The organism is Parasulfitobacter algicola (assembly GCF_013315265.1).
In the GTDB taxonomy this organism is placed as follows: Bacteria; Pseudomonadota; Alphaproteobacteria; order Rhodobacterales; family Rhodobacteraceae; genus Parasulfitobacter; species Parasulfitobacter algicola.
Map to the genome: position 1 here is coordinate 1 of NZ_JABUFE010000015.1, position 55,178 is coordinate 55,178.

48 protein-coding genes, 1 tRNA gene, 5 pseudogenes and 1 riboswitch are annotated in these 55,178 nt (G+C 53.2%); of the genes and pseudogenes, 24 read left to right on the forward strand and 30 right to left on the reverse strand.

The features are described 5' to 3' along the window. Positions 1 to 591 precede the first annotated feature (591 nt). The 11 genes and pseudogenes from cysG to HRQ87_RS17735 all read right to left on the reverse strand — a co-directional run bounded on the left by cysG (position 592) and on the right by HRQ87_RS17735 (position 15,360). A complete protein-coding gene (gene cysG, locus HRQ87_RS17685; protein ID WP_174139777.1) occupies positions 592 to 1,989 on the reverse strand; it encodes a siroheme synthase CysG in 1,398 nt (465 codons plus the stop codon). Next, entirely contained in the window at positions 1,986 to 2,921 is a 936-nt protein-coding gene (locus HRQ87_RS17690) for a glycosyl transferase family protein (RefSeq protein ID WP_174139778.1), read from the reverse strand. The genes cysG and HRQ87_RS17690 overlap by 4 nt, the downstream gene beginning before the upstream one ends. Further along, positions 2,918 to 5,494 carry a nitrate reductase gene (locus HRQ87_RS17695; RefSeq protein WP_174139779.1) on the reverse strand — a complete coding sequence of 859 codons (2,577 nt, stop codon included), beginning with the start codon at positions 5,492 to 5,494 and terminating at the stop codon, positions 2,918 to 2,920. Before HRQ87_RS17695 ends, HRQ87_RS17690 begins: the two co-directional genes overlap by 4 nt. Beyond that, positions 5,491 to 5,826 carry a nitrite reductase small subunit NirD gene (nirD, locus tag HRQ87_RS17700; protein WP_174139780.1) on the reverse strand — a complete coding sequence of 112 codons (336 nt, stop codon included), beginning with the start codon at positions 5,824 to 5,826 and terminating at the stop codon, positions 5,491 to 5,493. Before nirD ends, HRQ87_RS17695 begins: the two co-directional genes overlap by 4 nt. Next, positions 5,823 to 8,249, reverse strand: a complete 2,427-nt coding sequence (nirB, locus tag HRQ87_RS17705; protein ID WP_174139781.1) for a nitrite reductase large subunit NirB — start codon at positions 8,247 to 8,249, stop codon at positions 5,823 to 5,825. The genes nirD and nirB overlap by 4 nt, the downstream gene beginning before the upstream one ends. A 5-nt stretch (positions 8,250 to 8,254) precedes the next feature. Next, the gene (locus HRQ87_RS17710; RefSeq protein WP_174139782.1) at positions 8,255 to 9,919 is read right to left on the reverse strand and encodes an ABC transporter ATP-binding protein; all 1,665 of its coding nucleotides are present in this window, start codon (positions 9,917 to 9,919) and stop codon (positions 8,255 to 8,257) included. A gap of 6 nt (positions 9,920 to 9,925) precedes the next feature. Further along, positions 9,926 to 10,999: an ABC transporter permease gene (locus tag HRQ87_RS17715; RefSeq protein WP_174139783.1), complete on the reverse strand. Its 1,074-nt coding sequence runs from the start codon at positions 10,997 to 10,999 to the stop codon at positions 9,926 to 9,928. Positions 11,000 to 11,083: 84 nt separating this feature from the next. Beyond that, complete coding sequence (locus HRQ87_RS17720) at positions 11,084 to 12,454, reverse strand: CmpA/NrtA family ABC transporter substrate-binding protein (RefSeq protein ID WP_174139784.1); 1,371 nt, start codon at positions 12,452 to 12,454, stop codon at positions 11,084 to 11,086. Positions 12,455 to 12,707: 253 nt separating this feature from the next. After that, positions 12,708 to 13,850 carry a CmpA/NrtA family ABC transporter substrate-binding protein gene (locus HRQ87_RS17725; RefSeq protein WP_174139785.1) on the reverse strand — a complete coding sequence of 381 codons (1,143 nt, stop codon included), beginning with the start codon at positions 13,848 to 13,850 and terminating at the stop codon, positions 12,708 to 12,710. After that, positions 13,847 to 14,431, reverse strand: coding sequence for an ANTAR domain-containing response regulator (locus HRQ87_RS17730; RefSeq protein WP_174139786.1), 585 nt, complete (start codon positions 14,429 to 14,431; stop codon positions 13,847 to 13,849). Before HRQ87_RS17730 ends, HRQ87_RS17725 begins: the two co-directional genes overlap by 4 nt. Before the next feature lie 275 nt (positions 14,432 to 14,706). Next, a pseudogene (locus HRQ87_RS17735) lies at positions 14,707 to 15,360 on the reverse strand (tyrosine-type recombinase/integrase). A gap of 176 nt (positions 15,361 to 15,536) precedes the next feature. Here HRQ87_RS17735 and HRQ87_RS17740 point away from each other — a divergent pair. Next, positions 15,537 to 16,022 carry a DUF2867 domain-containing protein gene (locus HRQ87_RS17740; protein ID WP_174139787.1) on the forward strand — a complete coding sequence of 162 codons (486 nt, stop codon included), beginning with the start codon at positions 15,537 to 15,539 and terminating at the stop codon, positions 16,020 to 16,022. Positions 16,023 to 16,337: 315 nt separating this feature from the next. Here the strand turns inward: HRQ87_RS17740 and HRQ87_RS20685 are convergent. The 4 genes and pseudogenes from HRQ87_RS20685 to HRQ87_RS17760 all read right to left on the reverse strand — a co-directional run. Beyond that, positions 16,338 to 16,589: pseudogene (locus HRQ87_RS20685) on the reverse strand (transposase); the annotation flags it as partial. 80 nt (positions 16,590 to 16,669) lie between these two features. Beyond that, positions 16,670 to 17,146, reverse strand: a complete 477-nt coding sequence (locus HRQ87_RS17750) for a DUF6194 family protein (protein ID WP_174139788.1) — start codon at positions 17,144 to 17,146, stop codon at positions 16,670 to 16,672. Next, complete coding sequence (locus tag HRQ87_RS17755; protein WP_174139789.1) at positions 17,106 to 17,807, reverse strand: helix-turn-helix transcriptional regulator; 702 nt, start codon at positions 17,805 to 17,807, stop codon at positions 17,106 to 17,108. Before HRQ87_RS17755 ends, HRQ87_RS17750 begins: the two co-directional genes overlap by 41 nt. Before the next feature lie 5 nt (positions 17,808 to 17,812). After that, positions 17,813 to 18,118, reverse strand: coding sequence for an antibiotic biosynthesis monooxygenase family protein (locus HRQ87_RS17760; protein WP_174139790.1), 306 nt, complete (start codon positions 18,116 to 18,118; stop codon positions 17,813 to 17,815). Between the two features lie 132 nt (positions 18,119 to 18,250). Here HRQ87_RS17760 and HRQ87_RS20690 point away from each other — a divergent pair, with 132 nt between their 5' ends. Further along, positions 18,251 to 18,550 carry an AAC(3) family N-acetyltransferase gene (locus HRQ87_RS20690; protein ID WP_425501608.1) on the forward strand — a complete coding sequence of 100 codons (300 nt, stop codon included), beginning with the start codon at positions 18,251 to 18,253 and terminating at the stop codon, positions 18,548 to 18,550. A gap of 637 nt (positions 18,551 to 19,187) precedes the next feature. Here the strand turns inward: HRQ87_RS20690 and tal are convergent. Next, a complete protein-coding gene (gene tal, locus HRQ87_RS17770; protein WP_174139792.1) occupies positions 19,188 to 20,132 on the reverse strand; it encodes a transaldolase in 945 nt (314 codons plus the stop codon). 131 nt (positions 20,133 to 20,263) lie between these two features. On the opposite strand from tal, the gene HRQ87_RS17775 reads away from it, so the two are divergent. Both HRQ87_RS17775 and HRQ87_RS17780 read left to right on the forward strand, forming a co-directional pair. Then, positions 20,264 to 22,714, forward strand: a complete 2,451-nt coding sequence (locus tag HRQ87_RS17775; RefSeq protein WP_174139793.1) for an alpha-ketoacid dehydrogenase subunit alpha/beta — start codon at positions 20,264 to 20,266, stop codon at positions 22,712 to 22,714. A 14-nt stretch (positions 22,715 to 22,728) separates the two neighbouring features. Beyond that, positions 22,729 to 22,965, forward strand: a complete 237-nt coding sequence (locus HRQ87_RS17780) for a biotin/lipoyl-containing protein (RefSeq protein WP_174139794.1) — start codon at positions 22,729 to 22,731, stop codon at positions 22,963 to 22,965. 62 nt (positions 22,966 to 23,027) lie between these two features. On the opposite strand, the gene HRQ87_RS17785 is transcribed toward HRQ87_RS17780, so the two are convergent. Genes HRQ87_RS17785 through HRQ87_RS17795 form a run of 4 tightly spaced genes read right to left on the reverse strand, consistent with a single transcriptional unit; the run spans position 23,028 to position 25,557 of the window. Beyond that, positions 23,028 to 23,999: a sugar-binding transcriptional regulator gene (locus HRQ87_RS17785; protein ID WP_174139795.1), complete on the reverse strand. Its 972-nt coding sequence runs from the start codon at positions 23,997 to 23,999 to the stop codon at positions 23,028 to 23,030. Between the two features lie 2 nt (positions 24,000 to 24,001). Further along, on the reverse strand, positions 24,002 to 24,946 hold the full coding sequence (locus HRQ87_RS17790) for a carbohydrate kinase family protein (protein WP_174139796.1): 945 nt from the start codon (positions 24,944 to 24,946) through the stop codon (positions 24,002 to 24,004). Positions 24,947 to 24,964: 18 nt separating this feature from the next. After that, entirely contained in the window at positions 24,965 to 25,087 is a 123-nt protein-coding gene (locus HRQ87_RS20525; RefSeq protein ID WP_281356690.1) for a hypothetical protein, read from the reverse strand. Beyond that, complete coding sequence (locus HRQ87_RS17795; RefSeq protein WP_174139797.1) at positions 25,084 to 25,557, reverse strand: DUF1203 domain-containing protein; 474 nt, start codon at positions 25,555 to 25,557, stop codon at positions 25,084 to 25,086. Before HRQ87_RS17795 ends, HRQ87_RS20525 begins: the two co-directional genes overlap by 4 nt. 200 nt (positions 25,558 to 25,757) lie before the next feature. Here HRQ87_RS17795 and HRQ87_RS17800 point away from each other — a divergent pair, with 200 nt between their 5' ends. Further along, positions 25,758 to 27,053, forward strand: coding sequence for an L-fuconate dehydratase (locus HRQ87_RS17800; protein WP_174139798.1), 1,296 nt, complete (start codon positions 25,758 to 25,760; stop codon positions 27,051 to 27,053). Here HRQ87_RS17800 and HRQ87_RS17805 read toward each other — a convergent pair. After that, complete coding sequence (locus tag HRQ87_RS17805; RefSeq protein WP_174139799.1) at positions 27,050 to 27,898, reverse strand: fumarylacetoacetate hydrolase family protein; 849 nt, start codon at positions 27,896 to 27,898, stop codon at positions 27,050 to 27,052. The two genes, HRQ87_RS17800 and HRQ87_RS17805, sit on opposite strands and share 4 nt — an antisense overlap. 15 nt (positions 27,899 to 27,913) lie before the next feature. After that, complete coding sequence (locus HRQ87_RS17810; protein WP_217430492.1) at positions 27,914 to 28,648, reverse strand: SDR family oxidoreductase; 735 nt, start codon at positions 28,646 to 28,648, stop codon at positions 27,914 to 27,916. Positions 28,649 to 28,736: 88 nt separating this feature from the next. Between HRQ87_RS17810 and HRQ87_RS17815 the strand changes: the two genes are divergently transcribed. From HRQ87_RS17815 to HRQ87_RS17825, 3 genes are read left to right on the forward strand one after another with little or no spacing between them, the layout of a single operon-like run. Continuing rightward, positions 28,737 to 29,471, forward strand: a complete 735-nt coding sequence (locus HRQ87_RS17815) for a GntR family transcriptional regulator (protein WP_174139801.1) — start codon at positions 28,737 to 28,739, stop codon at positions 29,469 to 29,471. Next, entirely contained in the window at positions 29,468 to 30,442 is a 975-nt protein-coding gene (locus HRQ87_RS17820; RefSeq protein WP_174139802.1) for a sugar phosphate isomerase/epimerase family protein, read from the forward strand. Before HRQ87_RS17815 ends, HRQ87_RS17820 begins: the two co-directional genes overlap by 4 nt. After that, entirely contained in the window at positions 30,439 to 31,287 is an 849-nt protein-coding gene (locus tag HRQ87_RS17825; RefSeq protein ID WP_174139803.1) for a PfkB family carbohydrate kinase, read from the forward strand. Before HRQ87_RS17820 ends, HRQ87_RS17825 begins: the two co-directional genes overlap by 4 nt. On the opposite strand, the gene HRQ87_RS17830 is transcribed toward HRQ87_RS17825, so the two are convergent. Further along, entirely contained in the window at positions 31,284 to 32,123 is an 840-nt protein-coding gene (locus HRQ87_RS17830; protein WP_174139804.1) for an amidohydrolase family protein, read from the reverse strand. The genes HRQ87_RS17825 and HRQ87_RS17830 overlap by 4 nt on opposite strands. Positions 32,124 to 32,127: 4 nt before the next feature. Next, positions 32,128 to 33,159, reverse strand: coding sequence for an aldo/keto reductase (locus HRQ87_RS17835; RefSeq protein ID WP_174139805.1), 1,032 nt, complete (start codon positions 33,157 to 33,159; stop codon positions 32,128 to 32,130). A gap of 90 nt (positions 33,160 to 33,249) precedes the next feature. On the opposite strand from HRQ87_RS17835, the gene HRQ87_RS17840 reads away from it, so the two are divergent. After that, positions 33,250 to 34,737 carry an FGGY-family carbohydrate kinase gene (locus HRQ87_RS17840; protein WP_174139806.1) on the forward strand — a complete coding sequence of 496 codons (1,488 nt, stop codon included), beginning with the start codon at positions 33,250 to 33,252 and terminating at the stop codon, positions 34,735 to 34,737. A 4-nt stretch (positions 34,738 to 34,741) separates the two neighbouring features. Here the strand turns inward: HRQ87_RS17840 and HRQ87_RS17845 are convergent, their stop codons facing one another. From HRQ87_RS17845 to HRQ87_RS17855, 3 genes are read right to left on the reverse strand one after another with little or no spacing between them, the layout of a single operon-like run. Next, complete coding sequence (locus HRQ87_RS17845; RefSeq protein WP_174139807.1) at positions 34,742 to 35,662, reverse strand: carbohydrate ABC transporter permease; 921 nt, start codon at positions 35,660 to 35,662, stop codon at positions 34,742 to 34,744. 9 nt (positions 35,663 to 35,671) lie between these two features. Next, positions 35,672 to 36,757, reverse strand: coding sequence for a carbohydrate ABC transporter permease (locus HRQ87_RS17850; RefSeq protein WP_174139808.1), 1,086 nt, complete (start codon positions 36,755 to 36,757; stop codon positions 35,672 to 35,674). Between the two features lie 59 nt (positions 36,758 to 36,816). Continuing rightward, on the reverse strand, positions 36,817 to 38,493 hold the full coding sequence (locus HRQ87_RS17855) for a substrate-binding domain-containing protein (RefSeq protein ID WP_174139809.1): 1,677 nt from the start codon (positions 38,491 to 38,493) through the stop codon (positions 36,817 to 36,819). 263 nt (positions 38,494 to 38,756) lie between these two features. Between HRQ87_RS17855 and HRQ87_RS17860 the strand changes: the two genes are divergently transcribed. From HRQ87_RS17860 to HRQ87_RS17900, 9 genes are all read left to right on the forward strand, one after another. Next, positions 38,757 to 39,824, forward strand: a complete 1,068-nt coding sequence (locus HRQ87_RS17860; RefSeq protein ID WP_174139810.1) for an ABC transporter ATP-binding protein — start codon at positions 38,757 to 38,759, stop codon at positions 39,822 to 39,824. Positions 39,825 to 39,833: 9 nt separating this feature from the next. Next, positions 39,834 to 40,286: an RbsD/FucU family protein gene (locus tag HRQ87_RS17865; RefSeq protein WP_174139811.1), complete on the forward strand. Its 453-nt coding sequence runs from the start codon at positions 39,834 to 39,836 to the stop codon at positions 40,284 to 40,286. A gap of 3 nt (positions 40,287 to 40,289) precedes the next feature. Continuing rightward, a complete protein-coding gene (locus HRQ87_RS17870) occupies positions 40,290 to 41,228 on the forward strand; it encodes a ribokinase (protein WP_174139812.1) in 939 nt (312 codons plus the stop codon). 69 nt (positions 41,229 to 41,297) lie between these two features. Further along, positions 41,298 to 41,501, forward strand: a riboswitch (cobalamin riboswitch). A 209-nt stretch (positions 41,502 to 41,710) separates the two neighbouring features. Then, positions 41,711 to 43,474: a TonB-dependent receptor plug domain-containing protein gene (locus HRQ87_RS17875; RefSeq protein ID WP_343035391.1), complete on the forward strand. Its 1,764-nt coding sequence runs from the start codon at positions 41,711 to 41,713 to the stop codon at positions 43,472 to 43,474. Beyond that, positions 43,449 to 44,285, forward strand: coding sequence for an ABC transporter substrate-binding protein (locus HRQ87_RS17880; protein ID WP_174139814.1), 837 nt, complete (start codon positions 43,449 to 43,451; stop codon positions 44,283 to 44,285). The genes HRQ87_RS17875 and HRQ87_RS17880 overlap by 26 nt, the downstream gene beginning before the upstream one ends. Next, a complete protein-coding gene (locus tag HRQ87_RS17885) occupies positions 44,282 to 45,271 on the forward strand; it encodes a FecCD family ABC transporter permease (RefSeq protein WP_174139815.1) in 990 nt (329 codons plus the stop codon). The genes HRQ87_RS17880 and HRQ87_RS17885 overlap by 4 nt, the downstream gene beginning before the upstream one ends. After that, a complete protein-coding gene (locus HRQ87_RS17890; RefSeq protein WP_174139816.1) occupies positions 45,268 to 46,023 on the forward strand; it encodes an ABC transporter ATP-binding protein in 756 nt (251 codons plus the stop codon). The genes HRQ87_RS17885 and HRQ87_RS17890 overlap by 4 nt, the downstream gene beginning before the upstream one ends. Further along, positions 46,023 to 46,661, forward strand: coding sequence for an adenosylcobinamide amidohydrolase (locus tag HRQ87_RS17895; protein ID WP_343035390.1), 639 nt, complete (start codon positions 46,023 to 46,025; stop codon positions 46,659 to 46,661). Before HRQ87_RS17890 ends, HRQ87_RS17895 begins: the two co-directional genes overlap by 1 nt. Beyond that, the gene (locus HRQ87_RS17900; protein ID WP_174139818.1) at positions 46,654 to 47,433 is read left to right on the forward strand and encodes an ABC transporter substrate-binding protein; all 780 of its coding nucleotides are present in this window, start codon (positions 46,654 to 46,656) and stop codon (positions 47,431 to 47,433) included. Before HRQ87_RS17895 ends, HRQ87_RS17900 begins: the two co-directional genes overlap by 8 nt. On the opposite strand, the gene HRQ87_RS17905 is transcribed toward HRQ87_RS17900, so the two are convergent. Continuing rightward, on the reverse strand, positions 47,430 to 49,181 hold the full coding sequence (locus HRQ87_RS17905) for a hypothetical protein (protein ID WP_174139819.1): 1,752 nt from the start codon (positions 49,179 to 49,181) through the stop codon (positions 47,430 to 47,432). The two genes, HRQ87_RS17900 and HRQ87_RS17905, sit on opposite strands and share 4 nt — an antisense overlap. A 90-nt stretch (positions 49,182 to 49,271) precedes the next feature. Further along, on the reverse strand, positions 49,272 to 50,303 hold the full coding sequence (hemE, locus tag HRQ87_RS17910; protein WP_174139820.1) for a uroporphyrinogen decarboxylase: 1,032 nt from the start codon (positions 50,301 to 50,303) through the stop codon (positions 49,272 to 49,274). A 97-nt stretch (positions 50,304 to 50,400) separates the two neighbouring features. Between hemE and hemC the strand changes: the two genes are divergently transcribed. The 3 genes and pseudogenes from hemC to HRQ87_RS17925 form a co-directional block, all read left to right on the forward strand. Further along, complete coding sequence (hemC, locus tag HRQ87_RS17915; RefSeq protein ID WP_174139821.1) at positions 50,401 to 51,351, forward strand: hydroxymethylbilane synthase; 951 nt, start codon at positions 50,401 to 50,403, stop codon at positions 51,349 to 51,351. Between the two features lie 55 nt (positions 51,352 to 51,406). After that, a tRNA-Met gene (locus HRQ87_RS17920) sits at positions 51,407 to 51,483 on the forward strand. 417 nt (positions 51,484 to 51,900) lie between these two features. Further along, positions 51,901 to 52,056, forward strand: a pseudogene (locus HRQ87_RS17925) (transposase); the annotation flags it as partial. Positions 52,057 to 52,137: 81 nt separating this feature from the next. Here the strand turns inward: HRQ87_RS17925 and HRQ87_RS17930 are convergent. Beyond that, positions 52,138 to 53,550: pseudogene (locus HRQ87_RS17930) on the reverse strand (IS3 family transposase). A gap of 157 nt (positions 53,551 to 53,707) precedes the next feature. Between HRQ87_RS17930 and HRQ87_RS17935 the strand changes: the two are divergent. The 3 genes and pseudogenes from HRQ87_RS17935 to HRQ87_RS17945 form a co-directional block, all read left to right on the forward strand. Continuing rightward, positions 53,708 to 54,145: a hypothetical protein gene (locus HRQ87_RS17935; RefSeq protein WP_174139822.1), complete on the forward strand. Its 438-nt coding sequence runs from the start codon at positions 53,708 to 53,710 to the stop codon at positions 54,143 to 54,145. Positions 54,146 to 54,149: 4 nt separating this feature from the next. Beyond that, positions 54,150 to 54,506, forward strand: coding sequence for a hypothetical protein (locus tag HRQ87_RS17940; RefSeq protein WP_174139823.1), 357 nt, complete (start codon positions 54,150 to 54,152; stop codon positions 54,504 to 54,506). 602 nt (positions 54,507 to 55,108) lie between these two features. Continuing rightward, positions 55,109 to 55,178 (forward strand): annotated as a pseudogene (locus HRQ87_RS17945) (transposase); the annotation flags it as partial.

Genomic DNA, 55,178 nt, shown 5'->3' on the forward strand with positions numbered 1-55,178 from the left:
AAGACCGTATCTGACAAATTGCCAATTGCTTCGAAAAAAAGTCTTGCTTTGCAGGTGCCATCCACACAGGACAAAGCCGACTTGTGCAGCTACGGCTATTGCTTATGCAGCATTTGCTCGCAACCGCGACGATGATCTTATGGCAGTGTAGCATTGTCCACCAAAGCAGCCATTCAAACGAGTCAACCGCGCCGGATCTCAAACAGACTTTTCGCCACATGGTGCAGGAACTCATATGTCGCGGACGAAGTAACCTTTCGCTGCGCTTGCATCAGTTGCTGGTTTGGGTGGCTTTGCGGACCGGGGAGACTTCTATGGAAGAAGTTGCGTCTTCGGTATGGTTGTGGCGCTGAGCCATAAAGAAAGACGATGCGTTACTTCATCAGTTTTGCGATATGCGCCCGATGTGTTGCGACACCCATAACTTCGTAGGGGGCAAGGCGCCAGTTTGGCCATTGGGGCATTGCTGACAGCGGGCTTCTTATGATGAACAGTCCATCGTCGTAGCCTCTGACGGTGATAGGATACCTCATACGACGTCTTGCGCATTTACGGCTGGTAAAAACCGTCTTTTCAATTTTTTCGGCGGTTTCAGGCTTGCGCGAGCTGCTTTTGGCTTGGCGTGTCCTGTTGGTGCTGAAGGTTTGACCAGCGCACAAAGAGAATGGCTTCACTTTTGATCTCATGCGCGGCCAGGGTCGTTACGAGATTTTCGAGTGCGCAGTTCAAAACGATTTCTCCGTTGCGCTGCGCTTTCCCGACGACTTGCACGTCAAAGCGCACACCGGGGTGATCTGTTGCGAGCTGCGCGACGATTTGAGGTGCCGTGCCAACAGCCATGTATAATGCAACGCATGTGCCGGGCCTGATATCTTTGATCGGATTGGGCACCCTATACCCGTCGCTGCGATGTCCGGTGGTCAGCACAAGCGTGTCGATGTTGTCCCTGTCGGTCAGACTTTGGCCGACGCTCGCAGCAGCTGCACAGGCCGCTGTAACACCGGGGACGATTTCGAACGCAATCCCGCTGGCTTTGAGGGCCTCGGTTTCTTCTGTGCTGCGGGCGAAAATACCGGGGTCACCGCATTTCAATCGCACAACACGTTGCCCGCGTTTGGCGGCAGCGACAAGTGTTTGGGTGATCTTTTCCTGAGGCCAGCTGTGACAGCCGGGTGCCTTTCCCACGTAGATGCGTTCTGCATCGCGTCGCGCTAATTCGAGGATTTCAGGATCAAGAAGGCGATCGTAATAGATTACATCCGCCTCTTGCAGCCGCTGGACCCCGCGTAATGTAATCAGATCTTTGGCGCCGGGGCCCGCGCCCACAAGGCTGACACTGCCACCCTTTGTCGCGCCGAATTCGCCGGTTTCAATCGCCGACTTGATCAGCTTGGCTGCTTCACGTTCAGACCCGCCGGTGAACAGCTGACGCGGGCTGTCATTGAACACCCAGCGCCACAGATCACGTCGCGCACGCGGCCCAAGGCGGGCGGCCGCAGCGTGACGCAGGCGTCCTGCCAGCGCTGCAAGATCGCCTAGCCGTGGTTCAAGCGTCTCCTCCAATTTTGTCTTGATTTGGCGCGCAAGCACCGGCGCTGTACCTTCGGTGCCAATGGCCACAACGACAGGGTCCCGATCGACAATTGAAGGCGTAAGGGCGTCGCAAAGGTGGGGCTGGTCCACCACATTTACCGTCGCGCCGCCTTCTTTCGCCATGGAATGCAGCGCCATGTCGATGCCGGGACATCCCGATGCGATGAATGTCATCGCAGTATCTAAAAACGTATCCGGTGTAATCGGTCCGGTTTGATGCGTCATCCGCCCGTCAGCCACAAGGCCCGACAATTCAGGGTCAAGCGTTGGTGCCCAGATTTCGACCAACGCTTCGGTCTTGAGGATCAGCCGTGCCTTTTGCGCGGCTTGTTCACCACCGCCGACAATAACTACGCGACGGCCTGCCATTTGCAGGAACATAGGGAAGGTCTTCATGCGGAAAGGCTTTCTGTGTCATGGCGATGCGCCCACAGGCGACATGCCATTTGGTCTGCATCTGAAAGTGTAGGTGCGGCCCTGAGCGTCCAAAGCGCCAGTGCTGCGGTTCCGGTAATCGTTGCGACAGCAAACGGATGATGCGCCTGCCCATACCATAGGTTGCGCAGGTCGATGGGATCACTGGCTTCGTGAAGTCTGCGGGTGTCTTGCACAATAAGCCCTGCGGATTTTTGGATATGCGCCCCATCCCTTAGACCATAAACGATGGTCTCTTTGGCCGGATGACGTTCAAATTCGCCACCGCCGCCTTTGATGATGCTCAGATCTTTTTGTCCCAGCATCCCTGCCGCTTGCGCCTGCAAACCGCGATAAGATGGGTGGAATACACCTTGCACTGTCGCTGCGGCGCCTGATGGATTCCACATTCGCAGCACCGTATTCACGCAAGAGCGAAGGCCAAGGGTGTCGCGTAAGGTCAGCAGGGCAAACGCAGCAGGGCTGAGTGTTTCAAGCGCCGTATAGGTCACATTTGACCCTGCAAGATCTATCGCCTCTCGCACCGAGGCGGTGGTCGATTGATGTGAATTCCAGCCATGCATTGAGACGCGAAACCCAGCCTGACCCACCAGTCGTGCGGCCAGCAGGAAAAGCGGCGCACCGCGACTACGTCCCGCGGCATAAGAGGGCCAGTCAAGATCAGCGTGTGGCTGTTTTGCTGTCACATGCGCCCGCAAAGCCGCTGTAAATCCGGCGATCTCGGCGGGGGTTTCCCCGCGCAAGCGCATCACCATCAGCAAGGCGCCAACGGCCTCGGGGGCTGCATCGCCTCGTAGGATCAATGTCATAGCGTCGCGCGCTTCGGCCATTGTCATGGGGCGTGCGCGGCCTTTGCCGCGTGCCACGATCTGGACAAAAGGTGCGAGACTCATTCTGCCGCCATCGGCAGTGACGCCTCTGCCAGAAGTGCGGTGAGTTCGGGTTTGCAGGACCCGCAATTGGTGCCTGCACAAGTGGCCTCACCCAAGGCCGCTAGGCTGTGCGCACCGCCTGCGGCCGCAGCCAGCAATGTGTTGCGGCCCACATTGAAGCAGGCACAGACCGTCGCACCTGCGTCGGGCTGATCAGACCCGCTGCGCCCGGCAAGTGCCGCCAGCGGCGGTGTGTCCGTGCCTATAAGGCTGACAATTGTGTTGCGCGACACAACAACCGGACGTGGTGAGGCGAAAAACAATGCCGTCATCAGGCCGTCCTGGGCGATGGCCATCCGGATTGTGCCGGTGGCTGGGTCCGTATGCGACGAGACTTCCCCCTGCGTTTGACCAGATAGGTTGCGAACCTCGGCTTCCCAGTCTAAGGGCGTTTTGCCCCCCGCGAGTTCCGCTTGCCATCCCGTTTGTGTCCGTGCAATGGCCGCATAGGGTGTCTGCGGCGCGGGCAACGTATTGCTGGCCAGAAACCCGTACCATTTGGGCTGGTAGACAGCTGCGCTGACGGCGCCTGATTTCAGTGCGGGTTGGCTTGAAACCGGGTCTGTAACGGGTGCGGTGAGGCTGTTCACGGTGCCGTGGGTGGTCTGTTGGCGTGTCCAGTGCATCGGTGCAAACAGCTGGCCCTTGGCCACGCGGGGCGTGATCAAGGTGCGCAAAATCGTGCACCCATAGATGCTTTCGACCGCAATAAGCGACCCCGCAGACGCGCCCAAAGCAGACGCATCTGCCGGGTGTATTTCGACATATGGCTCTGCCAGATGCGGCCCAAGACGGGCGGACTTCCCAGTGCGCGTCATCGTGTGCCATTGGTCGCGGTTTCTGCCTGTGTTCAGGGCAAAACGCACTTTTGGCAAGACGGGTGCTTGCACAGGGATCATCTGAGCCTTGCCGTCAGGATGATAAAACCTTCCGTCCGCAAAGAACCTGTGGTCATTGGCTGGCCATTGGGTCGGGATCAAGGTGGCATAATCGGCATCGGCAAAAATGCTGAGATCCAAATCGCGCGGGAAGTGCGATACCGCTGCATCAAGGGCCACGTATTCAGCAAAAATATCGGCGGGCGTTTGATAGGCAAAACTTTCACCAAACCCCATGCGCCCGGCCACATCGCTGATGATCTGCCAATCGGGCCGTGCGCTACCGGGGGCCGCCAAAAACGCCCGTTGGCGCGAGATACGGCGTTCGGAATTTGTCACCGTCCCGTCCTTTTCACCCCAACCAGTGGCCGGTAAAAGGACATCTGCCAGATCGTTGGTATCTGTCTTTTCCATGATGTCCGAGGTCACCACGAAAGGGACATTGGCGATCGCTGCGGCGACCCCGTCCGCGTCCGGCATTGACACGGCCGGGTTTGTGGAAATGATCCAAAGCGCCTTGATCTTACCGTCTGCACAGGCCTGAAACAGATCAACGGCTTTTAAACCCGTCTGCGTGCAGATTGTGGGACTTTCCCAGAAATCCTGCACTGCCCGCTGGTGATCAGTGTTGTCCAGCTCAAGATGGTTGGCCAGCATATTGGCCAGTCCGCCCACTTCGCGTCCGCCCATCGCATTGGGTTGGCCAGTCACCGAAAAAGGCCCCATGCCCGGCCGGCCGATGCGGCCCGTGGCCAGATGACAGTTCAGGATCGCGTTGACCTTGTCTGTCCCGCAGGCTGATTGGTTCACGCCTTGCGAATAGATGGTCACGACCTTGTTGGTGTTTGCCCACAAGGAAAAGAAGCCAGCCAGTTCCTGTGCTGTTAATCCGCTATCAGCACCGTCAGATGTGCGGGCAGCTGCAATCGCTGCCTCCATGCCGTTCACATGGGTTTTCACATAGGCTTTGTCCAGTTTATGCGCATCTGCCAGATGCGTCAAAAGGCCGTTGAACAAAGCAATATCGCCATCCGGTGCGATCTGCAGATGCATGTCCGCCAGATCGGTCGTGGCTGTCCTACGCGGGTCGATATTGACAATCCGGAGGGTTGGCCGCGCCTCTTTGGCTGCGGCGATGCGTTGATAGAGCACCGGATGACACCAAGCGAGGTTGGACCCCACAAACACGATCAGATCGGCTTGTTCCAGATCTTCGTAGGTGCCTGGGACGGTATCGGTGCCGAATGCGCGTTTGTGCCCTGCAACTGAAGACGCCATGCAAAGCCTTGAATTGGTGTCGATATTGGCTGCGCCGATAAACCCTTTCATCAGCTTGTTTGCGACGTAGTAATCCTCGGTTAGCAATTGGCCAGAGGCGTAGAAAGCGACGCTGTCAGGCCCGTGTTCCGCAATCGACGCGCTGAATTTTGCGGCGACCAGATCAAGCGCCGTGTCCCAATCTGCCTGTTGCCCGTTGACTTTCGGGTGCAACAGCCGTCCATCGAGGTCAATCGTCTCGCCCAATGCGGCCCCTTTGGAGCACAACCGTCCAAAGTTTGCCGGATGATTCGGGTCGCCCTTGATGGTCCCATCGGCACCTGCCAGCACCCCGCATCCCACGCCGCAATAAGGGCATGTCGTCCGTGTCAGTGTCATGCGGCAGTCCGGCCACGCAGAAATGACCGGTCCAGCAGGATACGCCCGCTTTCCACCTGTGCCGGATAGGTCGCCACACGCCCTTCATCCACACCCTGTGCTTCCCCCGTTTCGAGCGAGATGACCCAGTTGTGCAGGGGGCAGGTCACTGAATTGCCGTGTACAATGCCTTCGGCCAATGGCCCCGCCTTGTGTGGACAAGCATTGTCGAGTGCAAAGACCTCATCCTTTGCAGTGCGGAACACAGCAACGCACCCCAGGGCTGTCTTCACCACCCGTGCGCCGCGTTGGGGCACATCGCTAAGTGGTGCAATATCGATCCAGTCGGTCATTCTGCGGCCTCCAATGCAAGGTTGGCCAAAGGACGATAGCGGTCCGCTTTGGTCTGGACATGGTCGGCCCACGGATCTTTGCGGTAGATGGATTGGCTCAGCTCAAACCGTTCAACCAGCGCGTCGCGTTCGATTTCAACACGCTCTTTGATCCAATCCAGGCCAACCTTACCCATCCATTTGTAAATGCGATCAAGGTATTTGGCGTTTTCGCGATAGAGCTGGGTTACAGCCTTGATGACATCAATCGCCTCTCGTTCGGTTGCCACTTGCAGCAGCAATTCGGTCTCTCTGACGTCCATGCCAGCGGCGCCACCAATGCTGACCTGATAGCCACTGTCGACACAGATCACTCCGATGTCCTTGCAGGTTGCCTCTGCGCAATTGCGCGGGCATCCGGACACGGCCAGTTTCAATTTATGCGGTGTCCATGATCCCCAAAGCTCTTTTTCCAGCTTGATCCCCAAGCCGGTGCTGTCTTGGGTGCCAAAGCGGCAATGATCGGTGCCAACACAGGTTTTGACGGTGCGCAGCCCCTTGGAATAAGCGTGGCCTGACACCATACCCACCGCGTTCAGATCGGCCCAGATATGAGGAAGGTCCTCACCTTTGACGCCAAGCAGGTCGATGCGTTGCCCACCGGTGACTTTGACGGTAGGGACCATGTATTTATCAGCTGCATCTGCAATCGCGCGCAGTTCATCGGGGGTCGTGATCCCGCCCCACATGCGCGGCACCACACTGAAGGTGCCGTCTTTCTGGATGTTGGCATGCTTGCGTTCGTTGATGAAACGGCTTTGCGGATCATCTTGGTATTCAAGCGGCCAATCGGCGAGCAGATAGAAATTGAGCGCAGGGCGGCAAACATGACAGCCACAGGATGTTTTCCAGCCGCATTCCTGCCAGACCGCTGGCATGGACGTCAGCTTTTGGGATTTAATCATACGCCGCACGTCTTCGTGGGTCATGTCCGTGCAGCCGCAGATGGAGGCGGCGGCAGGCACGACAAAGTCATCCCCCAAGGTGACAGCCAGCACCTGTTCAACCAACCCCGTGCATGTGCCGCAGGATCCGGATGCTTTAGTTGTGGATCGCACGGCACCCAGATCAGAGGCACCCTCCGCAATCGCGTCTTCGATTTGACCCTTACAGATTCCGTTGCAGCCACAGATCTCCGCGTCACGCGGTAAGGCTGCAACAGCTGCTAAAGGGTCCAGGGGGCTCCCCCCTTGATAGGCGGGTCCAAAGATCAGCGTGTCACGCATGTCCGAAATATCGGTCTTGTCTCGGATCAGGCCAAAGAACCAGTTGCTGTCCGCGGTGTCGCCGTACATCACGGCCCCCCTGACCACATTGTCCGCGATGACAAGGCGGCGATAGACACCACGGGCCGGATCACGGAACACGATGTCTTCACGCCCTTCGCCATCGGCAAAGTCACCGGCACTGAACAGGTCACATCCTGTGACCTTCAGTTTGGTCGAGAGCTCTTTTTGCACGAATTTGGCCTTTTGCCCCATCAGGGTCTGCGCTGCGACTTTCGCCTGATCATAAAGCGGTGCGACAAGGCCAAAGATGGCCCCGCCATGTTCGACGCATTCGCCAACGGCCAGCACATTCGGGTCTGACGTGATCATCTGATCGTCGACGTGAATGCCTTTGCCGACAGCCAATCCGGCTTCTTGGGCAAGTTTCACATTGGGCCGAATACCCACCGCCATTACCAGCAAATCACAGGGCAATTCCGTCCCATCATCCAACAAAAGTGCGCGGACCTTGCCGTTTTCGCCCAGTATCTGTTTGGAGTTGGCCGAGCATTTGACGGTGATGCCTTTGTCCACCAGCGCCTTACGCAGCAGATAACCGGCAGCCTCGTCCAACTGACGCTCCATCAGGTGGCCCATGATATGCACGACCGTGACGTCGACACCGCGCGCAGCCATGCCTGCCGCGGCTTCCAGCCCCAGCAGACCGCCACCAATGACAACACATTTGTTGTCAGGGCCAAGGTCCATCATGCGTTGGGTATCTTCAAGATCACGGTAGGCAATCACGCCTTCCAGATCATGCCCCGGCAGCGGGATCATAAAAGGGTTGGAGCCTGTGCCAAAGATAAGCTTGTCATACGCCAGCACGTCGCCATTTTCGGCGGTCACGGTCTTGGCGGCGAGGTCAATCGCTGTGATCCGCTCCCCAAAACGGCAGGTCACGCTGTTGGCATCATACCACTGCGCGTCATGGGTCACGATCTCTGCGTAGGTCTTTTCGCCCGATAGGACAGGCGACAGCATGATCCGGTTATAATTCCCTCGGGGTTCTGCGTTTAACAGGGTTACGTGAAAGTCAGCGCCCGCATCAAAGAGGTGTTCCAGCACCCGTCCCGAGGCCATACCCGCCCCGATGACAATCAGTTTCTGTCTCATGGTGTTTACTCCGCTGCGATGGCTTTGGGTTTCGGGGTCGGGGTTGCGCCATGCTCGTATTCCTCAAGGAAATCGAGCACCTCCTGGCGGTAGGCATAGTAGTCAGGGTGCTCTAACAAGGCCTTGCGCGTACGGGGGCGTGGCAGGTTTACATCGGTGATTTTACCGATGGTTGCCCGCGGCCCATTGGTCATCATCACCACACGGTCAGCCAGCAGGATCGCCTCGTCCACGTCATGGGTCACGCAGATCGCGGTAACCTTAGTGCGCGACCAGACTTCCATCAAGACCTCTTGCAATTCCCAGCGTGTCAGGCTGTCAAGCATCCCGAAGGGTTCATCAAGCAACAGCAATTTGGGGGACAGGGCAAAGGCCCGGGCGATCCCGACGCGTTGCTTCATGCCATTGGACAGCGACGCAGCGCTCTTGTCCATGCTGTCGGCCAGACCAACCCGTTCGATGTAGTATTCTACGACATCCTGACGCTCGGCCTGAGAAGCTTTGGGATAGACCTTGTCGACGCCAATGGCGACATTTTCCTTGGCGGTCAGCCACGGGAACAGGTTGGGCGATTGGAACACAACGGCGCGTTCGGGGTCAGCGCCTTCGACGTTCCAGCCATCCAGTTTTATCGCACCTTTGGAGATCGGGTTCAGACCGGCCGCCATGGTCAACACAGTTGATTTACCGCAGCCAGAATGTCCGATCAGCGAGATGAATTCGCCCTTGTTGATCTTGAGGTCGAAACCTTTGACGACTGTCAGCGGCCCCTTGGGTGTCGGGTAGACCTTGTCCAACTGAGAGAAATTCAGGAACTTTTCGTCCATCCCGCTTTCTTGGGCTTGGGCAACAGCCGCAGGGACGCCGTGAATTGGCGTCAGCGTCGGCAGGATACGCGTTTCTTCGACCTTGGCCGCTATCCCGACATCCATAAGGTACTTCGTGACCTGTCCACGCAAGGACTTGAAAGTCGCGTCATTGTTCATCGCCACGCGGTCACGGGGACGCGGAATGTCCACCTTGAATGCGTCGCCCAAAGTCCCGTCAGGGTTCAGCGCGATGATGCGGTCGGCCAGAATAATTGCCTCGTCGACGTCATTGGTGATCAGCACGCAGGTTTTTTTGTCCTTGTCCCAAATCGCCTCGATTTCGTCCGCAAGATTGGCACGGGTAAGCGCATCAAGCGCGGACAGGGGTTCATCGAGCAGCAGCATTTCAGGGTCCATGGCCAGTGCGCGGGCCACGTTGACCCGCTGGCGCATCCCGCCGGACAGCTCAGCCGGGCGCCGGCCGGCTGCGTGGCTGAGGCCGACCATACCGACGTAGTGATCGACCTTTGCAGCACGCGCGTCTTTCGATAATTCAGGAAACATCGTATCGACAGCAAGCGCCACATTCCCATTCACTGTCAGCCACGGCATGAGCGAGTAGCTTTGAAAGATGACACCGCGTTCGCGCCCCGGTTCGGTGATGGGTTTGCCTTTGTAGGTGACTGACCCTGTCGTAGGCTGTTCCAGCCCTGCCATCATGTTGATCAGCGTTGTTTTCCCTGTGCCCGAGAACCCAAGGATGACGACGAATTCACCCTCTGACACATCCAGGTTGATGTCTTTGAGAACCGGCATCTCACCATAGCTCTTTGAAACGTTATTGAATTGCAGGATACCCATTACCAATCACCGGTTGTTTGAGAATGTGAACATCGACTGCAAGGCGTACATCAGCCGATCGAGCAGGAAACCAATGATGCCGATGGTAAAGACAGCGACCATGATCCGCGCGAGCGATTGGGACGATCCGTTCTGGAACTCATCCCAGACAAATTTGCCAAGGCCGGGGTTCTGGGCGAGCATTTCCGCCGCGATCAGCACCATCCAGCCTACGCCCAGCGACAGACGCAGACCTGTAAAGATCAGCGGCAGCGCAGAAGGCAGAACCAACTTCGTAATCTTGGTATAAGTGTTCATTTTAAGCACCCGGCTGACGCTGACCAAATCTTTGTCGATGCTGCTGACGCCAAGGGCGGTGTTGATCAGGGTGGGCCAAAGTGAACAGAGTGTGACGGTGATGGCCGAGATCAGGAAGGACTTGGAGAACATGCCGTCATTGGTGGTATAGACTGCCGAGACGATCATCGTGACGATTGGCAGCCAAGCCAGCGGCGAGACAGGTTTGAAAATCTGGATGAGCGGGTTGAGCGCGGCATTGGCCGTCACAGACAAACCTGCCGCAATCCCCAATGGGATGGCCACGATAGAGGCGATCAGGAACCCAAAGAAAACCGTTTTAATCGAGGTCCAGATTTGATCGTAATATGTTGGCTTGCCGGTGTATATGCGTTCGCGCACCCGATCGGCGTTGCCTTCGGCAATCAGTTTAGCGTTGCGTGCATCCTGGCGTTCATAAAAGGCCGCTGCACGTTCACCTTCGCGGATGGCATCCTCGCGCAATGCGCCGACTTGTTCCCAAACCTCTGCGGGGCCAGGCACGGCACCAAGTGATGTCTGCACGCGCGGCGCGAGCGATGCCCACATCATCAAGAAAAGGGCAATTGCAAGCAGCGGGACACCCAGCAAGCGCCAGATTTCACCCATCTGGGCGCGGGGGTTATCGCCCGCCGCCGCCTTGAGAATAGGTGTCATCCACGATAGGCCAAAGACCTTGAACCATGCGTCGGCTTTGTTGATGCGGGTAAAAAGCCGCGCACGGCGGGCCTCGTTGTCGAGTGTGTTTGAATCAATCGCGCTCATATCGGGTGTCCAACTGCTGCTTTTGAAAAAAGGGGGGGTGGGCCAGCGCCCGCCTTATGTGTCCGCAAGGTGGGCGCCATTTGCTTAGCCTTGGATTTCGTTGTCAACGATGGTCTGCCCGGACTTCAGACCAATCGGCAAGCTGTCGATATAGGCGTTCGGTGTCCGGCCATCATAAGGGATCGCGTCAATGATATCGGCGGCTGGTGTGGCGTCTTTGAAACCATCGCTGTCCCATGGGAAGTCAGCTTCGTTTGCCAGTCCGTCATCGACCAGAAGACGGGCAGCCTCCAGATAAATGTCGGGGCGGTATACTTCGGCTGCCGTCTCAAAGTACCATTCATCCGACATCGTCTCGGGGATTTGCCCCCAGCGGCGCATTTGGGTCAGATACCAGATTGCGTCAGAATAGAACGGATAGGTCGCATTGTAGCGGAAGAAGACGTTGAAGTCAGGCGCGGGACGTACATCACCTTTTTCAAACTCAAAGAAACCGGTCATGGAATTGGCGATCACTTCGTAATCAGCCCCGACATATTCGGGCCGTGAAAGCATCTTGACCGCTTCGGGACGGTTTGCATTTTCATTTTCGTCCAGCCAGATGGCCGCGCGGATCAATGCCTTGGTCAAGGCGAGTGTGGTATTTGGATTTTCTTCAGCGAATTCCGCGGTAATACCAAACACCTTTTCGGGGTTATTCTTCCACATATCATAGTCGGTAATCACCGGGACACCGATGCCTTTGAATACGGCCTGCTGGTTCCAAGGTTCACCCACGGCGTAGCCGTAGATCGTGCCGGCTTCCATGGTGGCGGGCATTTGCGGCGGCGGGGTGACAGACAGCAAAACGTCAGCCGCGATCTGGCCGGAAATATCCTGCGGGCTGTAGTACCCCGGCTCTAGGCCGCCAGCGGCAAGCCAATAACGAATTTCGTAGTTGTGGGTCGACACAGGGAAAACCATACCCATATTAAATGGCTCTCCGCGGTCCTGATAATCCTCAACCACTGGGGCCAAAGCGCTGGCACTGATGGGATGCTGCGGGCGACCATCGTCCATCAAAGGGACATTCGGTTTCATTTCGTCCCAGATTTCATTGGAAACCGTGATGGCGTTGCCGTTCAGGTCCATCGAGAACGGCGTGATGATATGGGCCTCTGTGCCATAACCGATGGTGGCAGCAAGTGGCTGGCCGGCCAACATATGCGCCCCATCCAATTGGCCGCTGATGACGCCATCAAGCAGCACTTTCCAGTTCGCCTGCGCTTCAAGCGTGACAAAAAGACCTTCGTCCTCAAAAAAGCCCAGCTCATATGCGGCAGCCAACGGGGCCATATCGGTCAGCTTGATAAAGCCAAACGTCAGGTCCTCTTTCTCAAGCTCCAGAAGCTCAGCCGAGGCCGCCGTGGCCAGCAGGCTGGTGGTTGCCAATAATGTTGCAATGGTCTTTTTCATGATCAGTTCCTTTTAACGCCCATCGGGGGCACAAACGACAAAAGCCGCACGTAGGGATCACGGGGGAGGAGGTCCGTGTTCCATACGAGCGGCTTTGCTCTTGAGATATGCGCAACCAACAGTGGTCAGCGCGGATTTCTGGGCGTCGTTGCCCGTTAACGCTAGATTAAGCCTGTGATCTCAGGTTCCTCAATCGACTTTTTGCGCTGCCGTGATCTTTTGTGCCGCAATGCAGAAATCGCTTAATAATTCATCACTCTTCACGGGTATAATCGAAGGTACTGCCATCAAAAAAGGCATCAGCTGCAAGAATCATATGCCCACGGGTTGAGGCAACAGCTGTTTCAAATTGAAGCGAACCTTCCGCTTTCTCTGATGCACCAGGCAAATCGGCCCCGATGCCAGACAGGTTCCGGCGGTACAGATCGGACCGAAAGCATGCCTTGGCCTTTTCAATGCCCGCATCATCCGCGCCAAGTTGGTCTGCGATCCATGCGGCCTGACTGCGCCATGGAAACGTGGCGGCGTTCTTGTGAAACTGTAAAAAGTGCCGAATGGCGATGGGCGGCGCATTCTGTCGCGGCACGATGTGGCCAGTGAGTGCCGGGTCAATTAAGTCGGGTGAAACACTCAGGTGTTCGCTTCGGCCCAAAATCTCGACCGCCAGGGGTTTGTTCTTGGGTTTATCCAGCCAAGCCGAGGCCTGAAAGATCGCACGCATCAACCGGCGTACGGCATCTTCATTTGACTCGACCCAGTCGTGACGGGCAGCAAGAACTTTTTCCGGCGCAAACTGCCAGACATTGCGTCCGGTCATCATCAATTGCGCAACATTTTGCTGGACGGCCAGGCTCCCCCAAGGTTCGCCCACCCAGAAAGCGTCGACAAATCCATCTGCAACAGCATCTGCCATGCGTGGCGGCGGGACAGTGACCTCCTCGATACGTAAATCAGGTGTGGACGAGGTCCAGTAAGACAAAAGCAGACGGTGCATAGCGTAATGAAACGGGACGCCGACACGCAGCGGCCGGTCTCTTTTTGTACGCAATGCCCGCAGCAGCGCGTGCGCATCACCAAAGGGCACGGGCCCGATATCTACAGCTACCGCGTGCGAAACGCCAAAGACTGTTCCGTTGACCGACAGCACCATCAAGGTATCGACCTGCGCGGGCAGACCGCCCAGCCCAATGGACATGGCAACAGGCATCGGCGACAGCATTTGCGCCGCATCAAGATGCCCAAGCGCCAGCATATCACGCAGAGCCGACCAAGACGGCTGGCGCACAAGATTGAGGGTCAGCGCCTCCTCTGCCGCAAAACCCAGTTCTTTGGCAATCACAAGCGGGGCGCAGTCAACCAAGGGCACATAGCCGCAATTCAGGACAGTATGGCTCATGACAAAAGGTCCGCCGCTGTCACAAGAGCCTGAGCCACGTCAATGACTTTGCGGCTTTGGCCCATCGCGGTTTTGCGAAGCAGATTGTAAGACTCGTCCTCTGAGATACCGCGCTGGCGCATCAAAATGCCCTTGGCACGGTCAATTGTCTTGCGGTCTTCCAGCGCCTGTTTGGCGGCGTCCAGTTCCGACTGCATCTGGCGCATCAGTTTGAACCGCGCAATTGCGGTTTGCAGAACCGGTTTGATCCGCTCCATTTTCAATCCATCAACCACGTAGGCACTGACCCCCGCATTCAGTGCAGCCTGCGTGAGATCGTCGTCGGTTTGATCAACGAAAAGAGCGACGGCCCGTTTGGATGTCTCGGTCGCATAGGAAATGTGTTCGAGCGTATCGCGATCAGGATTGGCAAGGTCGATCAGGACGATATCGGGGGTGCATTCCTTGACAGTACGATCAAGCGCCGAGATTTGCGCCAAGGCTTTCACATCCGACCAGCCCGCGTTCCTGAGCGCATCCACAATGTCACGCACCCGTACTGGATCAGACTCAACAACAAGAATGCGCAGGTTTTGGTTCATAGAAGCGTCATTCGCGAACGCAGTGACAAGATCAACGGGGCAACTGTCCCTCCTGACCCGCATCGCCCCTTTCGAGCAGAGAAATCCGGCACAAAGTGCGCATATGCCTATCTTTTCGGCGGCTTGAATCAATAATGAGCGCAATGAAATGAAAGATTTGCCCCCAAACCAAAATCAACTTCTTATGACCCTTTGGAACCTGTTTTTAATCTTTGGGGCAGATCGCAGCATTAGGTGATTTTGGCCTCGCACTTCGTTTTCGCCGCTGCGTGATCTTAGGTCACTTCTAAGTCGGCGAACGGCAAGCACCGTTCGGCAATACTTAAATCATCTTCCAACTCAACCCCCAGATACCGCATTGTGTTATCAACGTTCGTATGGCCGAGCAGAAGTTACACAGTGCGAAGGTTGCCAGTCTTGCGGTATATCTCAGCGGCTTTGGTCCGGCGGAGCGAATGAGTGCCGTAGCTGCTGGGCTCTAATCCGATCGCGGTCACCCAATCACGAACAAGCCGACCATATTGACGCGTGGAGATGTTCGGACGGTCGTGGAAGCGGCTGGGGAAAATGAAAGGGCATCCGATCATCTCTGGTGATCTTACCCATGCAATGACGGTATCGCGTGTATTTCCGGTCAACTCGAACTGAGCCGGTTTCTTTGTTTTACTCTGGGTCACCGAAAGCCGTTCGCGAACGCGACCCTCTTTGACCAAATCGGTCACGTCGAGTTTGACCAGATCACAGCCTCGCAGTTTGCTATCAATCGCAACGTTGAACAGCGCAAGGTCGCGAATATAACCCGCAAGTTCGAGTCGCGCGCGGATCGCCAACACCTGTTTGGGAAGCAGCGGTCGTTTCTGGCCGATGATCCGCCCCTTGTTCCAGGCTTTGCGCTTTGAGGTGACTGCGGGAAGTTGGACTCTTGGCATGATATGCCTCCAATCCTCCCTCCAAACCCAGACATCAGCACAGCACTGACGCCGGTAGCATAGCATCGGATTGAATGACCGATTTCAGAACGAACCAGCACCCGCCATCTCTGCAAGTGCATTCGGCGGCTTCGAGCCTATGTTGCAAAATGCTGCAGTGCGGCTAAAGTGGCGTAATGATCAGCGTGTCAAATAGTAATATCCGCATTCTGGCGCCTTTAGACACACTTGACTATTTTGATAGTCAAACTGTGAGCTTGTTGAGTGCAATTTCGCCCTTACAGGCGTGGAACCTAATTATGGAGGATCCGCAGCCCGTTCTGAGCTTGGCGTTCAGAATTCGCGATGCTGTTTCGAGCAGGTTTGGCGTAAAGTCCATCGGTGGTTTTTCTGGCACCTCAAAAGATACGATCCGTGCGGGAGACTACCTAGACTTCTTTTTGGTCGAACACAGCGACGACAGGGCCTTGGTTTTGACTGAGCGTGATCGGCACCTTGATGTGATGACCTGCGTGTCGGCACAGGGGAACGAGATTTCCATTACGTCTTCGGTGACCGTGCATAACTTGTTTGGCAGAGCGTACATGATACCGGTGGGCATAGCTCACAAGCTGATTGTCAGGAATATGCTGCGTCGACTTCAGAGGAAACTTGCTGCATAAGAGTCAAGGTCAGCTTCTCTAATCGGGCGTTGGGGTCAAGTTCATTTCATCGTTTCATTTCCGTTCTATTGGATCGATGTCCTTCATCCGAGTCACGCTTCTCTTCGCAGTCATTGGTGACCCGGTTCGGTTGGGTCGCTGCATGCATGTGTCGGAATGGACGTAGAGCGCCCAGCTTAGTCTCGCGCTTGCTAATCGCAGCAGCCATTTTCGGCGTCATCTACAGACCTCGTCCAGTAAGGCACGATCCCATCATTGATCTTTGAAGGTTCAGTTCATGCGGCACCCTCCAATGATCTCTGAGGGAACTCAGTGTTGCCGACGTCCTTTGCGACGCATCAAACGCAGGCCCCAAGACCTGATCTCCGAGCTGGCAACCGATCGCATCATCATTGCGTTGGCTGCGGCATATAGTGTTGATCAGACATCCCGGTCACCAACTTTGGAGATGCGGCCGGGATTATCCATCTCGCCGGACTGATACCGGCGCGGTGTTAATCCAAAATGCGCCGCAACAGTTCTGGAGCTGAAGAACCGTGCTGGATCATCAACTGCAGCACGGAATGTCCCCCCTATACCGCCGGAAGTTCTTTGTAGGCCGATGCAAGTTTGTTTGAATGCTTGTATCGACGCCACGTTAACAGCCATCATTTTTTCGCCCTCAGCCTTTTCTCAAAGTTTGAGCGTGCTCGCGAATGAGCATCATCAATTAGTGGAAGGCACTTAGCCCACATCTCCTCAGTTGGATTCAAGATTGAGATCCAAGACATCCAACCATAAATCGGATGCGGGGTAAGAGTGTTTTTCTCCGTGAAGTCCCAATTGCCTTCGATGACACCCCCCTTTCCAGGTCGAGGTGGTGGTGGACCAAAGATCTCAAGATATGCCCCTTTACTGACACCCAGGTTCAGGCGCCAAACTCCAGGTCTGTCCAGGTTTGATGCTTTGTCGTTGTCCCCATTCTTTTCCTTGATGGTCGCAAAGTACGCTCCGCGATTAAAAACCATCCCAGGATTATAAAAGTATGAAATCTCCCCCCAAGCATCCTTGGGGATCACACCGCCCAAGGTATTGGCGAGGTAGTTATGAGCTGTCTTTCTCTCGATCCATTTGTTCTGCGACATGTCTCAAGTAGTCCTCGATGGTTTTGCCAGCCTCAGGCTGGAAAGACGATCCAGTCGGCTCGCACATTTGAATTCGGTCGATCCGGAAAGCTCGAAATCCTCTGCGCAATTCACACCATGCAGATAAAGTCCAAACCTTCCCCCAATAATCTGTCTGAAGCGGTCGGATAGTGCGTTTTGATGACTGCTCATCCAAGGAAAGGTAATCAATTCTCAGTTTCAGACCTTCCCGAATTGCGCGACGTAGCAATGGCATGTGACTTAGGCCTTCACGTGCACGTTCAAACTCGTAGAGCCCAAAGCCCCATGACTTTGGCGCGTTGCGACGATTTGATGCATGCTCACCGACCTTGGCAATCACACCACTCGCCGCAGATTGCAGCTCTTCGTCTGCAACTTCCTGCACGATCGCCATCCCAAGGCTGAGCGCTTCAAGCTCAACCAAAGATAAGGACATCGGGGGTAAAAACACTGGTTCACGAAGTAGATAGCCAACACCGCGTTCGCCGTCGATTGGAACACCGTTGGCAACCAACGTGTCGATATCACGGTAAATCGTTCGCACCGATACTTCGAGCGCTTCAGCTATGTCACGCGCAAGGTGGAGTCGCCCATCCCGGACGATCTCCACAATTTCCGCAAGACGTTCGCTGCGCTGCATAAGTCTCAGTTAATAACAACTTCCAGCTCAGAATGTGTGAGCTGAACAGTCGGTCCGTTAATGGCGGACAGGAAGTTAGCATTGCCGGGAATCTTCCCAATCTCCGCGGCGGCAGCTTTTGCGGCATCCATATCTGCCCACTGAATATGCTCAATCCAGATCCCGTCTTCCGTGCAAGAGAGCCGGCGATGCAAAAAACCTGGACGGGATTCGACCCAAGGGCTCATTTCGTTTGCTGCAGCAATGAAGTCTTGCCGGCTGACGCCGTCGTTGAGTTTGAAAGTGACAGTTTCGATGATATTCTTCGACATGGTTTTCTCCAGTTGTCAGGCTATGTGATTTTCGAGATATAAACCAGTCCAACTGCCATTATTTGTCAGTTGAGTTCTACCATGGGGTCCTCCGGATCTAGAAAGATACTCCAATGAAAATCTTACATGTCGATGCCTCCGCACGAACGGAGGGCTACCATTTCTATCTGCCTTTACGGATTGAATGCAAAAGATTTTCTGGTCGAGCATAGTTTGGCGTGGGCAACCGGATCACAAACGCCGTTACGAAAGCTGTGCGAATTTCAGTCGATGAAGATACTACTGATTGGCGGCGGCTGGAACAGGTGTTCAGCATTTCACACCGCAAAGACTCTCGCAGAGCACAGGCGGACAAAGACACGGCGTTTCTTCGATACCAACCAACTGTTAATCCACCACATGGTATGGGCATCAGCCACATCATTTGACTAAGTCCGTATGGCTGAATTGCTGCACCAATTTCTGAGATAATATTTGGCTGCGCTGCGACGACCTGTTTCAACTCGGCACGGACTGCCGCATCTGGTATCCCTGCAATGAAATTCTGCAGATTTTGCGCTGTGCGGTCACGATATGATTTAAATGTAAAATCCGCATTCACACTGGCGGTGGTTGCTTGCGCACGTTGTTCTTCTGACTTTTGGATATGACTTTGCGCAGCTAACAACCGCGACATTGCCCCCATGAGTGGTGGCATGTAAAAATCTTGTGCTGAAACTGATGATGATATGCAAAACACAAAAAACGCTATGATAAATTTTGTATATTTCGTCTCCTAATAAAAATAACCTGAAGCCAATTTAGGACGACCGTTATTTGGATTACTAGATATGGACGAAATTTGCCACTTATGGACAGCATGCCGTGTAACGGGTTGTTTGGAACAAGCTGACGGTCTTCACCATCAGGGTTCGGTCCAGTTTGGAATTTCGGCGAACTTGTTTGACGGACTGATAATCCCAAAGTTGATAACCGATGCGTCCAGGCAGGTGAAATTTTCGATCCAGACCTGAAAGCGAATGACATCTACATTGCATGCCTTCAGCTTTGAAAGCCCGCAAACGATTTGCTAAGCCAGCATCGCCTTATCAATCAGCCCATACAGTTTCATCGTATCAGCATGAAAATTTCGGATGCCTTCGGACAGTTTTTCGGTGGCCATAGCGTTTTCGCACAATTGCCAGCGGAATTCCGGTTGGTCCATCTCGATGCGTTGTTTCGGATCTGATCCATTGGGCGACAGATGGCGTGTCAGGGTTTCGGTATCGTCCGATAACTCAGTCAACAGCGCGGGCGAAATAGTCAGCCGGTCACACCCTGCCAGCGCCTTGATCTGGCCTGTGTTGCGAAACGATGCCCCCATAACGATCGTGTCGATCTGTGCGGATTTATAATAGTCATAAATATCGCGAACCGATTGCACGCCAGGATCGTTTTCCGACGTATAGGTCGTGCCATTGGCCTTGCTGTACCAATCTGTAATGCGTCCAACGAAAGGTGAAATCAGAAAGACCCCCGCATTCGCACAGGCCACCGCTTGGGCAAACCCAAAGATCAGGGTCAGGTTACAGTTGATGCCCTGCTTTTCCAAAATCTCGGCGGCGGCGATGCCTTCCCAAGTGGCGGCCAGCTTGATCAGGATGCGGTCTTTTTCGATCCCACGTTTAGCGTAATGGGCGATAATTTCCTGGGCACGTGTGACGGATGCGTCGGTGTCAAAAGACAAGCTTGCATCGACCTCGGTCGAAACGCGGCCCGGGACCAATGCAGACAGTTCAGCCCCCACAGTCACTGTCAGATCAGTGGCTATGTCCTGAACTGTATCGCCGCGTGTCGTGCCATTTGAAACGGCCTTTTTGAACGCATCCGCAAACTCTGCCGATTGTACGGCTTTCAACACGATTGAGGGATTCGTCGTGCAGTCCTGTGGTTTCAGCGCACGCACCGCCTCCATATCGCCGGTGTCTGCAACCACCACAGTCATATCGCGCAATTGATCCAGAGTACTTGTCATCACATCATCCGCTCTTTTTCAGGTTTAAACCCACATTTGCATCTTTTGTTGATCTCGTTTAACAAAAGTGTCAACCTTCATCAAATGAAATTAAGAGTGTCTTGATGGCATGGTAAGGGGAGGAGCTGAAGATGCCTAAGCAACTTCTTATTGATCCTGCGCAGGTGTTGCGGTCAGGTGACGTGACATTTCGGCCAATTCCGGTGCATTCCTATGATATTCCATTTGCCACAGAGCGTCAGGCGCGGGGTGATGTGGCGCTGAAAAATGTGCTGCGGCATATGATGATCGTGCGGGAATTTGAAACCATGTTGTCCAGTTTCAAATCAACCGGGGCCTATCAGGACACACAATACACATATAAAGGCCCCGCGCATTTATCGATTGGACAGGAAGGGGCGGCTGTTGGGGCAGCCCTGGCCCTTGCGCCCGAAGATCACATCTTTGGATCACACCGCAGCCACGGTGAATTTATTGCCAAGGGCCTGTCCGCGCTGATGGCGATGGACGCGGACACCATCACGCAGATGATGAACCGTCATGACGGCGGAAAGCTGCGGGATACCGTGTCCAAGGCGATTGGCACTGACAATCTGGCCGAGAATTTTCTGCTGTTCGGGTTGTTGGCCGAAATCTTCATGCGCTCGAACGGGTTTAATGGCGGGATGGGCGGTTCGATGCATGCGTTTTTCGCGCCCATCGGGGCTTATCCGAATAATGCGATTGTGGGCGCATCTGCGGGCATCGCAACAGGCGCCGCGCTGCGTAAAAAACTGGCGAATGCACCGGGAATTTGCGTGGCAAACGCGGGCGACGGATCAACCGGTTGCGGCCCCGTATGGGAGGCGATGAATTTCGCCGCCATGGGGCAATATGATCGCCTGTGGGAAGACAAACGCAAGGGCGCCCCGCCGATCCTGTTCTTTTTCAACAATAATTTCTATGCCATGGGCGGGCAGACCAGCGGGGAAACCATGGCCTGGGATCGACTGTCGCGCATCGGGGCGGGCATTGATCCGCGCCAGATGCATGCCGAAACGGTGGATGGAACCAATCCGCTGGCTGTGGCCGATGCGGTGCGCCGCAAACGCGAGGTATTGTTACGTGGCGACGGGCCTGCATTGCTGGATGTGGAATGCTATCGGATCAGCGGGCATTCGACGACGGATACCAATGCCTATCGGTCGCGGGGCGAGTTGAAATTATGGGAACCCTATGACCCCATCACACAATTCGCAGCCAAGATGACAGATGCGGGTGTTCTGACCGATGCAGATGTGCAAACCCTGCGCGATCAGGTTGCCGACCAGATCTGTACCATCGTACGCGCGGTGGTGGACCCCAATGTTGCACCGCCAATTGATATCCATTCCGATCCGACGCTGATCGGCGATCTGATGTTTTCCAACACACATATTCCGCAGCCGGATACGCCCACGGATCTGACGCAGCCTGTCGAAAAATCCGCAGCCTTGCGTACGCTGGATCGCAAGGCGCGGTTCGGGCTGGACGAGGGTGGCGCCCCCCTGTCACCGATGCGCACGCTGACCCTGCGCGATGGTCTGACCGAGGCGATCTTGCACCATATGACCCATGACGACAGCCTGATCGCCTATGGCGAGGAATGTCGCGAATGGGGCGGGGCTTTTGGCGTTTATCGCGGGCTGGCCGACATTCTGCCGCATCACCGGTTGTTTAATGCACCCATTTCCGAAGCAGCGATTGTTGCAACCGCAGTTGGCTATGCCCTGGGTGGCGGGCGCGCGCTGGTCGAATTGATGTATGGCGATTTTATCGGCCGGGCGGGCGATGAGATTTTCAATCAGATGGCCAAATGGCAGTCCATGTCAGCGGGGCATCTGAAAGTGCCAGTGGTTTTGCGTGCCTCAGTCGGCAGCAAATATGGCGCACAACATTCGCAAGACTGGTCAGCCCTGATCGCGCATATTCCGGGTCTGAAAGTTGTGTATCCGGCCACGCCTTACGACGCCAAAGGGCTAATGGCAGCCGCGCTATCGTCGAACGATCCGGTGATCTTTTTCGAAAGCCAGCGCCTGTATGACCAAACCGAGATGTTTCAGGCCGTTCCCAAGGATTATTATCGTCTGCCAATTGGACAGCCGGATGTGAAACGCACGGGCGATGATCTGACGGTGCTGACCTTTGGCCCATCGCTGTATCAGGCGATCAAGGCGGCGGATGAGCTGGCCGACACCCACGGGCTTGAGACCGAGGTGATAGATGCGCGGTCGCTGGTGCCCTTTGATTACGACACTGTTTTGACGTCTGTGAAAAAGACAGGGCATCTGATGATTGTGACCGAAGCGTGTGAACGGGGCAGCTTTGCAATGACGGTCGCGGCGAATGTGACGCGCTTTGGGTTTGCCGATCTGAAAGCGCCACCGCGCGTTTTGGGATCACCCAACTGGATCGTGCCGGGCGCTGATATGGAAGGCACCTATTTCCCGCAGGCCCATGACATTGTTGATGTGGTCACAGCGGAGTTATTCACCGCCAAAAAGACCAATTGGCGGGGTGTGCGCTGTTGGGATGATCTGGATCTGGCGCGACGCGGATTGTAAAAAAGGAAAGCAGGATGAGTGTGAAAATTGTGGTGCCCCAATTGGGAAACGAAATTTCAGAGGCCGAAGTGACCGAATGGCTTAAAGTCGTGGGCGATACGGTCAAGGCGGGCGACGAGATCGTGACCATCACAACCACTAAAACAGCGATTGAAATTGAAGCGACGGTCAGCGGGACGTTGACTGAAATCATGGTGCCCGAAGGCGAGCTGGTCGAGGTTGGTGCCGTTTTGGGTCTGATCACGGAATGATCAAGGCGTAACCCCTGACTGCGGACATCTGCCCCAGGTGAAAGCTGCCAGTCGGGGTTTGCTTAGTTGTTCAACAGGGCGCGCGCGGCGGCTTCGTCCGTGATCAATGTGTTGCAGCCCACGCGCTTGATCGTCGCACGGATCGCCTGTGCCCGCTGCGCGCCGCCTGACGCCAGCACGATGTGATCCGCCTGCGCCACCGTATCAAGCGAGATCGACATGACCCGGTCATGGATTGGATGTGCGACGGTTGATCCGTCTTTATCCAGAAAGTGACACATCGTATCGCAGATCGCACCGGCCCCTAGCAAGGTATTGAAATCATCCGCGCTGACGATGTCCTGGGTCAGGGACGTGCCGTCCATGCCAATTTCACCGCAGCTGATCACTGCGATATTCATTGACGAGGCCAGATCAACCAGACGATCCAGTCCGCATTTTTCCATAAGCGTTTTCTTGGTTTCCGCAGAATCCACGATCAAGGGGGCCGGAAATAGCAGGCATTCCGCCTGTAGGCGGTTGGCGATGTGCCAGCTGACATCAACGGGGTTGACGCCACGCGCATTTACCAGGCTGCCCAACAGTGACAAAACCTTTACCTTTGCGAAATGCGATGCGCGAAATGTCTCAAGTGAGCCGCTAAGCGTGCGGCCCCACCCGCATCCTATGACCATACCATCGGTGATCACCTCGGACATGAACTGCCCCAACAGAATTCCCACATTCTTTGCCGTCTGTTCCGGTGTCATCGGATAGGCCGATGGGGCGATGACCACCTCGTCCAGGGAAAATCTGTTTTCAAGCCGGATTGCGAGATCAGCATAATCGCCCGGAAACGGGTTCAGCCAGATCTGAACTTCGGCACGTCTGCGCGCGTCATCCAGTATGCGGATCACAGTAGACCGGCTGATGCCAAGACGTTCGGCAATATCGCGTTGGGTCAGCCCGTGCGCATAATAAAGCCAGACCGCGCGGGTCCGGATCGTATCGCTGTCTGATACGAAAGCCTGGCTGTGACGGGCAAGTTTAGCCATGATTATCTGTCTGCCAGAAACGCATGCAGTTCAGATCGTGACGGCGGATTGCAGCCCGATCTGGTGCAGTTGATGGCTGCGGCTGCCATGGCCTTTTGCAACAAAAGGGCAAGCTGATCGCTTGTCAGCGATGCAATGCCGTTATCGGTCAACCATCCCTGATGCCAAAGTTCTGCCAAGACAGTGCCCATGACCGTATCACCTGCGCCGACTGTATCGACCAGATCAACCTTTGGCACCGCCGCACTGGCTTGACCGGCTGCACTAAAGGCAAGCGCCCCCCTGGACCCTTGTGTAAACACCACAAGCTGCGCGCCTTTTGTGATCAGGGTTTCCGCAAAATCCTGAGGCTGTGTATCAGGTGCAAGAACCGCCAGATCCTCATCCGACAGTTTGATGATCTTTGCCAGACCCAGCAAATCCATCAGTCTGGATCGCCACGCTGGCATATCCTTGATCATGCCCGGGCGCGCGTTCGGATCGATTGAGATTGTCAAACCATCCGCATTCTTTCTAACGAAATCAGCGATATTATCCGCACCCGGTAGGTCAATCAGTGAAATTGAACCGATATGTAGCACGTCACCAATCTGAATATCGGCAGAAATACTTGCAGTATCAAAAAGCTGGTTCACCGTCATCGCGTTGTAAAACGCATAGCGGGGTTCGGCACCGTCCAGATCGACAAAAGCCAGCGTTGTCGGATGATCAGACCGGGCTGTGCCGGAAATATCAACACCATACGATTGCAGATCCTGCGCCAGTTTATCGCCGAACATATCGGTGGACAAAGGCCCCAGAAATCCGGTGCTGACATCCTGAAGCGCTGCGGCCTTTGTCGCATTATAAGGCGATCCACCACATCTGGGCGCAAAGGCCGGGCCGTTGTCGGACGCGGCAGGCACAAAATCAATCAACGCTTCCCCAAGAAACCAAAGCTTTGGCATTGGACCCCTTTCGTACCCCTAGATATAGCTGGCGTCAGCGTGAACACCCTGATCCAGCATCATAATTCGGCCCTGCCTGAACACAACGATCCGGTCAACCAGTTTGAACATCTGGCGCAGATTTTTTGCGATCATGATCATATGGATACCCTTGTCGCGCGGGCTGCAAAACAACCGGGCTTGGCATTATGGATATCCACAAAACGGATGGACATATCAGCAAATATTTCATTCAGCATTTCAGCAAGGTCACCACCTTGTATCACATCAGCATATTGCATCAGATCCTGATGATCAAAGCCCCGCACAGACAACAGCCGGTTTTCCAGAACTGGCGGAACATTACCCGGCTGCGGCTGCGCCTGTCTTGCATTTTCACGAACATAAATCGCATGTGTCGACGCATATGGAGAGTTCGCATTCAGGTGTTTGTAATTCATCAATATAAGCGTTTCCCCGACATTGGCGTCTTCTAGACTGACGCGGCATGGGAAACCGGGGGTGGTGTTTGCTGTCACTCTGCGGGCGTCTTGTGTTCTGAGGTCAGAGTCCGACAGATCAAATAAATATCGAAAGGGCTGGTAGGGAAGAGCGTGTATCTGAAAGATCATGATCGGTCCTTTTGTTTAAATCCAGATCATGAGTTTTGGCAAAGACATACTATAACACGACCCGGAACTTGCGGAATATGCTTGGGGTCGATTTGTTTCATCACAAACTGATTTTGCCCGCCGGCCGTGAACATGCTTTCCTTTAGGGGTCAAAGCATACTAACATGTTAGTATGTAAGTTTCATCCTGAAGGTGTACATATGTCAGCGCGCATCACAAATGTGACGACCCACGATATCCGCTTTCCAACCAGCCGACTGCTGGATGGATCGGATGCCATGAACCCCAATCCGGATTATTCGGCCGCTTATGTGATTTTGCACACAGATGGCGATGTCGAAGGTCATGGAATGACGTTTACGATCGGCCGCGGCAATGATCTGTGTTGTGCTGCGATTGATGCGGTTGCCGCACTTTTGGTTGGACGCGACATAGATGGGCTGTTTGCCGATATGGGCGCGGTCTGGAAGCTGGTGACTGGTGACAGTCAATTGCGTTGGACCGGGCCGGAAAAGGGCGTGATCCATCTGGCTGCCGCGGCTGTGATGAATGCCGTTTGGGATATGTATGGCAAGCACGTGGGCAAACCTGTGTGGCGCCTGCTGGCGGATATGACACCCCGGGAACTGGTGGCTTTGGTCGACTGGCGGTATCTGTCGGATGCGTTGCCCCCTGCGGAAGCGATTGAGCGGCTTCAGGACAAAGCTTCTGGAAAAGCGGATCGTATCGCGCAGATGCAGGATGTGGGCTATCCGGCCTATACGACATCAGCCGGATGGTTGGGGTATTCCGATGATAAGGTGCGTGATCTTGCGCGTCAGGCGATTGCGGCAGGGTGGACCCATTTCAAGATGAAGGTCGGCGTGTCGATACAGGATGATACGCGCCGTGCCCGTTTGTTGCGCGATGAAATCGGACCGGATCGGTTCTTGATGATGGATGCCAATCAGGTATGGGGTGTGGAAGAAACCATTGAGAATATGGGGCACTTGGCAGAATTTGACCCTTGGTGGATAGAGGAACCCACCAGCCCTGACGATATTCTAGGCCATGCCCGTATTGCCCGCGAAATTGCGCCCATCAAAGTGGCCACGGGCGAACATTGTCATAATGCAGTGATGTTCAAGCAATTGATGCAAGCAGATGCGATCAGCTTTTGTCAGGTGGATAGTTGTCGTTTAGCTGGCCCGAATGAGATTATCGGCGTCATGCTGATGGCCGATAAATTTGGTATTCCCGTCTGCCCACATGCAGGCGGCGTGGGCCTGTGTGAATTGATCCAGCATATGTCATTTCTGGATTATATCGCAATTTCCGGCAGTCTGGAAAACCGTGTTCTGGAATATGTTGACCATCTGCATGATCATTTTGTCGATCCGGTTCGTACCCATGATGGTCATTACCTGCCGCCGCAACGACCCGGGTTTTCAGTCGAAATGAAACCGGACAGTATTGCCCGGCATCTGTTTCCAAGCGGCGCGGAATGGCAGGCCTAGGCGTCCCACGCTTTGGCCATCTGACTCTGTTTGCCTAACCCTTCGATCCCAAGATCCATCACTTGGCCTTCGCGCAAATACACGGGTGGGTTATGGCCCATACCCACACCAGGTGGTGTTCCGGTTGAAATCACATCGCCGGGCTGCAGGCTCATGAATTGGCTGATGTAATGAACAAGATGGGCCACACCGTACACCATCGTGCGCGTTGATCCATCCTGATATCGCTGGCCATCCACCTCAAGCCACATGTGCAGATTTTGCGGATTGGGAATTTCATCTTTGGTCACAAGCCACGGGCCAATCGGGCCAAATGTATCGGCAGATTTTCCCTTGACCCACTGGCCGGAGCGTTCAATTTGAAAGGCGCGTTCACTTAAATCATTCACAACGCAATACCCGGCCACGTAATTCATGGCATCGTCTTCATCGACATAGCGCGCGTCGCGGCCGATAACGACGCCCAACTCGACCTCCCAATCGGTTTTCTGGGATCCTTTGGGAATGCGCACATCATCATTTGGGCCAACGATGGCACTGGTCGCTTTGAAAAATAAAACGGGTTCTGGCGGGACGTCCATGCCAGCTTCGGCGGCATGATCGGCATAATTCAAACCAACGCAGATCATCTTGCCCACGTTCCCAACGCATGGTCCAATGCGAACATCATGATCGATCTTAGGCAGATTATTCAGGTCAATTTGCGATAGTCTGATAAGGCTTTCAGGGTTCAATTCATCGCCCGACACGTCAGGTATGTGATCTGACAGATCGCGAATATCACCCTGACCATCCAATGCAGCGGGTTTTTCGGCGCCAGCGGCACCGTATCTTAAAAGCTTCATCTTATCCCTCGTTCTTCAAGTATTCGTCCAGCCGCCATCTATGGTTATGGTTTGTCCGGTCATGAACGCCGTTTCATCACTGGCCAGATAAACAGCCAGCTTTGCAATTTCTTCAGGGGTCCCAATACGCCCCATGGGTTGCCGCGCAATAAAGGCCGCGCGGGCCGTTTCATAATCACCCTGCGCGCGCATGCGATCCTGCAGCGATGGGCTGTCGATCGTGCCTGGGCAGATCGCGTTACAGCGAATACCGCGCGTCACATAATCAGCCGCGACAGATTTGGTCATACCAATCACAGCCGCTTTGGTCGCACCATAGACAAAGCGGTTGGGGGCGGCCAGAATAGATGAAACGGCAGACGCCATATTGATGATGCTACCGCCATTGGCCTCCAGCATCGCAGGCAAAAAAGCCCGCATCATCCGGTACATCGCACGCACGTTCAGATCAAAGCTGAAGCCGAACGCATCATCGTCGCAATCCAGAATGGTGCCATGATGTACAAATCCGGCGCAATTAAACAGAATGTCGGGTGCGCCCTGATCTTGTGCAAATGCCGTGACCGCATCTTTATCGGTGACATCCAATTTGTATGTCTTACAGCCCGACGTGTCCAAAGGCGACAGAGCATCCAAGTTGATATCTGTTGCAATCACTTGTGCGCCCTGTGCAAGAAATTCACGGGCCGTCGCTTGGCCAATGCCTGCACCCGCTGCGGTCACAATTGCGACCTTGCCCTTAAGTCTCATGGTTACCCCCATTTCGCCGATCATTCTTTACGGGTTGTTACTGCCTGCTCCAATTGCTTGGGCTCAAATGATCTGCTAGCATACTAGCATGTTATCCACGTCCCTTGCATCACATCAAGACGAAAACGCCAAATTACCGCAGCTTATGCCGTTGGATGCGTTTGAAGGATCATTATCCAACCGGGTTTTCCTGTGTTTAAAAGATGCAATCCTGTCATTGGCCTTTCAACCTGGTGAAAAAATACGCAAAGCCGAATTATGTGACCATTTGGGCGTTTCCAGATCACCTGTGGCCGAAGCCGTGACACGACTTGCCGCAGACGGGCTGGTTGATGTGATCCCACAGGCGGGAACATTTGTTGCGCGATTTTCAATGGAGCACATTCGCGAGGGGGCATTTTTACGTGAAGCGCTTGAACTGGCCGCGGTTGAGGCTGTAGCAGGCCATATAACAGACGATCAGATTACACAGCTGCGACGCAATCTGCGTTTGCAAACTGTGATGGTTGAAGATGAGGATTTTCAGGGGTTTTATGAGTTAGATGCCCAGATGCACGAGATGGTGCTGTCCTTTACCGGCTATCCAAAAGTTGCGCGTATGGCGGAAAACAGTTGGCTGCAAGTCAATCGCGCGCGCAGGCTTTTGCTGCCGCAACCGGGACGCGTTGCGGAAACGCTTAACGAACATCGCAAGATTATAGATGCGCTTGCAAACCGCGATGCGGATGCGGCACGCCTTGCCACCCGTGATCATCTGCGCCGCCTGATCCAGAAACTTGAACCGCTGGAACGCGATCACCCAGAATTGTTCATGGCAAAATGACGCGTCCAAATCGCCCGAAATATGCCGCACGTTTAAACGCATTCAAGGCCCTGACCAGTGGTAAGGCCTCTGTCGTGGATATGATCGAAGGGGCCGCACAGGTCGGCGGTCTGGATGCCGCGGATCTGAATTACCCGGACCATTTTTCAGATCATACTTCGGCACAGTTATCACATCATTTGTCTGATGCAGGCATGGCTTTGAATGGGTTGGCCATGCGATATTACACAGACCCCGGCTTTAAGCTGGGGGCTTTTACCCACCCCGATGCGGCCGTTCGGCAAGCCGCAATTGATCTGACAAAACGTGGTATTGATGCCTGTGCAGATATGGGCGGATCCTTGATAACGTTGTGGATGGGGCAGGATGGTTTCGATTATGCATTTCAGATGGATTATGCCCGCGCCTGGGACGACACCGTCGATGCGATTGCGCAGGTCTGTGATCATGTGCCCGGTGTTGATATCGCCATTGAATACAAACCGAATGAACCACGCGCTTTTGCCTTGATGCCTGATATAGGCACGACGCTGCTGGCCGTGAAAGAGGTCGCACGCCCGAACCTTGGTGTCACGCTTGATTTTGCACATGTGCTTTATGCCGATGAAATGCCTGCGCATTCCGCCCATCTGATCGCCCGACATTCACACCTGATGGGGCTGCATCTGAATGATGGCTACGGCAAGCGCGATGATGGTTTGATGGCAGGCACAGTGCATCCGATCCAAACGGTTGAGCTGCTGGTCGAAATGATCCGACAGGGGTATGATGGTGTGATCTATTTCGACACATTTCCCGATATGGGGGGGTTGAACCCGATTGAGGAGGCCCGCACGAATATCGCTTTGGTCGAACGACTTCGTGGTGTGGCGGCGACCTTGGTCGATGACGCGGATCTGGCAGCAGCCATTTCGCGACAGGATGCAGCACTGTCATCGCGCATCGTGGCACGGGCACTTTACGGCGCATGACCCGCTTGCTTGTTGTTGGCGCATTGCATTGGGATGTGATCGTTCAAGCACCCAGGTTGCCGCGCGAAGATGAGACGCTGAAAGGCGATCGTGTGGGGTATAAATTTGGCGGCAAAGGGGGCAATCAGGCCATTGCAGCGGCACGCGCTGGTGCGTCTGTTTCATTCGCAGGACGTATTGGCGCAGATGAACCCGGCCGTGAAATGGCTGATATTTTGAACACTGCAGGTGTTGATACAACCGCACTGCAACATGGTACGGGCGCATCTGGCATGAGCGTGGCGATTGCGGCAAAGGATGGATCATATCAGGCTGTAATCGTATCGGGCGAAAATGCAAACTTCGACATAGACGCGTTTAGATTTCCCGAAAACTGCCACATGGTGTTGCTGCAAAACGAAATGCCGTTGCATGTTCTGCGTCACATGATTGGATTGGCAAAACAAGCAAACGCACAGGTTATTTTGAACGCGGCCCCTGCGGATGGTATCACGCCCGAAGATATGTCGCGGGTTGATGGCCTGATCGTGAACTGTGTCGAAGGGGCCGATCTTTTGAAAACTGCGATTGGACAACTTGATCCAGATACTATGGTCACACGGTTGCAGCGCCTTTGTCCGCAGGCGCGCATTATACTGACATTGGGCGGCGATGGTGTGGCTTTTGCAGAACCTATGGGCGACGTTAAAACTGCCGCGGCAAGATGCGTTGATGTCGTTTCGACCCACGGCGCAGGTGATGTGTTTTGTGGCACTTATGCTGCTGCCTGCCTTCAAGGAGTGGGCATGAGTGATGCGATAAACCATGCACAAGACGCAGCTGCACGACACATCACCGCGCCCTAAATTCGATAAAACTTCGCAGCAGTGTCACCAAAAACTGCACACTTTTCATTGGATGTCAGATGATCGGTCAACTGCTTTGCAGCGGTTCGCCAGTCATCATAACTGGCATTCAGCTGACAGACCGGCCAGTCCGATCCCCACATCATCCGGTCCGGGCCAAAGACATCCAGCAAATGATCGACATAGGGTTTCAGATCAGCAACGGTCCAGGTGTCGCGGCTTTCAGTGACAATACCTGAAAACTTGCAGACCGCATTTGTATCGCGGGCCAAGGCTGCCATTCCAGTGGACCAATGTGCAAAAGACTGATCGGTATGATCGCGGATTTGCGGCTTCATGCAGTGATCAATGACAACCCGCATATCAGGATAACGGGTCAAAAGAGTGTGGAAATTTTTCAGATGGCGGGGAAAGCCAAGGGCATCAAATGTCAGATCAAGATCAACAATCGCCTGAAACGCCCATTGAATATCATCCCGCAGCATCCAGTTATCATCGGGAATATCCTGGATCATCGGTCGAACACCCAAAAATTTGGGGTGCTTGGCCAGACGCTTGAGATGCGTCAAATCTGATGTAGTTTCGAAATTAATCCAACCAACAACGCCAGCAACGGACGGCGTCGCATCGGCAATGCCAAGCATATATTCGGTCTCGGCCATGGTCGCGGCGGCTTGCACCAGCACAGTTTGCATCACGTCATGTTTATCAAGATGTGGGGCCAGATCAGCCGGGCCATAGGGGCGCGCCAACGTTGGATTATCCATTGGCATCCAATCGTAATCCCCGCGCAACGGATGCCAGTAATGCTGATGGGCGTCGATCATTCCAGCCATATCTTTACCCTCCTGTTGGTGCGTCAGGGTGCATAAGCCCTTTGGCCTTTAAATCTTGCCATAAAGCTGCAGGAACTTGCGCCTGAGCGGCCTGAATATTGCTGTGCATTTCCGCCCTGCCCTGCCCTCCGGGGATCACAGACACCACCGCCGGATGACACAACGGAAACTGATAGGCCGCGTGAACCATGGGGGTGTTGTGATCGCGGCAAACCGCTTCGATTTGCGCCACACGGTCCAGAATATCTTGCGGCGCAGGATCATAATTGAAATTTGCGCCTTTTACCGGGCCTGTCGCCAATATTCCTGAATTGTAAGGGCCACCGATGACTATCCCGATCCCACGATCCTGGCAAAGTAGCAGAAAGCTGTTCAGTGCCTCTTGTTCAAGCAGAGTATAGCGACCGGCCAATAGAAACAGATCAAAATCGCCGCGTTCTGCCATCCACTCGCAGGGTTGCCATTCGTTCACGCCAGCCCCAAAAGCGCGAATGACGCCTTGGTCACGCAAATCAACCAGTGCCTTGTAACCGCCGTCCATAAATTCTGTCAGCTTTTCATCCAACGCGTCTTGAGAGCCGTGGTTAAACACATCCAGATCGTGGGCATAAAGAATATCCACACGGTCGACCCCAAGCCGTTCCAATGAAAATTCAAGCGACCGCATCACGCCATCATAGGTGTAATCGTAAACCTCGGCCCGCGAAGGCACATTAAACCATTTGCCCTGACCGCTGCGCTGATCCGGTGTCGTGGCGCGCAAAAGCCGCCCGACCTTGGTGGATAACACGTATTCATCACGTGGTTTGTCGCGCAAAAACGGGTTCAACCGCGTTTCAGACAGACCCAGACCATACAGCGGTGCAGTGTCGAAATAGCGCATCCCGGCATCCCATGCGATTTGCAGTATGTCTTGCGCGTTTTGGTCCGTTATAGCGCGATACAAGTTGCCAAAAGGCGCAGATCCAAAGCCAAGTTCAGTAAAGGTCAGCCCGCCGTTTTCAAGCCGGTCCCAGTGTCTGGTGCTTAGTGCCATTGTGTTCCCCCTTAAACTGACATGCTAGTATAAAATACTGTGGACTGCACCCTATTGTTACGACAGCATAGGTATGAAAAGGGGGCAGCCATGCAGTACACAATCGGCGTTGATATCGGCACGTATGAATCCAAAGGCGTTCTGGTGGATGCGGATGGCCAGATCATAGCTATGGCATCAGGCCCTCATAAGATGATCGTGCCACAACCTGGTTGGGCAGAACATCGCCCGGATCAGGACTGGTGGGGCGATTTTAAGACCATTACGCAGAGGCTTTTGGCTGACAGCGGTGTGCCGCTCAAGGATGTCGTGGCGGTTGGGTGCAGTGCGATTGGCCCGTGTATGCTGCCCGTTAACGCGGGGGGGCAGCCCTTGATGAACGGTGTACTTTACGGTGTCGATACCCGCGCGATGGCGCAGATCGCAGAACTGACAGACCAGATCGGGGGTAAGGTGGTGCTGGATCGCTGTGGAAATGCGCTGACATCACAATCAGTCGGGCCAAAGATCCTGTGGCTGAAACAGGAACGCCCTGAGGTTTACGAACAAACAGCCAAGATACTGACATCGACCAGCTATATCGTTCACAAACTGACAGGCGAATACGTCATTGATCACCACACTGCCGCAGGATTTTCACCGCTTTATGATGCAGACAAACAGGACTGGTGTTTTGATCTGGCGCCACAGATTGCACGCCCTGATATGTTGCCGCGTCTGTTGTGGTCATCTGAAATTGCGGGCCATGTGACACCGGCGGCCGCATCCGAAACCGGATTAGCCGAAGGAACGCCGATCATCGCAGGTACGATTGATGCCGCCGCCGAGGCATTGAGCGTGGGCGTACGCAAAACCGGCGACATGATGATGATGTATGGGTCGACCATCTTTACCATACTTCTGACCGAAACCCGCGTCAGGGATCCCAGGCTATGGTACGCGCCCTGGCTTTTTCCAAGCCAACATGCGGCGATGGCGGGTCTGGCGACCAGTGGGACGTTAACCCATTGGTTTCGTGATCAGTTTGCACGTGAGTTGCCCATCAGCGACGCTTTCCCGACATTAGTGGCCGAGGCTGAGAATACACCACCCGGCGCGAATGGACTGTTGTTTCTGCCTTATTTTTCGGGCGAACGCACACCGATCCATGACCCGCTGGCAAAAGGTGCTTTCTTTGGTCTGAACCTGACCCACACACGCGCCGACATGTTTCGCGCCGTGATCGAAGGCATCGCCTTTGGCACAAACCATGTGGTCGAAACATATCGCGACATCAACGCGGCCCCGTCCCGACTTTTCGCGGTCGGGGGCGGTACAAAAAATTCGCTTTGGCTGCAGACGACATCAGACATAACAGGGATTGATCAGACGCTTTGCGAAAAGACGGTTGGTGCTAGTTATGGGGATGCCTTGCTGGCTCGTATTGGCATCGGGGGCAGTCAGGTTTCCGAGATCGTTCAGTGGAACCCGGTCACATCGACCACTATTGCGACACAGCACAACGCGTATGATGCAAGATACCGACTGTTTCGCCGTCTTTATGAACAAACCAAAGATATCGCGCGGGATTTGGGATAACAGGTTATTTTACCGCGCCCGCCGCCATTCCCTTGATGATATAGCGTTCCAGGATAACCCCGATCACGACCAACGGCAGAATTGCGGCAGTCGACAGGGCGGCCATCGACCACCAGTTGATGCCTTGCGATCCGGTTTGGCTGGCGACCATAACAGGTAGTGTGACACTGTCGGTTGAGGTCAAAAGGGCCGCAAAGAAGTATTCATTCCACGTCAGAACAAGGCTTAGGATAAAGGCCGCGACCATACCCGGCAGCGCGATGGGTAAAATGATCGTCAGGAAAGCACCCCAAATAGATAGTCCATCGACCAAGGCGGCTTCCTCTAATTCAGTCGGGATTGAGCTGAATTGATCCCGCATAATCCAGATCACAATGGGCATGACCGTCAGCGCATACAGCAGGATCAACCCGATGCGCGTGTCCAGCAGGTCCAGTTCGCGGTACAGCACCAAAAACGGCAGCGCCAGAACGACCGGGGGCAGGATCAACTGGCTGAGGAAGAAAAAGCTGATGTCATCGTTTTTCATGAACCCAAAACGATATTCAAAGCGCGATAAACCATATGCAGCCAAGCTGCCCAATATAACGGCCAAAAGCGATGAACATACCGCAGCAATGGTGGAATTCCAGAATCGTTTCAGAAATTCATCCCGGACAGTGGACCTTTCGCCGATGGTGTCTGGCGACAGGCCAAGCGACCGCCACCCACGCCATTGCGGTGTGTAATCCCAAAACGGGATCATATTACCCTGCATCACGTCAGGGGCCAGCTTGAACGACGTGGTAATCGTCCAGTAAATCGGGAAAAGACAGATGATCGTCCAAAGGATCAGAATGCCATAAATGGCCACACGTTTTGCATACCATTTGGCCTTGAACGCGCGATCGGTGTCGCTGTCGTGAAATATCTGGGTTTCTGCCATATCGATCCCCTAGTACTTCGGCCGCATCCAGCGGGATGCGAGCTTCATGAAAATCGTAAAGCCGATCACGATAATCACAAGATAGACCATCGCCAGCATCGTGCCGTAGCCCACATTAGATCGGTCCCGATATTCACGAAAAATAAAGCTGGTCACCGAATCCGTGGCCCCGCCCGGCCCGCCCGAAGTCACGTTGATAATGATATCGGCCAGTTTCAGCTTAAAGATAATGCGGATCATGATCGCGGTTATTGAAACGGGCAGCATCAAAGGAAAGATCACTTCGCGAAAGTTTTGCCATGGGGTGGCGCCATCGACCTTGGCGGCCTCTTGAATGTCTTTCGGAATGGCCTGAAGCCCAGCCAGTAGCATGATCATCATAAAGGGAATAAACGTCCAGGCATCCATGATCATGATCATCGCGCGTGCCATTTCGGGATCACCAAAAAAGGATGGATTGGACCAGCCCACTTCGCGACCAAAGCGGGCGATGGGGCCAAAGCGCGCCTCGAGCATGGATTTTCCGATCATCCAACTGACTGCGACAGGGCTAAGCATCAGCGGCAACAGGAATGCGACACGGAAAAATTTGCGCGCACGGATCTGGCTGTTCAGGATCAGCGCCAAGCCAAAGGCAATGACATATTCGACCAGAATCGCCAGCGTGTACCAGACCATATTCGTAAGTGCGTTCCAGTAAAACGGATCGCGCCACATCTGGCGAATGTTATCCAAGCCATTAAACTTTTGTCCGTCAATTGCGGATAGATTCCAGTCGGTAAACGCGATTGAAAGTCCAAAAATCAGCGGGAAAAATACCATTGAGATGACAAAAATCGTGGCGGGCATCACAAACAATCGTCGCTTGCCCTGTTCTCCGAAACGTAGGACCTGGGCGATGCACAGGCAGGTAATCCAAAGCAGATAGGCATACAGCGTTGGCCGCCAGCTGTCAGCAGCGTCAGGCACAAAGATTTGCCATGCTGCCACACCAAATAACATTGCAAATGACACCCATATGATCGCTAGCCCCAAACGCGCGCGCGTCGGGCTGATCTGGTCATTCGTGACGACAAAAAGTCGATCTTCGCTCATGCTGCTATGGATCTTTAAATTAGGACAGGCGGCAGGATGACCCGCCGCCTGTGATCTGATTAACCCATACCAAGGGACGCACGATACAACGCCACCTGGCTGTCACGACCGATCTGGTCGGTGATCGCCTCCCATGCAGCGGCGATGGCATCGGCACCATCTTGGGCCGTGGCATATTCACCAGCATAGATCTTTGCCAATTCATCCTCAGCAACGGAATAATATTGGAAGATGCCTGGAATACGCGGTTCAATTGCCGAATTGGGGTGGTTATAACTGTCGGCCTGCGATCCAAGGAAGTCTTCGATAAAGGCACGGTCGTATCCGGCCGCTTCCCATTCGTCGATGTTAAAGTGGGAATTGCGATAAGGCTGGAAGCCAGATGGATAGGCCGAACACCACAGCGATAAATCACGCCCGCCCAGATGGGCCGCCGCCGACCAAGCCGCTGTGCGCTTTTTATCATCACCCTGAACACGCGCCATGACATAGATGCCCCACCCGATATAGGCCATATTCGGTGCGAAATTCGGCCCCGATGTCAGTGTTTCCCATTGCCCCGCATTATGGTTCCAGACGTCATCTGATCCGGGCAGGATCGAAAATCCGGCCACGTCACCAACAACCGATGTATCAGACGTACGTGCGCCTGCACCAATGTCACCCCACCAGCTGACCATTGATCCGGTACCTGCCAGAAACTGCTGAAAACCCGTTGTTCCCGGATCAGCGTTGATCTGATCGGCCGGTTGCGTATCCATGATGTCCAGCACATCCTGAATGGCACGTACCCATGCTTCGTTATTGATGCGCGGTTTCATATCTTCGGGGTCAAACAGCCACGCGGGATCGTCCGGGTGTTTGGCATAGGCCGTGGCACGACTGGCCAGGAAATAGAACCCAAAGCCGCCCCAACCTTTCAATGGATCCAGATAACCATGCGCAGGCAAACCGGTGAAGGGATCGGTTTTGCCAGACAGGAATTTCGAAACGGCCTGAACTTTTTGCCAAGTTGTTGGTGCCTCCCAAGGGCCTTCGTTGCCTTCGTCCGCCCAAGCCTGTGCAAACTCTTCGTTTTCGAAATAATCCTTGCGATAGTTGAAGTTATGGCAATCACCGTCAATAGAGATACGATAGGTTTGGCCATCCCAGGTGCCAACAGGTTCTTGCAGATAACCAACATAGTCATCCATATCGATGACCTCTTTCACCCAATCGGGCATCGGATCAGCCAATCCGCGACCTGTCACATCCCCTTCGAAAGGTGCGCCCATCTCGATGATGTCAAAATCGACGGTTCCCGTGGCAATCGACTGTTGAAGCCGCGCGTTATAATCCGCTTGCGCCAGATCGATCCAATTGATTTTGGCACCTGTATAGTCTTCCCAAGGGCGCAAAAACCCGCGGAACAAAAAGTTATGCAGGTTTTGGTTGTTCAGCCCCATAAAGGTCAGTTCAACCCCTTCGAACTCACCCTCGGCAAAGCGGTCCTTGGTTGGCCCAAGGCATAATTCACCCACGGCTTGCCAGTCGCGGTCTGTCGGGCTGCCGGTGCCAACACCGGGTATGGCCAGAATTTCCTTACGCAAATCGGAATGTGCGGCGGCAAAGACGGGCTTTGTGCCCAGCCCGATGCTTCCCATAGCGGCCAGCGCCCCCACGCTTGCGGCCCCCTTCAGCATGTTGCGGCGGCTTAATTGTGCGCGAATGATACTTTTATAATGATCAACTCTCATGGTTTACGTCTCCTCCCAGATAGATCAGGCAACTGTCCGGTTGATCGGTTTGGTTTGCTTGTGCGTTCCCCGCCATGTTGACGGATCGCTTGTTATTGGGTTTCTTTGCAAACGCATTGCCCCGGACGCGGCACTTATCTTTTCACAGTCACAACAGAAAGCGACTCTGTCAAGCATCTAACATGTTAGTATGATCAGATGGTAGACAAGCCAAAGGCGATGTTCTACGCAAATAGGAACGTCGCCACAGATCGGGGAGGGTCATGGCAGAAGTCTCGGTACGCAATTTGCGAAAGTCCTATACGGCGCTTGAGGTGCTGCATGGCATAGATATCGATATCGCAGACGGCGAATTCGTGGTTCTTGTTGGGCCATCTGGATGCGGAAAATCCACGTTATTGCGGATGATTGCGGGTCTTGAAGATATTACATCCGGTGACGTCATGATCGGCGATAAGCGGGTCAATCATCTGGCCCCTGCGGAACGCGATATCGCGATGGTTTTCCAATCTTATGCGCTTTACCCGCATAAAACAGTCGAAGCGAACATGGGGTTTTCGCTGAAACTGCGTAAAATGGACAAAGCTGATATCAAGGCCCGCGTCAATCGCGCAGCAGAAATTTTGGGTTTAACGCCCTATCTTGACCGCTATCCGCGGGCATTATCGGGTGGTCAACGCCAACGTGTAGCAATGGGACGTGCAATCGTGCGGGACCCGCAGGTTTTTCTGTTTGATGAACCGCTGTCAAATCTGGATGCTAAGCTACGCGTGCAGATGCGCACTGAAATCCGTGAGTTGCATCAACGGCTTGGCACGACCACCGTCTATGTCACCCACGATCAAATCGAAGCGATGACGATGGCAGATAAGATTGTTGTTCTGCAAGGCGGTCATGTCGAACAGATCGGTAGTCCGCTTGACCTGTATGATCATCCTAAAAACCGCTTTGTGGCCAGCTTTATTGGATCACCTGCAATGAACCTGATTGATGGAAAGGTGACAAAATGCGACGCATCGAAAGCCACTGTCGACCTTGGTCAGACGCAGGTCGACATTCCGGCATTGCAAAATCTGTCTGTGGATCAAAAGATAACCATCGGAATCCGCCCGGAACACCTGAGTTTGACGCAAACCGGCCTGACCGCAACCATCCGCGTAATCGAACCCACCGGGTCAGAAACTCATGTCGTCATGCGTTTTCAGGATCAGGATATCACCGTCATTTTTCGTGACCGTCACACCTTTGCCCCTGGCGATCAGGTTAATCTTGGCTTTTCGCCACAATACCTGCACTGTTTTGATGCGACAACGGGCGAGCGTTTAGGTTAAGGGGCAGACATGCTGAAAAATATTGATCCACGACTGAATGCAGACGTATTGCACTGTCTACGCGCAATGGGGCATGGCGATACGCTGGTGATTTCCGATACGAATTTCCCATCCGACAGCGTTGCCAGCCATACGATTACAGGAGAATTGCTGCGCATGGATAATTTGACAGCGCCCCAGACCATGAATGCCATTCTATCTGTTTTTCCACTGGATACGTTTGTCGATGATTTTGCGGGCCGTATGCAGGTGGTTGATGCGCCCGATGATATTCCAGAAGTTCAAGCCGAAGTTCAGGCAGAAATCGACAAAGCCGAAGGCAAATCGCGTCCTATGATTGGTATCGAGCGGTTCGATTTTTACGATCGCGCCCGCGATGCCTATGCTGTTATCCAAACGGGCGAGCGGCGCTTTTATGGCTGCTTCATCATCCGCAAAGGCGTTATCGGACCTGAGGAATAGTAGATGCCGAATGACATCATTATTTTGGGAATATTCGTCGCTGATACCTCCTATCGGGCTGATCGCCAACCGCGGATGGGGGAAACGATTCTTGGTAACAAATTTACTTTGGGGCCTGGCGGCAAAGGCTCGAATCAAGCTGTGGCGGCTGCGAAATCTGGCGGCAATGTGGGCATTATCACTAAGCTTGGAAAAGATGCATTTGCGGATATGGCACTCGGCATCTGGTCTGACGCAGGTGTGACATCGTTGGCCACGCAACACGACGAAAGTTACACTGGCGCCGCTTATATATTCGTTGAAGAAAGCACCGGAAATAATGCGATTATCGTGGCACCGGGCATTGCTGCAACCATATCATCAGATGACGTTCAAAAGCATACCGCTGATATCGCCACAGCCAAGGTTTTTGTAACGCAGTTAGAACAGCCGATTGACGCCGCTATGACTGGTTTACAATTGGCACGCGCCGCAGGGGTCAAGACAATCCTGAACCCTGCCCCGGTTGCTGAAATCTCGGATAAGATGCTGTCACTTTGCGATTACGTGACCCCGAATGAAACCGAAGCCGAAGGTCTGACGGGCATCACTGTAAGCACGCCACAAGATGCTGAACGTGCCGCAAAAGCGATTTTATCGCGTGGGGCAGGTGCTGCTATTATTACTTTGGGTGAAAATGGCGCTTTGTATCACGATGGAATTGATACACTGCATGTTCCGGCAATCACTGCAGGCCCTGTTATAGAAACAACAGGCGCCGGCGATGCGTTCAATGGCGGATTTGCAACGGCATTATCCCAAGGCATGCCTGCCTTAAGCGCGGTCAAGTTTGCAAATGCGGCGGCCGCGATATCGGTCACCCGTCCTGGAACTGCACCAGCAATGCCAGACCGCGCCGAGATTGATGCGTTGGTCAAGATTGATGCAAACCATGCCAAATAGTATCTGGCAGTAAATGATGTTTTATCGAACTTAACGCATGACTTGTCTTGCCATAAGCGATCAAATTTGCAATTCAGTTTCTGCTTCGGTCTGAACAGTTCGCTGTTTGCTGAAAAGGGAACGTGGTGCGCAGCTTGCTGCAATTCCATGACTGCCCCCGCAACTGTAAGTGGAGAGTAAGGCTGACATAAGCCACTGGATCACATGATCCGGGAAGGTACAGCCAAGCATTGACCCACGAGTCAGGAGACCTGCCGAAGTGATCACCCTGTTCAGGTGCTAGGGGCGCTTGGAACAACGGTTCTTCCGTGTGGTGGCATTTCACCGTTTGCGGAAGGTTTGTCCTTTCCAATGACCAATCACTACTGCGCCATAAAGGCGCAATCGGAGCATGGGACATGAAGAACCCGTTTATTGCCGCAACAGCGGCGCTTTTCACCATAACGCCTGCAATGGCACAGGATATTATTTAACTGGACGAAATTGTCTTTTCTGCAAACCAAACTGAAACAGAGGCAAACCGCACCGGTGCCACTGTGGAAGTTGTGACAAGCGAAGATTTGGCCGAAACACAGACAACACGCGTGGCTGATTATCTGACACGGCTGCCGGGCATTTCAGTTACAACAAATGGCAGCATTGGCAATTCGACACAACTTCGGGTCAGGGGGCTTGATGGCAAATATGTCGCCGTGCGCATTGACGGGATTGATGTGACCGACCCGGCATCGCCGCAAACCAGTTTCAATTTTGGATCGTTGACCACAGATGACATCGCCCGGATTGAAGTTTTGAAAGGATCACAGTCGGCGCTTTATGGATCCGAAGCAATCGGCGGCGTCATCAATATCACGACCAACCGGGCCACTGAAATCGGATCTGTTGGCAGTTTTGCCGCTGAAGTTGGCAGCCATGATACTTTGCGGACCAGTGCCAATTTTTCCAATCGAACAGAAACAAGCGAATTGTCTTTTTCAATCTCGCATATTCAAACAGACGGCTTTTCGTCTGCTGATGAAAACGATGGTAATGACGAAGCAGACGGACATACATCGACACGTCTATCCATTTCAGCAGCCTTCGATACATCTGAAACGGTGCGCCTTGGGTTTTCGGCATTTTATCAAGACAGCGAAAGTGATTTCGACGAATTCATCCGCGACGGCACACCCGATGAAGAAACGCTGGCAACCACATTTGGCCTGCGGGCGTTTGCCGAAATAGCAGGTGCCGATGTTGATCACACAGTTTCAGCATCGATCTTTGAAAACGACCGCGAAAGCATATCGAATGGGGATGCTGATCCGTTCAAAGGCAACCGCAGCGAAATTACCTATCAGGGTGATTATATTGCGAGTGACAGAATGCGGTACAGTTTCGGTGCCGATTATACAAAGGAAGAATTCAGATCGACTGAGGATGATTTTTCGGCCTTTCCTGTTGTCACGACATTGAAAGCATCTGGTGAAACAGAGGTTTTCGGGCTTTTCGGCGAAACGCTTTATTCACCCAACGATCAGATTGACCTAGCGCTATCCCTTAGGGTTGATGATCATTCGGAATTTGGCACTTTCGCGTCTGCCCGTGCAGCGCTTGCCTATCGCCCTTCCAACGATTGGATCATCCGCACGTCCATCGGTAATGGGTTTCGTGCGCCATCTTTGTATGAACTGAACAGCAATTTATATGGTAACAAAGATCTTGATCCCGAAGAAAGCATGACATTTGAACTTGGCGCTGAAAGACAATTTTCAGAAACCGGGTTTGTAAAAGCCACGCTGTTTTATATGGAAATTGAAGATCTGATTCAGTTTGATAATGGATATAAACAGGTACCTGGCACAACAACATCGCAAGGATTTGAATTGTCGACAAATATTCCAGTGTCAGATCGTGTCAGCCTGTTCGGGGCATATACCTATGTTGATATTCAAGACAGCGATGATGATCGCGTGATCCGTGTGCCTGAACATGATCTGATATTGGGTCTATCGGGAGCGATCACTGACCGTTTGTCAGGTATTATAAGTGCGCAATATATCGATGGCGTGGTGGACAGCGATTTTCCCGATACAATCGACATGCCAAGTTACACAGTGGTCAATTCAACGCTATCCTATGATTTGACGGATGCAACACAAGCCTATTTGCGGGTCGAAAATATGTTTGATGAAGAATATCAGACCATCCGCGGATATGGACAATCGGATCGGGCATTTTATGTCGGTTTACGGACTTCTTTCTAAGATACTTATGGTGGCGGCACTGGTATCCGGTGCCGCTTTCGCCGATGCGCCAAAGCGCGTTGTTTCGATTAATTTATGCACCGATCAGCTAGCGCTTTTGCTAGCAGAGCCAAGGCAATTGATATCTGTCTCACGCTTGTCGCACGATCCTATCAGTTCCGCGATGGTGGATCAGGCGATTGCTATTCCGTCCAATCGTGGGACCGCTGAAGATATTTATCTTCTTAAACCTGATCTGGTCTTAGCTGGTACGTTCAGTTCACCTGCGACCCTGTCAATGCTGGACAGACTGGGTGTTCCGGTTGAACAGTTCGCCCCAGCTTATTCAGTTGCAGACATTGCTGCGCGGATGGATCAGATGGGCATCGCATTAGGGCGACAAGTTGAAACTCAGGATCAGATTGACGCCTTCGAAACGCAGCTTGAAAGCCTTAGATCGCAGATGCAGATTAATCCCCGGGCCGCGCTTTATTATGCCAATGGGTACACTTTGGGCGAAAAGACGTTGGCAGGCGAAATTCTGGCCCATGCAGGCTTTCAAAATGTTGCGAAAGAGGCAGGTTTGACATCGGGCGGTACTCTGCCCCTTGAACAGCTGATTATGCTGCAACCTGATCTGGTCGTAACTGGCACCCGGTATCCCGCCACATCCCGCAGCGAAGAGATCTTAGATCATCCCGCGCTGGACGCGATCCGCAGGGCCAACCGCAAAAATCTGACTGATCGCGACTGGATTTGCGGCACACCCTTTGTGCTGAATGCCATTCAGGACATGAGGGACGCACACCAAGAATTTGGACCAAGCAAATGAGGTATCTGCGCCTGTTCATCATATTATGTACGCTAACATCTGTGCTGTTTATCGCGTCTTTGCTGGTCGGACCTGCCAATGTTGGCGTATTTGACAGCTTAGCGGCGCTTTGGTCCGACGATACCAATCCTTTGCAATTGGTCATGTATGAAATTCGTCTGCCACGGGCGATTTTAGCTGTGATGGCAGGGGTATCGCTTGGCCTGTCAGGGGCCGCTTTGCAGGGGTATTTGCGAAACCCCTTAGCAGAACCGGGTTTAATCGGGGTATCGTCTTCTGCAGCATTGGGAGCTGTCATCGCCCTACAAACCGGCATAGCCGCGCAGTTCGCGCTTGGTCTGCCATTGGCTGCATTATCAGGTGCGGTTGTTGCAGTGGTGCTTATTTTATTTTTGGCCGGGCCACGTGGCGGGTCATTGACGCTGATCCTGGCAGGCATCGCCATCAGTGCACTGGCAGGGGCTTTGACGTCCTTGGTGTTAAACCTATCGCCAAATCCCTTTGCCGTCAGCGAGATCGTCTTTTGGATGATGGGATCGCTGACTGACCGGTCCATGATCCACGTGACGCTGGCCCTGCCCTTTATGATCCTGGGCTGGGTTATGTTGGCGGGTCTGGGGCGCAGCATGGATGCCCTGACATTAGGTGAGGATGCCGCCGAGTCCATGGGCATACACTTAACACGCGTGCGCTGGCAGTTGATAATCGGCGTGGCAGCGTCAGTTGGTGCGATGACAGCAGTGGCAGGGGCCATCGGTTTTGTCGGCCTGGTCGTGCCACATATTCTGCGCCGTTTTGTAGGGTCGCGCCCATCACACCTGCTGTGGGCATCTGCAATTGGCGGGGCTGCCACGGTGCTGGCAGCTGACATTGCCGTCCGTTTGATCCTGCCTGACCGCGATTTGAAGCTGGGTGTTGTTATGGCAATTATCGGCGCGCCTTTGTTCTTGCATCTGATCTATCAAAACCGGCGGGATGTCGTATGACACTGATGTCCTTGGATCGCTTGACTGTCCTACGTGGCGAATGTCCTGTTGTTGATGATGTTAATTTGACAGTTGAAAAAGGTGATTTTATTGGGCTTTTGGGTCCTAATGGCGCAGGTAAAACCACGCTTATGCGTGGGGCATTAGGGCTGGTTAAGACTACCGGAGCCAGCTCAATACTAGATATAAAACCTGCCGCTCGCGCCCATCATGTCGCTTGGTTGCCGCAATCGCGCGAGATTGCTTGGCCGATCGATGTTGAAACGATTGTCAGCCTGGGCCGTATTCCGCATGGGTCTCAGAAACTAATCACAAATACAGATCGGGCGGTTGTGGATCGTGCGATCAAACGCTTGGATCTGACGGGTTTTGAACATCGGATCGCAACCAGGTTGTCAGGCGGTGAACAAGCGCGGGTTTTGATCGCGCGCGCGTTGGCGCAGGACACACCGCTTATTTTGGCAGACGAGGTAACGGCGGGCCTTGACCCAGCCCATCAGATCAGTGTGATGCAGATTTTTCAGAATTTAGCGGCTGAAGGCAAAGGCATTGTTGCCTCAATTCATGATCTGGGGCTAGCGGCGCGACACTGTACAAGGCTGGTTCTGATGCATCAGGGCAAATTGGTGGCTGACGGTGCGCCGACGGACGTTTTAACACCTGAAAATGTGAAACAGGTTTTTGGAGTTGAAAGCTATTTCGTGCAAACAGATCATGGGCCGATCTTTCAACCTGTTGGAATTGTTCGTTGATGCAGGTGACGTTAAATCGCCCTTGGCTTGAAGCCCGGTTTGATACGCCATTGCGTGTCTTAAGCTGGTCAATCAACAAGCCCGGATTTACAAAGGCATCGCGCATTCTTTGGCGTGAAGTTCGTAATGCTGATCTGCCGGCTGATCTTGATGTGGATCAGTGGCTTGATGATGAATTGCGCAGAACTGACCAAGCGGACGCGGTTGTTCTTTTAACCTCGCGCGAGGTTACCGCATATGTTTTGAAACAAGCAACATGCGCAGATATAATGGCGGTTTGCCTGGCGACCGTTGGCCTGTCCAACGCAGAGCGCATAGGCTACCGCGTGCCGCGCAACAGTCAGGATTGGGGCACGATCAACGTTGCGGTATCCGTGGATATTGGCTTAACCAAAGCCGCACAAATCGAAGCTTTGACTATTGCCGCCCAAGCCCGCACTGCGGCTGTTATGAATGCAGGCGTTAAGCTGCCAACAGGACGCGCGACAGGTACAGGCACTGATTGCATCGCAATGGCTGCGCCGAAGGGTGAGCAACGCTATGCTGGCCTGCATACAGAGATTGGCGAGGCGATTGGACGTGCGGTCTATGATGCTGTGGCCGAAGGTGCGCAAGATTGGATAAAGTCACGTGACTGACCCTTGGCCAAAACGCATTGTTTGTCTAACCGAAGAAACGGTCGAAACGCTTTACTTGCTGGGTGAAGAAGATCGCATAGTCGGGGTAACTGGTTATGCGGTGCGCCCGGCATATGTACGGCGTGAAAAACCACGCATATCGGCGTTTACATCTGCAGATATCGCCAAGATTATGGCATTGCAGCCGGATCTTGTGCTGTCATTTTCCGACCTTCAAGCCGATATCGTGGCCGATCTGATCCGCCAGGGCGTCGCGATCCATGCCTTTAATCAGCGCAGCATTTCAGGCATTTTTAGCATGATTCATACGGTGGGTGCGCTGGTCGGGCAAGCGGAACGAGCGCATGATCTTGTGGTAAGCTATGAACGTCGGATCAACGACCTGAAAGCAATCGAACGCCTTAATCAGCCAAAGGTTTATTTTGAGGAGTGGGACGACCCACTGATCACCGGAATTGGCTGGGTATCAGAGCTGATTGAAATCGCTGGTGGCGTGGATTGTTTTGCCCATCTGCGCATCGAACAGGGCGCCAAAAACCGCATTATTTCGCCAGATCAAGTGATTGCAGCTTGTCCTGATGTGATACTCGCGTCTTGGTGCGGTAAAAAAGTGCGCCCTGAAAAGATCGCAGCGCGCGACGGTTGGGCTGATATTACCGCCGTTCAGACAGGCCGGATCACAGAAATTAAATCACCACTGATCTTACAACCCGGACCTGCAGCGCTGACAGATGGTTTGGACGCTATCCACTGGGCCCTTTGGGGCGCTTAAATATCTGCTGCCAGCATTGCATTTACGGCGCTTGTGATTGTGTCGTTACCGTCACTTTCCGAACCACGTGATGCCAATTTAGCTAAGGCTGTCATGCGCAGTTTGCTGTCATCATTCCATACGCGTGTGGTTTCGAATTGAATTGTTTCAACAACGCAACTTCCAAGCACTTTGCGCACCGCTGCACAGGCTTTATGTGCCCGTTCATAATACGCAACACGCCCCTTTTGTTGCGCATCTACCGGCACCTCAATACCTTCGTTGTTCAGGCTAAGCAAAACAGTTGGGTTCAGATAATCTGCTTGTGACGACTGGCCTGCCGGGTCTGTGGGATTAAAGGCAAGAGTTGCGCTTAGCTGATATGTTCCCTGATCGCCCTTGACAGCCTGAACAGTATGAACGGCGCAATCTTTCGCTAAAACTCGCAAGATCAGCTCGCATTCTTTCATCGCCAATTGCCGTGCACGCGCATTCACATAAAGAAGTTGCAGTTGTTCTGGGGGTAATGCTTCGTCCAAAGATAGAATATCCGATAATTTAAGAGTACGTTCGTACTTAATCATTCTGGCTGTTGTTAGGATATCAACATCGAAAACCGCATCCGGCTGGTTTTCAGCAACACGATTTTGCGTACCTTGTATCATTCCAGATAATATATCGGGTGCTGTATTACTACCGGTAGCCCTACCTAATAAATCGGCATAAGCTTCAAGGCCAAGCTGTGTTGCTTCTTCAGGGCTTGTGCTGATGTAAGACATATCACCAGATGTCACACGCACAGTTTGACCAGTCAGAGGCGTATAGCTAATCCGTTGTTCATCTGTTTCTGGCACTGAGCCAACCAGAACGTGGCTCGTATTGTCCAGACCAATTAACTCGGCTTCGCTGCTAATGCCAAATGTATTCTGGAACCACGCCTCATAAGAAAAATATGCCAATTGCCTTACATTAAATCTGTCCTGTGCACTTTTTTCAGCGGACACGCGCAGTTCTGGCGTTAATGTCGTCAGATCAAGCGTATCTGGCACATTACGAGGATTTCGGGTGGGGGCAAGGCAGTCAGGATTTTGTCTTGCGTCCATCATCTGAAGCTGAACATTTTCATCTAGTCCGACAACACCTGCTGGACCGTAAGACAAGACAGCAACATTCGCAATTCTGGTTTTAGGGGCAGTATGAATGTTCCATACTACACCAGACTGATAGCTTTGCAGAACAAGATAAATAATGTTGGTTTCATCTGTTATCGCAACATCGACAACAGTCAACGCATCGGGGTCAATTGCTGCGTCCAGTGGTTTTGCTTCAAATGGTTTCGCATTGTTAAAACTGATCCAACTGATCAAAGAACTGATCATATCGTGTTCTGTTGCAGCATGAAAATTAGTTGCGGTCTGACCTGTTCCGATGTGCACATTGGCCAGTGTCATTCCGCCACTCACAGGTGCAAACTGGCAGTTTTCAACTTGATCAACAACGTCAAATCCAGCCAGATTGTTCTCCGTGCCAGGCAGTTCAAAATTACTGAAAATCTCATTGGCAAAATATGACTTTTTATTTAGCGCCATGACGACAAAGGGTGGCGCCTGCAAACCTGCTGTGTCAGAGATTATCGCCTCCGCTGCAGTTTCCATTCCAGAAAATTCAGGTGGCATATCACTGTTGGCAGGGCCAGTGTTCAGTAAGTCGTAGTGAAACACCACATAAACACCAACAAGAACGACAAAAATAGCAGCCAGTTTTCCCACGACAACAGTCCTTTTACAGTCAGTGACTAAGATATGTGTGTAACATGTTTTAAGGCGAAAATATGCAAGCAGTGCGATAGAGTTCAGGCATTATGATCGAACTGTGTCAACCATCAGCTGTACGTTTTCAGGATCCGCATCGGGCGTAATCCCATGTCCAAGATTAAAAATATGCGGTCCGCCAGAAAACGCTTTCACAATTTCACGGGTTTCGTCAACCAGCGCCTGACCGCCAGTCACCATGTGTGATGATGCCAGATTACCTTGCACGCAGCCATCAGATTGAACATGCGTTGCCGACCATGTGGCCGAAACAGAATTATCAAGCGCCACGCAATCCGCACCAGTTGCCTTTGCAAATCCGATATATTTGTCACCAGCTTCACGCGGGAATGCGATAATCGGCACATCAGGGTGTTTTGCCTTCAGCGCACTTATAATTCGCTTTGCAGGGGCCAGCGCATATTTGTCGAAATCATCGCCTTTCAATGACCCTGCCCAACTGTCAAACAACTTCACAGTTTCCGCGCCTGCCTCAATTTGCATTGATAGATAGGCAATTGTAGACTCGGTCAAAAGATCCATTAGCGCATCAAAAACGGGTTGGTTTTCCTGCTTTAACGCATGTGCTGGACCTTGATCAGGCGTACCTCGACCCGCGATCATATAGGTGGCGACTGTCCATGGGGCGCCTGCAAATCCGATCAAAGCCGTCTCCTGCGGCAATTCCCGCGTCAAAATACGCAAGGTTTCATAGATAGGCGCAAGATGGTCGTGAATATCATCGGCACCTTTCAGTTTATCTAAATCAGCTTGTGACGTGACAGTGGATAATCGCGGACCTTCGCCCGTGACAAACCACAAGTCAGCCCCAAGCGCGTCTGGAATTAACAAAATGTCTGCAAACATAATGGCTGCATCGAATCCATATCTTCGGATCGGCTGCAATGTGACTTCGGCTGCCAATTCAGAGTTATAGCATAAAGACAAAAAATCCCCGGCCTGCGCCCGTGTGGCGCGATATTCCGGCAGGTATCGCCCGGCTTGGCGCATCATCCAAATCGGCGGTATGGCCTGTGTTTCACCGGCCAATGCCCGCAAGAGTTTCTTTTGTTCAGCCATGCCAATCTCCCTCAGTCGACCCTGTTGGTCGGTTGTCTGACACAAGATGTCAAGACAGCCAGTTGTCAGGCGTGCCTGACATGTCTAAAGAAAACAAATGACTATTGTTCTTCCCACCCCGACGACGCCCCTAAAAATCGGTACACGCGGTTCGCCTTTGGCATTGGCGCAAGCGCATGAAACGCGCCGTCGGCTGATGATCGCTTTTGATTTGCCACAAGACGCGTTCAAGATTTGTGTGATCAAAACCACTGGCGACCGTATTCTGGATCGCCCGCTAAAAGAAATCGGCGGCAAGGGCCTGTTCACCCGCGAGATCGAAGAAGATCTTCTGTCAGGTAAAATTGATATTGCCGTACATTCGATGAAAGATATGCCCGTCGACCAGCCTGGTGGCTTATTACTAGATACATATTTGCCGCGCGAAGATGTCAACGACGCTTTTGTGTCTTTGCAGATGCAGTCGGTATCGGATTTGCCACAAGGCGCAGTGGTCGGAACGTCTAGTCTGCGGCGCAAAGCGCAGTTGCTGAACCGTCGCCCCGATCTACAAATTGTAGAATTTCGAGGCAATGTACAAACACGATTGAAAAAATTGCAGGACGGCGTTGCCCAAGCGACGTTCCTTGCAATGGCTGGTCTGAAGCGTCTGCATGTGCAGAACGATGTGCCGCATGCGGCGATCCCGTCCGATGTGATGCTGCCGGCCGTGGCACAAGGGGCCATTGGCATCGAACGACGCGCCGATGACAACCAGACTGCCGCGATGCTTGAGACGATACATGACACTCCAACAGGTCAGCGACTTGCCGCTGAACGTGCTTTTCTGGCCGCGTTGGATGGATCGTGCGAAACACCCATTGCAGGGCTGGCCGTGCTTAATGGCAAAACACTGCATTTACAGGGCGAAATTCTGCGAACCGATGGATCAGAGCGGATTTATGATCAAAGCACCGCCCCGATCGAGGACGCCGCTGAAATGGGAAAAGCGCTGGCACATGATTTACTGTCGCAAGCCGCCCCTGATTTCTTTGACTGGTGCACTTAAACCAGATTTACGCTTGACGGACCGCGCCCCCCCTTATAGAGCATGCTTCGCTTTTGGCGGAGTAGCTCAGGTGGTTAGAGCAGCGGAATCATAATCCGCGTGTCGGGGGTTCAAGTCCCTCCTCCGCTACCAAAAAACTTTGTTATTCATATAATTAAACGTGATCTAGTCTGCTTGCGTAGTATTTATTTTTCGCAAGTGAACCAGAACGGTATTCTTGCAGAAAGACCGCATTCAACGATTAGAAATTGTTGAATTTCAAAAAAGAACAGAAGGTTTCTGTCGTAACACCAATATAGCTTATGGATCAGACCCAACAGCAGTGTACTCTAAGTAAGCCTCAAATTTCGTAGCTTTCCTACCTGTCTCACAAGGGCATATTGTGAATGGATGGCCTGTCTGTGGAACATGCTGCAATCGATCTAATGGCGGCTGAGAGCCCCAAAGTGGACGTGTCGCGGTTTGATGCGGCTCCTTTGATAGCATTTACTGCAACAAAGGAGACTGACTATGGGACTGAAACGGACGGACGCATTCCGCTAGGATGCGGTGCGTATCGCTCTAACCAGTGGGCTAACGCGTAAGCAGGTCGCTGACGATCTGGGTGTTGGCATGTCGACACTGAACAAGTGGATCACGGCACACCGAGGCACTGATGTGGTGTCAAAAGAGGATTTGGACCTCGCCAAAGAGAATGATAGACTTCTATGTGTCTGTCCGTCGTCAGATAATTTGGGACATCTGAGCGGTTTTTGATTGGAGGCTCTGGCTCATCCTTGATTGATTTTATGCGTTTTCAGTTTTGTGGCGCAAGCGCCGTTTATTCATGGTTTTTCGTTTGATCTCCTCTCGCTGTTTCAGGATTTGTTCTGCCCGTCCGAAGTAGACATCGGCGGGTGTCAGGTTGCCCAGGCTCTCATGGTACCTTTGGTTCTTGTTGTATTCGACGAAGGCTTTGATCTGAGCTTCTAGGTCGCCGGGCAGGAAGTAATGTTTCAGTAAGACGCGGTTCTTCATCGTTTGATGCCAGCGTTCAATCTTGCCCTGGGTTGAGGATGGAACGGCACCCCACGAACGTGATCCATACCCTTGTCTTCAAGATAATCGGCCAGATCCCCCGCGATGTATGACGACCCGTTGTCACTCAGCAGCCTGGGTTTGGTTGCCACAGTGACGCTTTCACACCCCGATGCCGCCAATGCCAGATCAAGCGTGTCAGTCACATCCTGAGCTTTCATCGTGGTGCACAGCTTCCATGCGATGGTTCAGCATCTGGCCGCTATCGGTCCGAGGCCGATGCCGGACGCGGCTGTCGTCATCCAGGATCGTGCTGAGATAAAACCAACCCCATCCGATGACCTTGAGATACGTGAAGTCAGTCTGCCAAAGCTCGTTTGTTCGCGCGGTCTTATCCTTGAACTCGTTGCCCGCCTTGATCACGATATGCCTTGGTGCTGTGATCAGGTCTTCAGCTTTCAAGATTCGGTAAGCCGATGATTCCGAGATAAAATACTGCTTCTCGTTAGTGTACTTCACTGCCAGTTCACGGGGCATCAGTTCCTGGTTCTCTAGGGCAAAATCGATGAAGGCCTCTCGCGTCTCATCCGGAATGCGGTTCCACACGGACCGTGGGCACGGTGCCGTATCTTCCAGCGCATCGACGCCACCTGCCGACCACAGATCATACCAACGGTAATAGGTCGTTCTGGGAATGCCGATTGCCTCCAGTGTCCGGCGTGTCGGCAGATGCGAGGCTTCCACCGTGCGGATGATCTCAAGTTTCTCTGAACCGGGGTATCTCATCCCTCGTACTCGTCGCCAATGGTCGCTTGGACCAGTGGCGCAACCATAGGCGACCCCCGAGCATGCTTTTTTTGAGCAAACGGTTCTCTAGGGTCAGATCGGCAACCACTTCTTTCAAAGCAGCCGATTCAGAGCGCAGTTCCTTAACTTCAGGGCTCGTCGCCTGTCGTGCAGTATCACCTACAAAGCGTTGCTTACATGCTTCCAGAAACTCCTTCGACCAAGAGTAATAAAGGCTCTCGCTGATCCCCTCGCGGCAATGCTTTCCTCGCCCCGCATGCCCGCCAAAACGATGCGGATCTTTTCCTCGGTTGCATGTAGGCGGCGCGTTTTGCGGCGAATATTCTTCAACAACTTGTCAGCAGCGTCTTTCGATGTTCCGGATTTCTTGTTCATCTTCGCTCCATATAGGCTACGATGAACCAGAAATCCTCCGTTACGAAAACCTCAAATCTGTCCCACAAGCGCTGACGTTAGACAAGCGCGATTTGCAAAACTTACAAGGGCACAAGGTCCAGGTATCGTTAATAATCAATCCACAGCAACGCGGTTAATGGAAAAGGCCGCAGAGCATTGTGGCGTAAATCTTTGGAAGTATGTTGACGAGGTTCGCTATGGTCCTTTTGATAATCCCAGTTTTTCGGTTCAAGGTGGAAGCCGAATTATCCAGATTCCAAATACGATGTCGCAGTCAAATAAGTACATGCAATTGAAGACTGCTGCGCATGAGCTCAATCATGCTCGAATATATGATAAGTTTATAAAGAGAATGGGGCCAATTAGCGGTCATCAAGAATACTGGGCAGCTCATCGTAATTTCGGAACGCGCCTTTATGCCAGGGAAGAAATGATTGTTGAACGGGCGGCAGAAATGATGATCAGATCTGTTTTTGAAGGCAAGCTTTCGGGAGCGAACTTAAGGCGCTTCACAGCAGCTTTGGACGATGCAAAAGACTATATTGATGGATGGAAAAGCGTATTCAGAGGATGAATGCATGACTATGAAAAGTTTTGGACAAATTGTTCCCTTGCAAGGCTTTATGCTGATGCTTGCAGGGTACGGTAATTCACAGGAAGCTGGCACACGTGATTTGTACAGACCTGCAGTTGAAGAGGAATTAATAACTAATATCAAAAAAGGTCATGAGCTAGTGGCCGGTCTTGTTGATAATGATTTTGGATTTTCGCTATCAGAATGGCACAAATATCTATCAACTCATGAAAACTATTCAAAACAGTATAAATTTTCAAGAAGTTGGGAACGCGTTGAAAAAGCTATTTTAACTGAAATCAAAAACCCAAACCGAGCTGACTTGGAAAGACATGCTGCTCAATCCAATAACAAACCATGATATTGCCTAGTAAGCTTATCGAGCCTTTTTTATTGAGTTTGCCCATCTGTTGAACCCGCCCTGTTGAGCTTGAGCGGCGCCCGTTACGCTGGCTGAGCAGCGTAGCGACGAACCAGAAGCCGGTGGAAACCTGGCGCTGCGCCGGCGTATGCGGCGCAGGACGCCTTAATGTCAGCTTCTGGCAAGTAGCGGTGCAGAAAAAGTAAGCTTAGATAACGGCAAGTAGCCCCAGCATTTTGCTACTCCCGCATCACCTTCTCGGCCATATGGGCACAATAACTACACAGATCCGGAGACTCGAAATTATACTCATGCGCGTCGATGGGGTTCGAACATCGATTACACTCACCGGCTACGCTTTCGCCGCAAACAAAGCATACATTGTCAAAGAGGAGGAGCGGTTGTTGGGCATTCCCACGCTACTCGTTGACTGCTTGACAGGATGTCTCCCAAACGAATTCGAGGAGTTTGCTTGGTTCGCCATCGATGTTGCTGAATCAGAACGGGAACCCATCAAGTTCAGGCAAAGCTCCCTGAGGCATGAAATTTTAATCGAAGGCCAGCAGCAACTGGCGACCCCGATGCAAGCATTGGCTACCTGCTTTGACAATCCCCGCCAGCTGATGGCCTGGCTCGGGCTGGTGCCGAGCGAACATTCCAGTGGTAATACCA

Bases quoted from the DNA above. Each gene is read 5' to 3' on its own strand.
- cysG (WP_174139777.1), bottom strand. From the start codon at position 1,989: ATGAAGACCTTCCCTATGTTCCTGCAAATGGCAGGCCGTCGCGTAGTT.
- HRQ87_RS17690 (WP_174139778.1), bottom strand. From the start codon at position 2,921: ATGAGTCTCGCACCTTTTGTCCAGATCGTGGCACGCGGCAAAGGCCGC.
- HRQ87_RS17695 (WP_174139779.1), bottom strand. From the start codon at position 5,494: ATGACACTGACACGGACGACATGCCCTTATTGCGGCGTGGGATGCGGG.
- nirD (WP_174139780.1), bottom strand. From the start codon at position 5,826: ATGACCGACTGGATCGATATTGCACCACTTAGCGATGTGCCCCAACGC.
- nirB (WP_174139781.1), bottom strand. From the start codon at position 8,249: ATGAGACAGAAACTGATTGTCATCGGGGCGGGTATGGCCTCGGGACGG.
- HRQ87_RS17710 (WP_174139782.1), bottom strand. From the start codon at position 9,919: ATGGGTATCCTGCAATTCAATAACGTTTCAAAGAGCTATGGTGAGATG.
- HRQ87_RS17715 (WP_174139783.1), bottom strand. From the start codon at position 10,999: ATGAGCGCGATTGATTCAAACACACTCGACAACGAGGCCCGCCGTGCG.
- HRQ87_RS17720 (WP_174139784.1), bottom strand. From the start codon at position 12,454: ATGAAAAAGACCATTGCAACATTATTGGCAACCACCAGCCTGCTGGCC.
- HRQ87_RS17725 (WP_174139785.1), bottom strand. From the start codon at position 13,850: ATGAGCCATACTGTCCTGAATTGCGGCTATGTGCCCTTGGTTGACTGC.
- HRQ87_RS17730 (WP_174139786.1), bottom strand. From the start codon at position 14,431: ATGAACCAAAACCTGCGCATTCTTGTTGTTGAGTCTGATCCAGTACGG.
- HRQ87_RS17740 (WP_174139787.1), top strand. From the start codon at position 15,537: ATGATCAGCGTGTCAAATAGTAATATCCGCATTCTGGCGCCTTTAGAC.
- HRQ87_RS17750 (WP_174139788.1), bottom strand. From the start codon at position 17,146: ATGTCGCAGAACAAATGGATCGAGAGAAAGACAGCTCATAACTACCTC.
- HRQ87_RS17755 (WP_174139789.1), bottom strand. From the start codon at position 17,807: ATGCAGCGCAGCGAACGTCTTGCGGAAATTGTGGAGATCGTCCGGGAT.
- HRQ87_RS17760 (WP_174139790.1), bottom strand. From the start codon at position 18,118: ATGTCGAAGAATATCATCGAAACTGTCACTTTCAAACTCAACGACGGC.
- HRQ87_RS20690 (WP_425501608.1), top strand. From the start codon at position 18,251: ATGCCTCCGCACGAACGGAGGGCTACCATTTCTATCTGCCTTTACGGA.
- tal (WP_174139792.1), bottom strand. From the start codon at position 20,132: ATGACAAGTACTCTGGATCAATTGCGCGATATGACTGTGGTGGTTGCA.
- HRQ87_RS17775 (WP_174139793.1), top strand. From the start codon at position 20,264: ATGCCTAAGCAACTTCTTATTGATCCTGCGCAGGTGTTGCGGTCAGGT.
- HRQ87_RS17780 (WP_174139794.1), top strand. From the start codon at position 22,729: ATGAGTGTGAAAATTGTGGTGCCCCAATTGGGAAACGAAATTTCAGAG.
- HRQ87_RS17785 (WP_174139795.1), bottom strand. From the start codon at position 23,999: ATGGCTAAACTTGCCCGTCACAGCCAGGCTTTCGTATCAGACAGCGAT.
- HRQ87_RS17790 (WP_174139796.1), bottom strand. From the start codon at position 24,946: ATGCCAAAGCTTTGGTTTCTTGGGGAAGCGTTGATTGATTTTGTGCCT.
- HRQ87_RS20525 (WP_281356690.1), bottom strand. From the start codon at position 25,087: ATGATCATGATCGCAAAAAATCTGCGCCAGATGTTCAAACTGGTTGAC.
- HRQ87_RS17795 (WP_174139797.1), bottom strand. From the start codon at position 25,557: ATGATCTTTCAGATACACGCTCTTCCCTACCAGCCCTTTCGATATTTA.
- HRQ87_RS17800 (WP_174139798.1), top strand. From the start codon at position 25,758: ATGTCAGCGCGCATCACAAATGTGACGACCCACGATATCCGCTTTCCA.
- HRQ87_RS17805 (WP_174139799.1), bottom strand. From the start codon at position 27,898: ATGAAGCTTTTAAGATACGGTGCCGCTGGCGCCGAAAAACCCGCTGCA.
- HRQ87_RS17810 (WP_217430492.1), bottom strand. From the start codon at position 28,648: ATGAGACTTAAGGGCAAGGTCGCAATTGTGACCGCAGCGGGTGCAGGC.
- HRQ87_RS17815 (WP_174139801.1), top strand. From the start codon at position 28,737: ATGTTATCCACGTCCCTTGCATCACATCAAGACGAAAACGCCAAATTA.
- HRQ87_RS17820 (WP_174139802.1), top strand. From the start codon at position 29,468: ATGACGCGTCCAAATCGCCCGAAATATGCCGCACGTTTAAACGCATTC.
- HRQ87_RS17825 (WP_174139803.1), top strand. From the start codon at position 30,439: ATGACCCGCTTGCTTGTTGTTGGCGCATTGCATTGGGATGTGATCGTT.
- HRQ87_RS17830 (WP_174139804.1), bottom strand. From the start codon at position 32,123: ATGGCTGGAATGATCGACGCCCATCAGCATTACTGGCATCCGTTGCGC.
- HRQ87_RS17835 (WP_174139805.1), bottom strand. From the start codon at position 33,159: ATGGCACTAAGCACCAGACACTGGGACCGGCTTGAAAACGGCGGGCTG.
- HRQ87_RS17840 (WP_174139806.1), top strand. From the start codon at position 33,250: ATGCAGTACACAATCGGCGTTGATATCGGCACGTATGAATCCAAAGGC.
- HRQ87_RS17845 (WP_174139807.1), bottom strand. From the start codon at position 35,662: ATGGCAGAAACCCAGATATTTCACGACAGCGACACCGATCGCGCGTTC.
- HRQ87_RS17850 (WP_174139808.1), bottom strand. From the start codon at position 36,757: ATGAGCGAAGATCGACTTTTTGTCGTCACGAATGACCAGATCAGCCCG.
- HRQ87_RS17855 (WP_174139809.1), bottom strand. From the start codon at position 38,493: ATGAGAGTTGATCATTATAAAAGTATCATTCGCGCACAATTAAGCCGC.
- HRQ87_RS17860 (WP_174139810.1), top strand. From the start codon at position 38,757: ATGGCAGAAGTCTCGGTACGCAATTTGCGAAAGTCCTATACGGCGCTT.
- HRQ87_RS17865 (WP_174139811.1), top strand. From the start codon at position 39,834: ATGCTGAAAAATATTGATCCACGACTGAATGCAGACGTATTGCACTGT.
- HRQ87_RS17870 (WP_174139812.1), top strand. From the start codon at position 40,290: ATGCCGAATGACATCATTATTTTGGGAATATTCGTCGCTGATACCTCC.
- HRQ87_RS17880 (WP_174139814.1), top strand. From the start codon at position 43,449: ATGTCGGTTTACGGACTTCTTTCTAAGATACTTATGGTGGCGGCACTG.
- HRQ87_RS17885 (WP_174139815.1), top strand. From the start codon at position 44,282: ATGAGGTATCTGCGCCTGTTCATCATATTATGTACGCTAACATCTGTG.
- HRQ87_RS17890 (WP_174139816.1), top strand. From the start codon at position 45,268: ATGACACTGATGTCCTTGGATCGCTTGACTGTCCTACGTGGCGAATGT.
- HRQ87_RS17895 (WP_343035390.1), top strand. From the start codon at position 46,023: ATGCAGGTGACGTTAAATCGCCCTTGGCTTGAAGCCCGGTTTGATACG.
- hemE (WP_174139820.1), bottom strand. From the start codon at position 50,303: ATGGCTGAACAAAAGAAACTCTTGCGGGCATTGGCCGGTGAAACACAG.
- hemC (WP_174139821.1), top strand. From the start codon at position 50,401: ATGACTATTGTTCTTCCCACCCCGACGACGCCCCTAAAAATCGGTACA.
- HRQ87_RS17935 (WP_174139822.1), top strand. From the start codon at position 53,708: ATGGAAAAGGCCGCAGAGCATTGTGGCGTAAATCTTTGGAAGTATGTT.
- HRQ87_RS17940 (WP_174139823.1), top strand. From the start codon at position 54,150: ATGACTATGAAAAGTTTTGGACAAATTGTTCCCTTGCAAGGCTTTATG.